39 protein-coding genes and 1 pseudogene (2 of these 40 running past the window's edge) are annotated in these 57671 nt (G+C 43.6%); 25 read left to right on the top strand and 15 right to left on the bottom strand.

What is annotated here, in order from left to right; all coding sequences use genetic code 11:
• Positions 1-154 carry the beginning of a hypothetical protein gene (locus ACFQ21_RS11230; protein WP_377578981.1) on the bottom strand. 296 nt of this gene lie to the left of the window's left edge, so 154 of the gene's 450 nt are visible here — the first part of the coding sequence; its start codon is at positions 152-154; its stop codon lies beyond the left edge, outside the window.
• A gap of 468 nt (positions 155-622) precedes the next feature.
• On the opposite strand from ACFQ21_RS11230, the gene ACFQ21_RS11225 reads away from it, so the two are divergent.
• The 7 genes from ACFQ21_RS11225 (at position 623) to ACFQ21_RS11195 (ending at position 12377) form a co-directional block, all read left to right on the top strand.
• A complete protein-coding gene (locus tag ACFQ21_RS11225; protein WP_377578979.1) occupies positions 623-1465 on the top strand; it encodes a prephenate dehydratase in 843 nt (280 codons plus the stop codon).
• A gap of 259 nt (positions 1466-1724) precedes the next feature.
• Positions 1725-2921, top strand: a complete 1197-nt coding sequence (locus ACFQ21_RS11220; RefSeq protein WP_377578977.1) for a pyridoxal phosphate-dependent aminotransferase — start codon at positions 1725-1727, stop codon at positions 2919-2921.
• 3 nt (positions 2922-2924) lie between these two features.
• Positions 2925-3845 (top strand): prephenate dehydrogenase, encoded by a 921-nt coding sequence (locus ACFQ21_RS11215; protein ID WP_377578975.1) that lies wholly within the window; start codon positions 2925-2927, stop codon positions 3843-3845.
• 37 nt (positions 3846-3882) lie between these two features.
• Entirely contained in the window at positions 3883-4986 is a 1104-nt protein-coding gene (locus tag ACFQ21_RS11210; protein WP_377578973.1) for a chorismate mutase, read from the top strand.
• A 160-nt stretch (positions 4987-5146) separates the two neighbouring features.
• A complete protein-coding gene (locus ACFQ21_RS11205) occupies positions 5147-8380 on the top strand; it encodes a tetratricopeptide repeat protein (protein WP_377578971.1) in 3234 nt (1077 codons plus the stop codon).
• Between the two features lie 77 nt (positions 8381-8457).
• Positions 8458-10386 (top strand): transglutaminase-like domain-containing protein, encoded by a 1929-nt coding sequence (locus ACFQ21_RS11200; RefSeq protein ID WP_377578969.1) that lies wholly within the window; start codon positions 8458-8460, stop codon positions 10384-10386.
• A gap of 17 nt (positions 10387-10403) precedes the next feature.
• Positions 10404-12377, top strand: a complete 1974-nt coding sequence (locus tag ACFQ21_RS11195) for a DUF3857 domain-containing protein (protein WP_377578967.1) — start codon at positions 10404-10406, stop codon at positions 12375-12377.
• A 65-nt stretch (positions 12378-12442) separates the two neighbouring features.
• Here ACFQ21_RS11195 and ACFQ21_RS11190 read toward each other — a convergent pair whose 3' ends face one another.
• Entirely contained in the window at positions 12443-13153 is a 711-nt protein-coding gene (locus ACFQ21_RS11190) for a L,D-transpeptidase family protein (RefSeq protein WP_377578965.1), read from the bottom strand.
• Positions 13154-13329: 176 nt separating this feature from the next.
• Here ACFQ21_RS11190 and ACFQ21_RS11185 point away from each other — a divergent pair, with 176 nt between their 5' ends.
• A complete protein-coding gene (locus ACFQ21_RS11185; RefSeq protein WP_377578963.1) occupies positions 13330-14145 on the top strand; it encodes a sensor histidine kinase in 816 nt (271 codons plus the stop codon).
• Here ACFQ21_RS11185 and ACFQ21_RS11180 read toward each other — a convergent pair.
• Positions 14137-14769 (bottom strand): response regulator, encoded by a 633-nt coding sequence (locus ACFQ21_RS11180; protein ID WP_377578961.1) that lies wholly within the window; start codon positions 14767-14769, stop codon positions 14137-14139. The two genes, ACFQ21_RS11185 and ACFQ21_RS11180, sit on opposite strands and share 9 nt — an antisense overlap.
• Before the next feature lie 213 nt (positions 14770-14982).
• Positions 14983-16104: a mechanosensitive ion channel family protein gene (locus ACFQ21_RS11175; protein ID WP_377578959.1), complete on the bottom strand. Its 1122-nt coding sequence runs from the start codon at positions 16102-16104 to the stop codon at positions 14983-14985.
• A 150-nt stretch (positions 16105-16254) separates the two neighbouring features.
• On the opposite strand from ACFQ21_RS11175, the gene ACFQ21_RS11170 reads away from it, so the two are divergent.
• From ACFQ21_RS11170 to ACFQ21_RS11145, 6 genes and pseudogenes are all read left to right on the top strand, one after another.
• Complete coding sequence (locus ACFQ21_RS11170; protein ID WP_377578957.1) at positions 16255-21846, top strand: alpha-2-macroglobulin family protein; 5592 nt, start codon at positions 16255-16257, stop codon at positions 21844-21846.
• A gap of 206 nt (positions 21847-22052) precedes the next feature.
• Positions 22053-22432: pseudogene (locus ACFQ21_RS11165) on the top strand (GxxExxY protein).
• A 78-nt stretch (positions 22433-22510) separates the two neighbouring features.
• On the top strand, positions 22511-24985 hold the full coding sequence (locus tag ACFQ21_RS11160) for a zinc-dependent metalloprotease (RefSeq protein ID WP_377578955.1): 2475 nt from the start codon (positions 22511-22513) through the stop codon (positions 24983-24985).
• Positions 24986-25096: 111 nt separating this feature from the next.
• The gene (gene pbpC / locus ACFQ21_RS11155) at positions 25097-27460 is read left to right on the top strand and encodes a penicillin-binding protein 1C (protein ID WP_377578953.1); all 2364 of its coding nucleotides are present in this window, start codon (positions 25097-25099) and stop codon (positions 27458-27460) included.
• 97 nt (positions 27461-27557) lie between these two features.
• The gene (locus tag ACFQ21_RS11150) at positions 27558-28775 is read left to right on the top strand and encodes an OmpA family protein (RefSeq protein ID WP_377578951.1); all 1218 of its coding nucleotides are present in this window, start codon (positions 27558-27560) and stop codon (positions 28773-28775) included.
• A gap of 893 nt (positions 28776-29668) precedes the next feature.
• A complete protein-coding gene (locus tag ACFQ21_RS11145; RefSeq protein WP_377578949.1) occupies positions 29669-31984 on the top strand; it encodes an RICIN domain-containing protein in 2316 nt (771 codons plus the stop codon).
• A gap of 175 nt (positions 31985-32159) precedes the next feature.
• Here the strand turns inward: ACFQ21_RS11145 and ACFQ21_RS11140 are convergent, their stop codons facing one another.
• A complete protein-coding gene (locus ACFQ21_RS11140; protein WP_377578947.1) occupies positions 32160-33530 on the bottom strand; it encodes a pyridoxal-phosphate dependent enzyme in 1371 nt (456 codons plus the stop codon).
• Between the two features lie 346 nt (positions 33531-33876).
• Here ACFQ21_RS11140 and ACFQ21_RS11135 point away from each other — a divergent pair, with 346 nt between their 5' ends.
• The 6 genes from ACFQ21_RS11135 to ACFQ21_RS11110 all read left to right on the top strand — a co-directional run bounded on the left by ACFQ21_RS11135 (position 33877) and on the right by ACFQ21_RS11110 (position 39878).
• Positions 33877-36090 (top strand): peptidase domain-containing ABC transporter, encoded by a 2214-nt coding sequence (locus ACFQ21_RS11135; RefSeq protein ID WP_377578945.1) that lies wholly within the window; start codon positions 33877-33879, stop codon positions 36088-36090.
• Positions 36091-36103: 13 nt separating this feature from the next.
• The gene (locus ACFQ21_RS11130; RefSeq protein ID WP_377578943.1) at positions 36104-36415 is read left to right on the top strand and encodes a hypothetical protein; all 312 of its coding nucleotides are present in this window, start codon (positions 36104-36106) and stop codon (positions 36413-36415) included.
• Positions 36416-36567: 152 nt separating this feature from the next.
• Positions 36568-36717: a hypothetical protein gene (locus ACFQ21_RS11125; RefSeq protein ID WP_377578941.1), complete on the top strand. Its 150-nt coding sequence runs from the start codon at positions 36568-36570 to the stop codon at positions 36715-36717.
• Positions 36718-36810: 93 nt separating this feature from the next.
• Positions 36811-37818, top strand: coding sequence for a grasp-with-spasm system ATP-grasp peptide maturase (gene gwsG / locus ACFQ21_RS11120; protein WP_377578939.1), 1008 nt, complete (start codon positions 36811-36813; stop codon positions 37816-37818).
• A 166-nt stretch (positions 37819-37984) separates the two neighbouring features.
• The gene (gene gwsS, locus ACFQ21_RS11115) at positions 37985-38968 is read left to right on the top strand and encodes a grasp-with-spasm system SPASM domain peptide maturase (protein ID WP_377578937.1); all 984 of its coding nucleotides are present in this window, start codon (positions 37985-37987) and stop codon (positions 38966-38968) included.
• Positions 38969-39224: 256 nt separating this feature from the next.
• The gene (locus ACFQ21_RS11110) at positions 39225-39878 is read left to right on the top strand and encodes a DUF6624 domain-containing protein (RefSeq protein ID WP_377578935.1); all 654 of its coding nucleotides are present in this window, start codon (positions 39225-39227) and stop codon (positions 39876-39878) included.
• A gap of 14 nt (positions 39879-39892) precedes the next feature.
• On the opposite strand, the gene ACFQ21_RS11105 is transcribed toward ACFQ21_RS11110, so the two are convergent.
• The 7 genes from ACFQ21_RS11105 to ACFQ21_RS11075 form a co-directional block, all read right to left on the bottom strand.
• Positions 39893-41164: an HlyD family secretion protein gene (locus tag ACFQ21_RS11105; RefSeq protein ID WP_377578933.1), complete on the bottom strand. Its 1272-nt coding sequence runs from the start codon at positions 41162-41164 to the stop codon at positions 39893-39895.
• A 76-nt stretch (positions 41165-41240) separates the two neighbouring features.
• Entirely contained in the window at positions 41241-42041 is an 801-nt protein-coding gene (locus ACFQ21_RS11100) for a GNAT family N-acetyltransferase (protein ID WP_377578931.1), read from the bottom strand.
• A gap of 10 nt (positions 42042-42051) precedes the next feature.
• Positions 42052-42975, bottom strand: a complete 924-nt coding sequence (locus ACFQ21_RS11095; protein ID WP_377578929.1) for an aspartate carbamoyltransferase catalytic subunit — start codon at positions 42973-42975, stop codon at positions 42052-42054.
• A 5-nt stretch (positions 42976-42980) separates the two neighbouring features.
• A complete protein-coding gene (pyrR, locus tag ACFQ21_RS11090; RefSeq protein ID WP_377578927.1) occupies positions 42981-43523 on the bottom strand; it encodes a bifunctional pyr operon transcriptional regulator/uracil phosphoribosyltransferase PyrR in 543 nt (180 codons plus the stop codon).
• 60 nt (positions 43524-43583) lie between these two features.
• Positions 43584-45125, bottom strand: a complete 1542-nt coding sequence (locus tag ACFQ21_RS11085; protein ID WP_377578925.1) for a hypothetical protein — start codon at positions 45123-45125, stop codon at positions 43584-43586.
• Positions 45064-46689, bottom strand: a complete 1626-nt coding sequence (locus tag ACFQ21_RS11080; protein WP_377578923.1) for a hypothetical protein — start codon at positions 46687-46689, stop codon at positions 45064-45066. The genes ACFQ21_RS11085 and ACFQ21_RS11080 overlap by 62 nt, the downstream gene beginning before the upstream one ends.
• An 8-nt stretch (positions 46690-46697) precedes the next feature.
• A complete protein-coding gene (locus tag ACFQ21_RS11075) occupies positions 46698-47102 on the bottom strand; it encodes an EVE domain-containing protein (protein ID WP_377578921.1) in 405 nt (134 codons plus the stop codon).
• 201 nt (positions 47103-47303) lie between these two features.
• Here ACFQ21_RS11075 and ACFQ21_RS11070 point away from each other — a divergent pair, with 201 nt between their 5' ends.
• Positions 47304-49511 carry a YCF48-related protein gene (locus tag ACFQ21_RS11070; RefSeq protein ID WP_377578919.1) on the top strand — a complete coding sequence of 736 codons (2208 nt, stop codon included), beginning with the start codon at positions 47304-47306 and terminating at the stop codon, positions 49509-49511.
• 17 nt (positions 49512-49528) lie between these two features.
• Here the strand turns inward: ACFQ21_RS11070 and ispE are convergent, their stop codons facing one another.
• Complete coding sequence (gene ispE, locus ACFQ21_RS11065; protein ID WP_377578917.1) at positions 49529-50362, bottom strand: 4-(cytidine 5'-diphospho)-2-C-methyl-D-erythritol kinase; 834 nt, start codon at positions 50360-50362, stop codon at positions 49529-49531.
• Positions 50363-50407: 45 nt separating this feature from the next.
• On the bottom strand, positions 50408-51220 hold the full coding sequence (locus ACFQ21_RS11060) for an enoyl-ACP reductase FabI (protein ID WP_377578915.1): 813 nt from the start codon (positions 51218-51220) through the stop codon (positions 50408-50410).
• Positions 51221-51427: 207 nt separating this feature from the next.
• Between ACFQ21_RS11060 and ACFQ21_RS11055 the strand changes: the two genes are divergently transcribed.
• Positions 51428-52162 (top strand): hypothetical protein, encoded by a 735-nt coding sequence (locus ACFQ21_RS11055; protein WP_377578913.1) that lies wholly within the window; start codon positions 51428-51430, stop codon positions 52160-52162.
• 41 nt (positions 52163-52203) lie between these two features.
• Here ACFQ21_RS11055 and ACFQ21_RS11050 read toward each other — a convergent pair whose 3' ends face one another.
• On the bottom strand, positions 52204-54360 hold the full coding sequence (locus ACFQ21_RS11050) for an ATP-binding protein (RefSeq protein ID WP_377578911.1): 2157 nt from the start codon (positions 54358-54360) through the stop codon (positions 52204-52206).
• Positions 54361-54414: 54 nt separating this feature from the next.
• On the opposite strand from ACFQ21_RS11050, the gene murI reads away from it, so the two are divergent.
• From murI to ACFQ21_RS11035, 3 genes are all read left to right on the top strand, one after another.
• Positions 54415-55224: a glutamate racemase gene (gene murI, locus ACFQ21_RS11045; protein ID WP_377578909.1), complete on the top strand. Its 810-nt coding sequence runs from the start codon at positions 54415-54417 to the stop codon at positions 55222-55224.
• A 76-nt stretch (positions 55225-55300) separates the two neighbouring features.
• Complete coding sequence (locus tag ACFQ21_RS11040) at positions 55301-56389, top strand: complex I subunit 1/NuoH family protein (protein WP_377578907.1); 1089 nt, start codon at positions 55301-55303, stop codon at positions 56387-56389.
• 5 nt (positions 56390-56394) lie between these two features.
• A protein-coding gene (locus ACFQ21_RS11035) for an ATP-binding protein (RefSeq protein WP_377578905.1) crosses the window boundary here: on the top strand, positions 56395-57671 show its 5' portion. Its footprint extends 742 nt past the window's final position; the window shows 1277 of its 2019 coding nt (coding positions 1-1277); its start codon is at positions 56395-56397; the stop codon falls past the right edge of the window.

Genomic DNA, 57671 nt, shown 5'->3' with positions numbered 1-57671 from the left:
CCTCGCTATAGAGTTTAGTATTGGGAGATGCATCCGCAGAATCATGAGCATGATGATCGTGGTCATGACCATGTTCATGATCATGCGATTTCTGTCCGCAAGCATATAACAATACCAGTAAAGCGAGTGACGATAGTTTTAATATAGTTTTCATATATGTATAGATGTTAAAGTAATGATGCAGTAAATTTAGTAGTTAATCGGTAGCCGTTATCAGTTAACGTTAATGGTTATCGGTTATTCGTTATCCGTAAAGTATACATGCCAACAGAGATTTCATTAAGTATTATATTATAAGGCCGCTACAATCTTGTAATCTTATAATTTTCCAATCTTGCAATTTTTGAATCCTCCCGTAACTTGCTGACTAACAATCATTAGTTCTAATAAATTTTCGAAAAAAGATTTAACGGTTGCTTGGAACTCCCCAAAAAATGATTTTATCTTTGGATCACAACAAGAGATACAAATGAACGCAAATACCTTCTTTTACTTTTACTACTATTTTTTTAGACCCAAGACGGGACTCTAAGAGTGGTGTGTTGTTAAGAAGGATAACAGATAAACTCAGAAAAGTCCCGGCAAAACCGGGACTTTTTTGCTTATAGAGACTTTTGGAAAAATGGCGAAGAAGAAAAAATTAAAGATTGCAATTCAGGGTATCGCTACCAGCTTTCACGAAGTGGCTGCTCTTACCTATTTCAACGAACCGATTGAAACAGTAGAGTGTCTTTCGTTTCATCAGCTCTGCGAAAGCTTAAAGAATGGCGCCAGCGATTACGCTGTTATGGCAATAGAAAATTCGATTGCCGGAAGTATCTTACCTAACTACTTTCTGCTACAGGATTATCACTTTAATATAATAGGTGAATTATACCTTCCGATTCACATGAATCTGCTGGTGTTACCCGGAACAAAAATTACCGATATAAAAACCATCGAGTCGCACCCGATGGCTATACGCCAGTGCTCGGAATTTTTACATTCTCTCAATGGTGTAGAGATTCGCGAAAGCGATGACACAGCGCTCTCTGCCAAACGGGTAAAAGAACTTAAACTCAAAAACACAGCGGCTATAGCAAATGAGTTTGCTGCGAAGAAATATGGTTTAACCATTCTCGAAAAACGAATTGAGACGCACAAGAAAAACTTTACACGCTTCCTCGTATTGGCGAAACGCAGCAACGGTAAAATTGAAAGTAATAAAGCTTCGTTGTGTTTTGAAGTAGCCAACGAAGTAGGAAGTCTGGCAGATGCACTGATGACTTTCAAGACCAACAGCATCAACTTAACAAAGATCCAATCTATACCGATCATCGGCAGACCAAGCGAATACTCCATACACATCGATGTAGAATGGAAAAGACGCAAGAACTACGACACTGCTATGCAGGAGATTATACGGCAAGTGAAGAATCTCAATGTGCTGGGAGAGTATAAGAAGGCGAAGATTGAGTATAGATAAAGTCGGGAAGAGCGAAAGACGGGAAGTCGGAAAGACGAATGCAGAACCGGAGTGAAATATATAGAATAATTAAAATATAGGTATAGGTAGTAAGGAAATTAGAAGATGAACGAACCGGGAAGGTCTAAATGGTAACAAACCTTGAAACAACTTTCCGACTTCCGGACTCTTTAACTTTCGGACCTCTTAGAAAAAGATAGAAGCATCAAGCCGTACGTACTACAAAAACAACTTTCTGTCTTCACAAAGAATAAGGAACATGATAAAAACAGCTAACAGAATCGCCAACGTTGAAGAATATTACTTCAGTAGAAAACTTGCTGAGGTGAGAGGATTGGATACACCAGAGTTGCGTGTTATCAACCTCGGTATAGGTAGTCCGGATCAGGCGCCATCGTCTAATACTATAGATGCATTGATCGCGTCTGCGAAAAATCCGGCTAACCACGGCTACCAGAACTATAAAGGTATACCGGCATTCAGAAAAGCGATCGCTGATTTTTACAAGACTACTTATAATACTTCAATCGATCCGGAGACCATGATTCTTCCGCTGATGGGATCGAAAGAAGGTATCATGCACATCGCCATGGCATTTGTAAATGAAGGTGAAGAAGTATTGATACCAAATCCCGGCTATCCTACGTATTCATCAGTAGCAAATTTAGTGGGCGCTAAACTTCGTCCGTACGATCTGCGCGAAGACCTCAACTGGGGCATTGATATAGCAGCTCTGAAGAAAAGCGATCTCTCGAAAGTAAAGATCATGTGGGTAAATTTCCCGCACATGCCAACGGGTAGAGTAGCAACACGTGCTGAATTAAAGGAGCTCGTAGATCTGGCGCGTGAACACCAGTTCCTCATTGTAAATGATAACCCTTATAGTTTAGTGCTCAATGAAAATCCCATGAGTATACTTTCGATAGAAGGTGCTGATGAAGTGGCGTTGGAACTGAACTCCCTGAGTAAATCGCACAACATGGCAGGCTGGCGCCTTGGTTGGGTAGCTGGTAAAAAAGAATTTATCGATGCTGTGCTCAAGGTAAAAAGCAACATGGATTCAGGGATGTTTCTCGGCTTGCAGCATGCCGCTACGGAAGCATTGAATAATGGCAAAGAATGGTTTACATCATTGAATAAAGTATATGCTGAACGTAAAGAAGTTGCCAGGCAAATACTCGATGTACTCGGATGCACGTACTCAAACGATCAGTCAGGATTGTTTGTGTGGGCAAAGGCTCCTGCGCATATAGCAGATGTTGAGAAGTGGATTGACGAAATCCTGTATGGAACAAAAGTATTCATCACACCGGGCTTCATCTTTGGTGAAGGCGGCAGAAGATATATACGTATATCACTTTGCTGCACGGTTGAATCTCTGAACCAGGCGCTGAACCGGATCAATGAATTTTTGAAAAAGTCGCCAGCAGAAAAACTGTCTGCGGCAAAAGCATAGTATATGAAAGTTACAGTTATAGGTTTGGGATTGATCGGAGGCTCCATCGCGATAGACTTGCGCAAGGCAGGTGTTGCTACGGAGTTAACCGGTGTTGACCTGAATGCTGAACACGGCCAGAAAGCAGTAGCCCTGGGGTTGGTTGACAAAGTGGAGACGGAGGATAAAGCACTGCAAAACGCTGATATCGTTATCCTCGCTATACCGGTTAACGCCATGTGCCAGTTGTTGCCTTCGTTACTGGATGCCGTTAAATCTACAGCCGTAGTGATCGATACCGGGTCAACCAAGAATCTCATTTGTCGCTCGGTAGCCAATCATCCGAAACGTGAGCAACTGGTAGCGGCACACCCGATCGCGGGTACTGAGAACTCCGGACCGGAAGCTGCCTTCAGCGGGTTGTTCCGTAACAAGACCAACATCATCTGCGAAAAAGAAAGATCATCCGATCATTCATTGGAAGTTGCCATGCGTGTATTCAATGCGTTGGGTCTGCGTACCATCTTTATGGAACCGGAAGAGCACGATAAACACGTGGCGTATGTATCGCACTTGTCGCACGTGAGTTCGTTCCTGCTCGGACAAACTGTATTGGACATTGAGAAGGATGAGAAAAATATATTCGCCCTGGCAGGCAGCGGTTTTGCATCGACTGTTCGTCTCGCGAAGAGCTCTCCTGAAATGTGGGCACCCATCTTTGAACAGAACCTTGAATATCTCAGTCAGGCATTGCTGGAGTATATCATGCACCTGCAGCGGTTCCACTACTACCTGATGAAGCGCGACATAAAAGAACTCAATCGCATTATGTCGAGCGCCAACGAAATACGCAGGGTACTCGATGGTATAGAGCTGAAAACAAAAAGTCAGCAAAGCGAAACACATATCATCGAGCCTAACAACAACGGATCAACTAAAAATTAATATATACTATAAATAGTCTAACACTGCTCAAAATATTATGAAACACTCTTTGAAACTCGAATCAATCTCTTCATGGTTACCAACCGCCAGCAAGCCTGTTATTATCAGCGGCCCTTGCAGTGCAGAAACCGAAGAGCAAACAGTAGCAACAGCAAAACAATTAGCAGCTACCGGTAAGGTGCATGCATTGCGCGCAGGTATCTGGAAACCACGTACAAGACCTGGTCAGTACGAAGGTTCCGGTGAAGAAGGATTGAAGTGGCTGGCACAAGCCAAGAAAGAAACAGGCTTACCAATCACTACCGAGGTAGCAAACGCAGCACACGTAGAAGCAGCATTGAAAGCAGGTGTAGATATACTTTGGATCGGTGCCCGCACAACGGTAAACCCGTTCTCGGTACAAGAGGTTGCAGACTCTTTGAAAGGTGTAGATATACCGGTAATGGTAAAGAACCCGATCAACCCGGATCTTGAACTTTGGATCGGTGCCCTTGAGCGTCTTAACAAAGCAGGTATTACCAAGATGGCAGCCATACACCGCGGATTCTCTTCATTCGAAAAAGGTCCGTTCCGTAACGCTCCGATGTGGGACATGGGCATTGAACTGAAAACCCGTATTCCTGAATTGGACATCATCTGTGATCCTAGTCACATCGCAGGTAACCGCGAACTCATTGCATTGATCTCTCAAAAAGCACTTGACCTTGATATGGCTGGTTTAATGATCGAAAGTCATATTAACCCGGATGCTGCATGGAGCGATGCGAAACAACAAGTGACACCTTCTGTGCTGGGTAAAATTGTGGAAGGCCTGGTGGTGCGTACCGTTTCTTCTGACAACAAAACATTCAAAGATACCCTGAGTGTATTGCGTGAACAGATCGACCATTTAGATGATGAGATCATGTCGAAGCTTGCGTCTCGCATGAAGATCTCCGAGAAAATAGGACAGTATAAAAAGGACAACAACGTTACGATCCTGCAGGTAAACCGCTGGGAAGAGATCATTCAAACCCGCATTACACTTGGTAAGGCAATGGGACTGAGTGAACAATTTACAAGCGAACTGTTGAAATTGATCCACAATGAATCGATCCAGATTCAGACAAAAGTGATGAACAAAGTAGAAGAGCGCGTTTAGTTACGCGATTAAACACCTATAGATTGAAGCGGGTTGCGTATGCGGCCCGCTTCTTTTTTTAACAGGATTCAATTGCTTTTGCAAGAAAATATTACACCCGGCCGGAGTCATCGTATCTCTTTTATTATTTTGAGTAATAAATCTACCGTAAGATACCTCTATGATCCGCTACCTGTTGCTGGCAATAAGCGTTGCGCTTACCCTTGCCGTTAATGCTCAGAAAATTCCGCTTATTAATTCCGGTGAAGTAATCGAACGAGCTACTGCCTTGTACGACTCCGGTAAATATGACGATGCGATTGCTAAATTCCTGACTGTCCCAAAGCGTGATACAAACTATGTATATATGCTTTCGGAACTTGCGCTGGCGTATACGGCAAACAAACAATACGAGAAAGCAATCGCAGTGTGTGAAGAAGCACTGGCGAAGCCTTCACTCTATAAAGCACACTTGCTGAAATCGCAGGCTATCGCTACCGATAAGAAAGGCGACTTTGATAAATCGGTAGTGCTGTTCAACAAAGCGATTGAACAATACCCGTTCGATGTCTCATTCGTCTATAACCTGGGTATAACCTATTACAATCATAAAGATTACGATAAAGCCATCGACTGCTTTTTTAAAGTGCTTAACGTAAATCCGTTTCATGCCGGAAGTCACCTGAACCTGGGCCGTATAGCGGTAGGACAAGGCCGTAAAACACATGCTATGTTTTCATTTGGTATGTACCTCGGTGTAAGCAACACCGATAACTCGGTGCTGGTATATGCCGATAAATTCTTGTCGAACCAGATACAGGATGAAAGTACGTTACCGGCTATAGGTACCAACGGCTGTGAAAAGCTGGACCAGATCATTCGCGCCAAAGTTGCTATGGAAGAAAAATTCAAAACCAAGACAGGTGTTTCTGCTCCTGTAGTAAAACAATATGAAATGTTCTTCGAGCAGCTTGGTATCATCAATACATCAACCGATGATCGTTGGGTAAATTACTATCTGCCGATCTATAAAGCCATTAAAGAAAGTAGTATGATGGAGCCATTCCTCTTTCATATACTCGCTTCGGCCGACAATGATGTGGTAAAGAAGTGGCGCAAGAAAAATGAAAAATCACTAAACAGTTTCTACACAGTTGCCAATGTGGAGATGAAGAAGAAGCGCGAAATGCTGAATGCTCCACAGGCTGGCTTTGATAAGCCTATACCTGCGTGGTATGACGACAGCAACCGATTAGATGCACTGGGCGTAGAGCAAGGTGAAAAACGCATGGGCCACTGGGTATATTTCCATAATAACTCAGAGCGCTCTGCCGAAGGACACTATAATAACAATGGCGACAAGATCGGTGTCTGGAAATATTACCTGAACACCGGTGCTCTGAAGAGTCTGGAAAATTATGATAACGGAGAAGTAACGCTCTATTACCCGGATGGTACCAAACGTCAGCACTTCTTTTTAAAGAGTGGAGAGATTGATGGAATCGTAGAGCTATACAATCGCTGTGGAGGTCTGCGTGAGAAACTGGTATATAAAGCCGGCAAACGCAACGGAAAAGGACAGTCGTTTTACCCGAATGGAAAAACGGATATGTCGTATGAGTATATAGATGACAAAGGTACCGGTGAGTTTCTGGGATATTATGAAAGTGGTCAGCTCTTCAATAAAACCATCTATAAAAACGATCTGCGCGAAGGCCCGTATGTAGAATACCACGCGAACGGCAAGGTGAAAATCAAAGGCAACTATATCAATAATAAATCAGAAGGCGAATGGAATTACTACTATAGCAACGGTAAGCCGGAAAAGACCGGGCACTTCAAGGCGGGTAATTCTGTTGATGAATGGACGTTCTATAATACACATGGTGTAGTTATTGAAAAGAGAAAGCTTAATGCCGCCAGCGAATTTCACGGTGATGATATATTCTACGCTGATGGAAAAGCATCGGCAGTGAAAACGTATAAGAACGATGTACTCGTGAAAGTGGTATACTATAATCCAGAGGGCAAAGAAATCGGTAAGTCGGAGAACAACAACGGCACATTTACCACAAAAAGTTATTATACCCATGGACAGTTAAGTGCTGAAGGTGCCTATAAAAAAGGACTCCCGGAGGGTACGTGGAAATATTATCAGCCGGAAGGACGCAAGTTCAGTGAGTATACGTATGTGAATGGGCTCGTGCAGGGAGAAGCTGTAGAGTACTTTCGCAACGGTCAGAAGAAATATATATTCAAGTACGTTGACGATCGTCTTCATGGTTATTTTCAGGAGTTTTATCCCAATGGTAAAATTAAAGAAGAAGGATGGATGCAGGATGGCGAGCGCCAACAGCAATGGCTGGCCTACTATCCGGATGGTGTCGTTGAATCCGATGCCTTCTACCTGAACGGAGAATTGACCGGTGAGTATACGGAGTATAATACCGATGGAAAGATTGGCGCTGTAACGGTATATGATAACGGCTACATCGAAAACCTCACAAACTACAATGCCAAAGGTGAAGCAATATCGCGCAAGCGCAAGGAAGATACGAAACAGGTATATGAAACGTTTTTTGCCTCCAAGAAGCCTGAGTCAAAGTTCGAGATACAATGCGGTAACTATACTGGTGCGGCTACGCGCTGGTTCCCGGATGGAAGCCTGTTCTATACCTACGGCATGCTTGGCGGAAAAAGACATGGTATGTATAAATATCATGAACTCAATGGACAGTTAAGTCATGAAGTGTTATACCTGAACGGACAGCGTGAAGGTATATGGAAATCGTATTACAGCAACGGCCAGCTGGATTACCAGGGCAAGTACGTGCAAGGCAATAGTGACAGCACCTGGACATTTTACTACATGCACGGCAAGGTTTCATCTACAATAGAATATGCAAAAGACGAACGCCATGGTATAGCACGCTATAATTCAGCTGAAGGTTCACCTGTACTGGAGAAACTGTACAGCGAAGGCGACCTTATCGCGTACCGTGCAGCTGATGCTGCCGGAGCATTTGGGGCGTGGATTCCGTTTACGGCAACCACAACCGAGATAAAGGCGACATTCCCGAACGGCACAACTGCGATTGAAGAACACTATAAGGATGGCGCACTGGATGGTGCCAAGCGTATATACTTTGCCAACGGTAAACTATACAGTGAGTATAACTATAAATATGGTGATTACGAAGGCGCTTATGCGATATACTACCCGAGCGGAAAGATCCGTGAGAAAGGCGAGTATAAAGATGATGAGTTCCATGGCGTTGTGGAAGAGTATAACGAGGACGGCTCACTGTTGAAATTGGAAACTTTTCAGAGAGGCATTCGCAACGGTAAGGCTGTTGTAAACAAGAAAGGAGCGAAGTCTCAAACCATTAATTTCTGGTGGGGTATACCGGAATAGTATACGGCTACGTTCATATTCACACGCACACATCGGTTGGCCGGGCAAGGTGCCCGCTATGTTAATCATTGAAGTATATGAAAAAAATAATCCTCGCGTGCATCCTGGTAACGGGGTGCATCCTGGTAAGCCGGGCACAATCAACGGATCTGTGGCAGCAGTTCAAGGAGCGCTTCCCGGATGAACCGGCAGTATTTATAGAGCGCTCGGAAGTATTAAATATCACGCAGGACGGAGATTCGCTGCGTGCATTTCTCGATGTAAGCGAAGATGTACTTCATCTGAAAGAACAAACCGATATGTTGTCGGGTAAACGTGTATATGGATCGCACTTCAACCAGGTGGCGAACATCAAAGCGAAAACACTGGTGTGGGACAAGAACCGCTATAAAGAAATGGTGGTGTCCAATTTCAAAAAGAACAGCGATCGCAGTGCTGGTATATTTTACGATGATTCATATTACTATTCATTTGATTTTCCTTCGATCGCTTCACGCAACCGTACGCAGCTGGAGTATCGTGAAAATATGAAAGACGTTCGGTTCATTCATGGCTATGTATTCAGTTCGTACCTCCCGCAGGGAAAAACCACCTATACGATTAAGACAACGAAAGATGTTGACCTGGCATATCAAGTGTTAAATGACGATAAGAAGCAGATACAATTCCGTAAAACAGAAAAAGGAAACTCCGTTACCTACGAGTGGACAGCGCAGTACCTGCCGGCACTCAAGTCGGAAGATAAAAGTCCTTCCCTGCGTTACTATGCTCCGCATGTTATCTGCTATGTAAAGTCTTACAAAACGAAAAAGGGCAACGTAAAGGTATTGTCTAACCTGGACGATCTCTATCGCTGGTATTACACCTTTATCGAGAAACTCAATAAAGAAAATTCACCGGAGCTTGTAGCCATAGCCGAGAAGATCAAAGCTGAAAGTAAATCAGAGCTTGAAACGGTTAAGAAAGTTTATTACTGGGTGCAGAACAATATACAGTATATAGCTTTTGAACAAGGCATGCGCGGTCTTATACCGCACAGTGGTTCGTATGTATGTGAGAAACGTTACGGTGATTGCAAAGATATGGCCAACCTGATCGTGAACATGCTGCAGCTAACCGGTATAAAAGCATATCATACCTGGATCGGTACACGCGATATACCCTATCGCTATACCGAGGTGCCTACTCCGTTGGTGGACAATCACATGATTGCAACCTATATTTCCAAAGATGGTCAATATTATTTCCTCGATGGTACCAGCGATCATACCGCGTTCGGGTATCCTTCATCGATGATACAAGGTAAAGAAGCACTTATTGGTATAGATGCCAATCGTTACGAAATAAAAGAAGTGCCTGTTATTGCGAAGGAAAAAAATGTGATGACCGACTCGATGACCATTCGTATAGATGGCACGCAATTGATAGGCAGTGGTACAAGCACCTTGTCTGGTTTCCCAAAAGTGTTTGGCGGTTACGAACTCGATCGTTCCGAGAAAGACGATGTGAAGCGTTACGTCACCAAACTCGTGGGCAAGGGCAGCAACAAGTTCTACCTGGATAAATATACGTTGGCTTCGCTGGATGATCATGACAAACCAACGCGCATTCAGTATGATTTCCGGTTGAGCGATTACTTCCAGAAGCTGGGCGATGAATTATACATCAACCTCAATCTGAATAAAGATTACTATAACGATGTGATCAACATAACATCACGTACGTCTCCGCGCGAATCGGAGTATAAGTATATAAAATATGAAGTGATCGAAATGGCAATTCCCGAAGGATACACCGTAGAGTATTTGCCGCCCGATGCCAGGATCAATGGTCCGCTGATAGGCTGCGATATAACCTACCAATCAAAAGCCGGAAAGATAACCGCTTCGAAGAAATTTTACCTTGACTATATATTGTTGCAACCCGATCAGTTTGCTGCGTGGAATGAAGCAGTGAAGCAGATCAGTGAAACATATAAAGAGTCCATCATCCTCAAGAAAAAATAACGGAAGAAAATAAATCTATGAATAAGAAGTTTTGGGCGATCGTTTGCCTCGTGGTTTTTGCAAGCGCTGCATTTGCAGCCGATATAAAACCGTATGAGTGGGAAAAGAACCGCAGCCGCTATACGCTTGCTGCCGGTGACAAAGACCTGACCGAACTGATTCTGAAACAGCACGCACAATACGAGTACGTGTTGGAAGACAATCAGTTCCTGATGTATTCTACTATCCACCGCATTGTTCTGGTAAACAACGATGAGGCTATACAAAAACATAACCGCATTGTTATCTCCATGAACAATACCATTGAACTGATCGAACTGAAAGCGCGTGCTATCAACAAAGATGGAAAAGCGATTTACTTCGATAAGTCCAATCTCAAGGAATTGAAAGAAGAAGAAAGCGGAAACGCTTACCGCATCTTTGCCATTGAAGGTATAGAGATGGGCAGCGAGATTGAATATTACTTTACGCGTAAAATGCGCGCCAGTGTATTCGACAGAGTATATATGCAGTATGATGTGCCGGTAAAGGCAAGCTCGTTCTTACTCACCTGCCCGGGACATTTGAAATTTGATTTCAAGGCATACCAGGGATTTCCCGAGGTAAAGCAGGAAGAGAACGGCAACAAAGAACTGAATCAATATACGGCTGCGATGAAAGATGTACCGGCCATGAAAGAGGAGGCTTTTTCCTACTTTGACGCAAATCGTAAGCGTATAGAATTTAAATTGGCTTACAACACAGCGCGTTCGCAGGCCCGTTTATATACCTGGGATGAAGCCGCTAAAACATTCTACTCGGTTCTATATACCACATCGAAAGATGATGACAAAGCACTGGAGAAATTTGCCAAGACATTAGGTGACGATCCATCAAAACCGGCTGTGACACGCATTCGTAACATTGAGCAGAAAATTAAATCGAGTGTAAAAGTAAATACCGAGCGCAGTGACGAATCATTGTCTCAGGTTACAGCAATCATTAAAAGTAAACTTGCTTCACGCGAGGGAATGACCAAGCTGCTCATCAAAACATTCGAGAAGGCCGGCATAAAATGTTACCCGGTAATAACCTGCAGTCGTGAGCAGTTAAAGTTTGATGGAACTTTCGATTCATGGTCGTACCTCGATGAATATTTACTTTACTTTCCGGACACAAAAGGCTTCATTGCTCCGTATGTTTTTGAAACGCGATACCCGCTGGTGCCCGCAGAATTTACCGCTACCAAAGGATTATTTATAGAGCCGTTTGCTGTAGGTGAAATGAAATCAGCACTGGCTTCCGTTGAAGAAATTCCGGCCCTGGATTATCAGCTCAGCAGTGATAACCTGGATATGCAGGTGAGCTTTGCAGACGATCTGTCAACAGTAAATATCAAGCAGAAGAGAATATTCGGTGGGTATAATGCTATATACTTCGGTCCGTATTATGATTTGATGACGGAAGAGCAGCGCACCCGCATGATTGAAGAACTTACCAAGCAGACTGCTCCAGATGCTGCTATAAAGAAATGGACTGCGAAAGCATTGGAAGAGAAGACTGATAATTTCGAGATCAATGTAGATTTCAATTCATCGCACTTCCTGGAGAAAGCCGGACCGCGCATTTTATTCAAGGCAGGTGAGTTGATCGGACCGCAGGTTGAAATGTACCGCGATGATAAGCGCGTAAATGAAGTGGAGAATGAATTTAACCGCGGCTACGATCGCATCATCAGAATTCAAATCCCTTCCGGATATACTATAAAAAATCCGCAAGACCTGAAGATCGACATTACCTATAAGGATAAAGACAAGACACCGTTCCTCTTCCAGTCAGACTATGCCATAAAAGATAACATACTCGAGATCTCCATTAAGGAATATTACAAAGAGATTTTTGCTCCGCTGGCCCGTTATGAAGATTTCAGAAAAGTGATCAACGCATCCGCAGATTTTAATAAAGTTACGCTCGTGTTGGAAAAAGGATCGCAAGTGCTGGACAAGAAGTAAAAAATAATTGTCGATAAGACACAAGCCTTGCATTGAAGATAGACATCGATGCAAGGCTTGTGCTTTTAATAGGAGTACCGTCCACGGGCGTTTACTTTTACCGTGTTTACCTGTTTTGTTTTTTCAAAGTCAAGGTAAACAGACTGAAGATTGCTCCAGAAATCAACCAGCGAAGGTGCGTGGCTATAGTCTGTCTTAAGCTGGTTAAAGTTAGCATCATCCAGTTTTGTCGGGAAAATATGAACCGGTATAGCGAGCTGTCCGTTGTTACGCGCTTCAATGGCCAGTATATATAGCTCTTTAATCTTGTCGTCTGTTATGGGTATACATCCAATCGTAAGGCAGTCGCCATGTATATAAATAGCACCGCCTGGCCGCTGGCGGTCACTTAAAATCTTGTCAGACGCATTGGGATAATTTATACCAAGCGACAAATGAAAATTACTGGCAGGGTTAAAATGGTTTACCTGGTAAACGCCTTCCGGAATTTGCTTGTCGCCTTCCTTGCGTTTCGGTCCAAGTACACCCGATGTCGAGCAGAAGTCGTACGTAGTGAGCAGCGCATACTCCTGTTTATTCTTTTCGCGGATCCATACTTCGAGTTTCTTTTCTTTTTTAAAAGCCTGAATAAAAAGATGAAAACCGTTCGCCTTGAAATGTTTTTGGGTAAAGTATTGTTTTATGGTGGCTTCCTTTTCGTTGTAAGCGTTTTTTACCCGTTCAAAATTTTGTTGTTGTTGCTTAAATGAAGCAGTTTGAAAAAAAATTGAGGCCATAATGAAAAGGGCGTTCATGACTTCTGAAAGTTTGAATAAACGTTTAAATTACAAAGGTTTTAGAAGTGAATTGGCCGTTTGGGAGAGATTAATAGCTGGCGCCATATAAACCGTAAAAGCATAGAGGTACTTCTTTACTAACTAACCGAAATCAAACGACAAATCAAGTTAGCAATATGATTGCAATTTACATTTTAGTGGCGTTAGCCAGTTCAGGTGTAACCGCTTTGGTTTTTTATTGGCTTGAGAAAAGAAAAGAAATGAGGCGGGCTGTGCAGGTTAATGACTCTACTGTGGAGCATATACCCTGGTCGCGGGTGAATGAATTTATTGAACACGATCGCCAGCGTATATCCAGTGACTTGCACGATGACTTGGGAACGGTATTGAGTCTGATACATCTTGACCTCGATCTTGTGATGCGTGAAGCTGATGCTCTACCCCCGCACATCGAAGCCAAGCTTATTGTTGTGAAGCGCAATCTTAACCGCACCATCGAAAGTATCCGCAATATCATCTGGAATCTTTCTCCGGATTTTATAGAAGGCATGAGTCTGAATTTTGCCATTCGTGAACTCTGCCACAAACTCGATGCGCTGAAAGGAACACACATGCACTTTGTGCAAAGCGGCAACCCGGTGCCGATCAATCAACGACAAAAACTAAACTTGTTCAGAATGGTGCAGGAGTTATTTTCCAATGCCATCAAGCATTCAAACGCCTGGAATATTTCGGTACATCTGCATTGGGAAGATGAGTTGCTCACTATTACCGTAGAAGACGATGGTTCTGACTATAGACGTAAAGAGAACGAAGAAAAATCTTCCGGCATGGGCACCATCAATCTTGCGAAACGTGCTAAAAGTATAGGGGCTACATTTCGCAGAGAGCCTATATCTCCGAGAGGCTTACGCGTTATTATAGAATTCAATCCGCGTCAAAAAGACAGTGCCGATAAATTTCCGGTTATGCCGCTTACGGCATCAGCCTAGTACACCATTTTTATAGGCGTACGAGATCAGCTCCGCTACATTACTGGTTTGTGTTTTCCGCAGCATGTCTTCACGATAGCTGTTGATCGTATTTTCTTTCAGCGATAATCGTTCGGCAATTTCTTTGCTGGATTTACCAAGCTTCAGGTACATCAGTATATCTGCTTCGCGTTTGCTGAAGCGTACAGATGGAGCGTTGGTGGCTTTCTCATCTTTCAGTAAAGATGGATGGATCATGGTGGTAATATACTGCTTGCCGCTCAGCACCGTATCAATTGCTTTCTTGATTTCCTGCGAGCCACTGTTCTTCAACAGAAAACCATGTACGCCTGCCTGCACCAGGTGCGTGATCATAGCTTCGCCATTGTATTGCGTGAGTATAATAATGTGAGTAGAAGGATGATCGAGCATAACCTGCTTGGCTACTTCCATGCCGTTCATGCCGGGCATACCAATGTCCAGCAGCAGAAGATCAAAAACATGATTGCTCATCAGATCAAAAGCTTCAGGACCACTGCTGGCCTGCTTTACTTTCGCGGTCGGGTACAGTTTATTCAACACCAACGTAAGTCCTTCACGAAATAGTGCCTGATCGTCAACAGTAAGGATGGATAACGGTTTCATGAAATTATTTTTCGAAAAAGTTTTCCTCCAATATTACCTCAAAAATAAGGTAAATCGCCACCGGATTTTTAAGGTTAAACTATAATTTTTTTCAAACTACAAATTGCAGCCTGTGTTCAAGGCAATACAGAGGGGTATATTTCAGATGATATCCGGCAGTTTAAAGCAATAGGTTCATCAATAACGAACGAACAAACTTATAGTGCGCTGGGTTCAGCTTTGCAATGTGGTTTCTTTTTCCCGATTCTGCATGTGATTGTTGACATGTGTATCAGTATCAGGCTCCGGAGGAGACGGGGCCGTGGAGACATGCAGTGTGTTTACAAAGTAAATTTCATCTTTCTGCAACGCTTCGTATAGCTGTATATTAATATTCTGTTGAATGTCCATGTACTTGTTATAGTCGGGATCAAGCACAAAGTAAACCACCTCAAACCGCAGGCTCCAGTCACCGAACGATGCAAAATGCGCACGGTCGAATCGTACCGGTTGCTGTTGCTCGATGATGGAGCGAACCATACCTGGAATGGTCTTGATCTTTTCAATCGTAGTTTTATAATCAATATTGAAAGTAAACACAACCCTGCGATTAACCTGCCGCTTGAAGTTGTGAATGCGTGAGTTTGTAAGATTCGCGTTACCGATCACGATCTGCTCTCCGGAAAGACTCCGCAGTCGCGTAGTCTTCAACCCGATATACTCGATCGAGCCGAGTTTATCATCCACCACAATAAAATCACCAACCTCAAAAGGTCTGTCGAAGAAGATAACGAAATAGTTGAACAAGTCGCCCAGTATATTTTGAGCCGCGAGTGCTACAGCAATACCGCCTATACCCAGACCGGTAATAATGGTAGTAACGTTATAGCCCAGGTTATCAATCAGAAAGACAATGCCCAACACCCATACAACAATGTTGACGAGTAACATAACACCCGCCAGTTGTTTTACCTTTTCTTCACCATTCTCCTGTTGCCTGATATAGCTTTGAAGAATCAGCAGAATGGTTGATGAAAGAAGTCTCAATACGAAGAAAGTAATTACCACGGCAGTAGCAATTCGAAGCACCTGCTCCGTTTTAACAGAAAGCTGCAGGTAGTTAAGCCCCGCATAAATAATGAAATAGTATAGAGCAGGCACCCCGAACCGATCGATACTGTCAATAATGAAATTATCGCCCCTGTTGGAGGTACGATCCGAAAACTTTTTAAGCTGTCGTAAAAGCGTTTGTTTAAAAAGCTTTACAGCTGCCAGACCAAAAAAGATAATGGCGGCGGCAATGAGGTAATCCTGCACGGTATTGTGAAAATATTCCTGCTTCAAAAACTCATTCATAACACAAAGGCATTGGTGCTGAAAAAGAATAAGTATGTATGTCGTAAAAATGAATGCCAACACGTTGTTTTAGTAAAAGTAAAAAGTGCACTTCCGCTTACCATTTCCAAAAAAATCTCAATCTTTAGGCTTCTAACCTGATCTTTACACATGAACAGTTTACCCTGGAAAAAAATCGCCATCGGCACGGTGGCCGTTATCATTGCTATTGCCGGTATATTCTATTTTAGAGCCAGTAAGGGAACCAAGCCAAGCCCCAGCTTCATCAACCCCGCCTTCGGTGAATATATATCATCCTATACGGCAGGGGTGTTGCCTTCCGGTACAACGGTGCGAATCATATTGGCGAAAGAGGCTGTAGACTCTGCCATGATCGGTCAGGAAAGCTCCGTAAAACTATTTTCGTTCAGCCCTTCTATCAGTGGAAAAACCGTATGGCTCGACAGACGTACTGTGGAGTTTACTCCGGAAGCGCGTCTTACATCGGGGCAGGTATATGAAGTTAGCTTTGCGCTGTCCAAATTGATGGAAGTACCTTCCGATCTCAGCACATTTGAATATACATTTCAGGTTATACCTCAAAATTTTGAAGTATCGGTTGATAACATCAAGCCGTATATAAAAACAGAATTGAAGAGACAGAAGATTGAAGGTACACTCTTCACGGCCGACTATGCCGAGAATGCTTCGGTAGAAAAAATGGTATCGCCCGAGCAGGAAGGTAAAAATCTGAATGTTACCTGGACACACAATCCGGATGGCAAGCAACATTCCTTTGTGGTAGAAGATGTAGCGCGTAAAGATCAGGCGAGTAAAGTAAAGCTTAGCGTGAATGGTAATCCCATCGGTATAGATAGAACGGAAGATGAAGAAGTTGAGATTCCTTCCCTGAGTGATTTTAAATTGATGACTGCTAAAGTGGTGCAGAATCCAAATCAATATGTAGTGCTTCAATTCTCCGATCCGTTAAAAGAAAAACAAACACTCGAAGGCCTCATCACCATTGCCGATCTCGCCAGTCTTGAATTTGAAATTCATGATAATGAAATATGGGTATATCCACCGGTACGTCAGTCAGGTTCGAAGACGGTTCGTATTGAAGCCGGTATTCGAAATATACTCGACTATAAAATGAAAGCAGCTACTACCGCTGAGGTTGTATTTGAGCAAGTGGCACCAGCGGTGCGCTTTACCGGCAAAGGTTCTATCCTGCCAAGCACCGATGGCCTCGTGTTACCGTTCGAAGCGGTTAGTCTGAATGCTGTAGATGTTACCATCGTAAAAATATTTGAGAACAACATTCTGCAATTCTTCCAGGTAAATAATCTGGATGGAAACCGTGAGTTGCGCAGAGTAGGAAAGAGGTTGTTGACCAAAACGATTCAACTGGACAATACCGGTGTAACCGATCTTGGTAAATGGAACCGTTTTACACTCGATCTTTCCAAACTCATAAGTGCAGAACCCGGTGCTATATACCAGGTAAAGATGAGTTTCAAAAAATCATACTCAACCTATAACTGCGATGGTGAAGAAGAGAGTGGCGAAGAAAGCTCCGGACAGTTTGATGAGTATGATGAAGAGTACGGCTATGAATACGAAGGTGGTTATTACGATTCGTACGATGAATACTATTACGCGGATGATTACGATTGGGAGCAACGCGATAATCCATGTCACTCATCATATTATACGAACAATCGCGCCATTCAACGCAACGTCCTCGCTTCTGACTTGGGGTTGACTGCGAAGGGCGGTGATGATGGCAACCTGTTAATATTCGTAAACGACCTGAAGACAACGCAACCCCTATCCGGTGTGCAACTGGAAGTATATGATTTCCAGCAGCAGCTTATCGGCTCTGTTACGACAGACTCAGAAGGTAAAGCTGGCATCACTTCCAAAGAACAGCCTTTTGCAATTGTAGCGAAGAGCGGCTTGCAACGCGGCTACCTGAAAGTAACGAATGGCGATGCACTTTCAGTAAGTAACTTTGATGTATCTGGTGAGGTGGTGCAACGTGGTATAAAAGGATTTTTATATGGCGACCGCGGTGTGTGGCGCCCGGGCGATTCGTTATACTTAACCTTTATCCTGGAAGATAAAAATAAACTGTTGCCTCCATCACATCCCGTTGTATTTGAAATGTCTAATCCGCAAGGTCAGGTCGTAAATCGGTTGGTGCGCTCATCTTCTGAAAATGGTTTCTACAAGTTTGCTACTGCTACCAGTGCAGATGCTCCTACCGGTAATTGGACAGGGCGCGTAAAAGTCGGTGGTACGGAGTTCTCACAGACACTGAAGATTGAAACCGTAAAACCGAACCGGTTAAAAATAAATCTTGATTTTGGTACAGAGCGTTTCACATCAACCAATGTAACAGGTAAGCTGGATGTAAAGTGGCTGCACGGTGCACCGGGAAGAAACCTGAAAGCAGAATTTGATATGCTGCTGCAGAAAGTTCCGACCGAGTTTGCAAAATACCCGGAGTATATATTTGAAGATCCGGCCAGAACATTCTATAGCGAAGCAACTCCTGTATTTGAAGGACTGACGGATGACGAAGGTAAAGCAACGGTAAACATAAGCCTGGAGTCCAGCTACGCAGCCCCCGGATTCCTGAATGCAGTATTCCGTGGAAAAGTGTTTGAAGAGAGTGGTAACTTCAGTATCGATCGTTTCAGTATACCATATTCTCCGTACGAAAGCTATGTTGGTATGAAAACTCCGGAAGGAGAGAAATATAGCGGTATACTATATTTTGATACACCGCATAAGATTGATTTCGTAACGCTTGATCCCTTGGGTAACCCGGTGTCGCGCAACAATGTTGAGATCAACGTGTATAAACTTGACTGGCGCTGGTGGTGGGACAACTCCGAAGAAAGCCTCGCTAATTATGTAGAGGGTTCATATTCTAAACTCATCAAGAGCGGTAAAGTAAATACCGTTAACGGTAAAGGCTCGTGGACCTTTGAAATGAAAATGGGTCAGCAGGAATATGGCCGTTACTTTGTTCGTGCATGCGATCCGGTATCAGGGCATTGCACCGGACAAATTATATATATAGATGAACCGGGCTGGTATAGCCGCAGTCGCGGAGATGATTCGCGCGGAGGTGCTACCATGCTGTCGTTCGCTACAGATAAATCTTCTTATAACATTGGTGAGAAAGTAAATCTGACCATTCCCGGTGGAGCGCAGGGTGGTCGTGCCCTGGTAAGTATTGAGAATGGAAGTAAAGTATTGCAGACATACTGGGTTGAGACACAACAGGGCGAAACTAAATTCAGCTTTGATGTAACAAGCCAGATGGCGCCCAATGTATATGTGCATGTTGCGTTGCTGCAGCCGCATTCACAAACTATAAATGATTTGCCGATACGCTTGTATGGTGTGGCTTCCATTCGCGTAGAAGATCCAAACACACATCTGGAACCGGTTATTACCATGCCGGAGGTACTGGAGCCTGGTCAGGAAGTAACGATCAAAGTCTCTGAGAAGAACAAGCGTAAGATGACATATACCATTGCCGTTGTGGACGAAGGCTTACTGGACATTACACGCTTTAAGACACCGGATGCATGGAGCCGTTTCTATGCACGCGAAGCATTGGGCGTACATACGTGGGATGTATTCGATGATGTGATGGGAGCTTTCGGTGCACGCATTGAACGACTGCTTGCTGTAGGTGGTGATGCCGAAGGTGCGGCCAAAGAAGATGATGCGCGTGCAAATCGGTTCAAACCTGTTGTGAAATTCTTTGGTCCGTTTACACTCGATGGAAGTTCAGACGAACACAAGTTTACCATGCCACAATATATAGGCTCCGTAAGAACGATGGTGGTAGCTGGTTACGAAGGTGCTTATGGTAAAGCCGAAAAGGCAACACCAGTACGTAAACCGCTGATGGTACTCGCTACATTACCACGCGTGTTAGGACCTGAAGAGACATTGAAATTGCCAATAACATTGTTTACGCAGGAGAAAGGTATACGCAACGTAAAGATTGATGTAAAAGCGACAGGACCTATAACAGTAGCGGGTGGTACAAGCAAATCGGTAGCGATGCCAGCGAGTGGTGACCTTACCGTTGATTTTGATATAGCAGTAAAATCAGAAGCAGGTATAGCGAAGGTTGAAGTGACTGCCAGCTCGGGTAAATTCAGCGCTACCGATGTAATCGAGATCGAAGTGCGCAATCCGAATTTACCGGTAACAAAAATAACGGAGTCGCTACTGGACGCAGGGAAGTCGTGGACAGCCGAAGCTGTACCGTATGGTATAGCCGGAACGAATACAGCTGTGCTGGAGATATCGAATATGCCTCCGATCAACCTCGGTTCGCGCTTGCGTTACCTGATTCAATATCCGCACGGATGTATCGAGCAGACTACATCATCTGTATTGCCGCAGCTATACCTGAGCCAGGTAAAAGTGCTTACCGAGATTGAGCAGAAAAATGTTCAGCGTAATGTTACTGCCGGTATAGAACGACTCAAGTCGTTTATACAACGTGATGGTGGCTTTGGTTATTGGCCGGGGGCTGAAGTCTCCGATCCATGGGGAACAACGTATGCCGGTCACTTCCTCATTGAAGCAGAGGCAAAAGGTTACTATGTACCTGCCGATATGCTCAAACGCTGGAAGAAGTATCAAAAGAATAAAGCATTGGAATGGAGACGCAACGATACATACTATAACAGCGACCTGATGCAGGCGTATCGTTTATATACATTGGCACTTGCCGGTGCACCGGAAATGGGAGCGATGAACCGCCTGCGCGAGCAATCCAATCTTACCTCGACAGCCGTTTGGATGTTGGCTGCATCGTACGCAAAAGCCGGTCAGCCGGAAGCTGCGAAGAAGTTGATTACAAATCTCTCTACAAAAATTAAACCGTATAGAGAGTTGAGCTATAGCTATGGATCAGACGTCCGTGACAAAGCGTTGATACTGGAGACACTCGTATTGCTGAATGATAAAACAAAAGCATTTGAGTTGCTGAAAGATATATCCAAATACCTGAGCGATTATGGTTACTGGATGAGCACGCAGGAAACTGCATTCTGTTTGAAAGCCGTAGGTTCATTTGCAGGTTTGGATAAACGTGGTGAATTGAAGTTCTCCTATACTTTGAATGGCAAGACTGTAAATGCCAGTACAGAGTTGCCGATAGCACAGGTACAGATACCGATCAAAGGACTGAAGAAAGAAAGTATACAGATCGTGAATGAAAGCGGTGGTATGCTGTTCACACGTCTGATACAGGAAGGCACACCGGCCCGTGGACAGGAAGAAGACGCACAAAGCAATCTCTCTATAAATGTTCACTATACCGATGCCGATGGAAATGAAATTGATCCTACGCGACTTGAACAAGGAGCCGAGTTCCTGGCAGAAGTTTCTGTAACACACACCGGTACACGTGCGTCATACGAGAACCTTGCGTTGAGTCAGGTGTTTCCGTCAGGATGGGAAATAAATAACCTTCGCTTGCAGGGGGATGAAGAGTTTGTGAAATCATCGCCATTCGATTACCAGGATATCCGTGATGACCGGGTATATACATACTTCACCCTATATACCAACGAGCGCAGAACATTCCGCGTCATGCTCACAGCAAGCTATGCCGGTACATACTACCTGCCAGCCATAAGCTGCGAAGCCATGTACGACAAGAGCATCTATGCCCGCAAAAAAGGCCAGGTAGTAGAAGTCATAAAAGCCACAGCGCAGTAAAAAAATCAAGCCCGCAGAGGACGCGGATTTACGAAGACATATTTATAGGATTGTCGGTATTCTATAGTTTGTTCCCGTGAATCTCCGTTCTTGGCGGGCCTTATATTTTATACTCTGTTGTATTTCAAATCGATCTATAGGCTGTAATTGTGTATAGATAAAATCTCCATTTTGCTATTGCTTTGTCATAAAGTAAAAACCGTTGTATGACAGAGAATGATATATCTTGCCAGATCCGTGGAACAATCTTTAAAGTACACCGGGCACTCGGTTCCGGCTTATTCGAGTCGGTATATGAAGCCGCCCTCGCTTATGAATTAACGCAAGGCGGATTAAACGTGAAAACACAAGTAGCCATGCCGGTACATTATAAAGATGTAAAGCTGGATACAGCTTTCATCTTGATATACTCGTGAATAACCTGGTGATAGTTGAAATTAAATCGATTGAAGAATTTAACAGCGTGCATCACAAACAAATATTAACCTATATGAAGCTGGCCGATATCAAACTCGGCCTCCTGGTTAATTTCAATACCGATCCTGTTTCCAAAGGTATAATTTGGAAAGTTAATGGCCTTCTGTGACTGGATTATGACCACTCACTAAAAATAAACATGAATATATAGTTCATCCTTTGTACTTTCAACATCAAACCTGAACCGATGAAAAAAGTACTATTGGCCCTTCTGTTGACCCTCCCTATTATATTGCCAGCCCAAAAGAAAAAGAAGTCCGATGAGCCTGCTCCGCAGAAGCTCGCTTCATCTATCGATGAAAAAACAGGCGACTTAAAAAAGTATCCCGGCTATATTGAATTCTATTACGATGAAAGGCAGGATAGAGTATGGCTGCTCATTGATAAGTTTAACACCGAGCTGCTATATATAGAATCGCTCACAGCCGGTGTCGGCTCCAACGATATAGGACTTGATCGAAATCAGTTGGGGCGCGAACGCATAGTATATTTTGAAAAGCGCGGATCAAAAGTATTACTGGTTGAACCTAATAATTTTTATCGCGCTATCAGCAACAGCCAAGCCGAACGCAGAGCTGTAAAGGAATCATTTGCTGAATCGGTACTCTGGGGATTTACCGTAGCTGCCGAAGACAATGGAAAAGTACTCGTTGATGCTACTGACTTTTTTATACAGGATGTACACGATGTAGCCGGTACACTCCGTGCCACGCAGCAAGGTGGTTATGGTCTCGATAAATCGCGCAGTGCTTTTTACCCGGAGCGCATTCGTAACTTTCCACTTAACTCCGAATTTGAAGTGACGCTTACCTTTACCGGTCAACCTTCAGGGAGCTATATACGCAGTGTTACACCTACACCTACCAGTGTTACGATACGCGAGCATTTCTCATTTGTTCAGTTACCGGATAGTAATTATAAGCCACGCAAGTTCGATCCGCGTGCAGGCTACTTTAATACTTCATATTACGATTACGCTACACCGATCAGCGAACCCATCGAGAAGCGATTCATCAACCGGCACAGACTGGAGAAGAAAGATCCTTCTGTTGCCGTAAGCGAGCCCGTTAAACCTATTATATACTATATGGATCCCGGTGCACCGGAGCCTATACGTTCTGCATTAATGGATGGTGCCAAATGGTGGAACCAGGCATTTGAAGCGGCCGGGTATAAAAATGCATTTGTAGTGGAATTGCTCCCCGAAGATGCCGACCCGATGGACGTGCGTTATAATGTTATCAACTGGGTACATCGCGCAACACGCGGCTGGTCGTATGGGGCATCGGTTACAGACCCACGCACCGGTGAAATTATAAAAGGACACGTTACCCTTGGGTCACTTCGCGTGCGTCAGGATTTTTTAATTGCAGAAGGATTACTCGCTCCGTATGAAGAAGGAAAGCCTGTGAGTAAAGCAATGGAAGAAATGGCGCTCGCCCGCCTTCGTCAACTGGCAGCACATGAAATAGGACATACGCTCGGACTCGCGCATGCCTATACATCAAGCACGGAGAACCTCGCATCGGTAATGGACTATCCTCACCCTATAGCAAAAGTTGTGAATGGAAAAGTTGATCTGTCCAATGCATACGATGATAAGATCGGGGCGTTCGATAAAGTATCCATTACGTATGGTTACCAGGATTTCCCGGAAGGTGTTGATGAAGATAAAGCGCTTGATGCCATTATACAGAATTCGCTTAAAGCAGGTCTTACATTTTTGTCGGATCAGGATGCACGACCAACCGGTGGTGCACATCCCTACGCACACTTGTGGGACAATGGTGCTGATGCTACCAATGAATTGAATCGTGTTATGGAAGTGCGATCTATAGCACTGAAAAATTTTGGCGAACGAAATATCAAGCCGCACACACCCATGGCAACACTCGAAGAAGTGCTCGTGCCTATATATTTCTTTCATCGCTACCAGGTAGAGTCGGCTGTAAAAGTATTGGGCGGTATAAATTACCGTTACGCACTGCGTGGCGATGGACAACCCGTTGCGGAGTTGCTTACGCCCGAGCAACAGGCAAAAGCACTCGCAGCGTTGCTGAAAACTGTTGAACCCGGTGCCTTGATACTTCCGGAAAGTTTACTGGTAAATATACCCCCACGTCCTATAGGCTATCAGCGTCATCGTGAATTGATCAAACTGAAAACCGGGTTAACCTTCGATCCACTTTCATTAGCAGAAACATCTGCCGATATGACGTATAGCCTGATCTTGCACCCAGCGCGTGCCAACCGTTTGGTAGAGCATCATGCAAGAAATATCAATCAACCGAGTCTTGAAAGTGTACTGGATAAACTGATCGCACATTCATTCAAGGCTGCTCCTAAATCAGGACAGGAAGGCGCAATACAAATGAGCATTGATGGCGCTCTATTTTCCAACTTGGCAAAACTTGCAGCGTCCAACAACGCATCGCTGCAAACACGCGCGATTACGTTGTTAAAGCTGGAGCAACTCAAGGGCTGGCTCAAACAGAGAAGTCCCGTAACGACTAACGAAGAGTGGAAAGCATTCTATGTATATATAGCATCGCTTATTGAAAAACTCCAGGAGAAACCGGAAGAGTTCAAAGCCGACTATCCGCTTGAATCTCCTCCCGGCATGCCTATCGGAGATACGGACATGGATTTTTGCGGGCATTAAAATTCTGTGGCCCTGTCTCGATAACTATCGGGACAGATTTACGAAGAGTAAAATATATCTGCATCAACCTGCGTATTCTGCGGGAATGAATTCACTACTTTTGCGACTAGCATGTCGCGGAAGAACAAGATAAAAGCTGGATTGGCATTACTCGTTGTCGGGTTGATAGTATATTACTTTTCGCTGCCTTCTAAACTTTTTACCGATCCATATTCAACTGTACTGGAAGCTTCCAACGGTGAATTACTAAGTGCCGCTATTGCACGCGATGGACAATGGCGTTTTCCGGAAACTGATTCAGTTCCCGATAAATTTACTGAAGCTATTATTACCTATGAAGACAAACGCTTTCGCAGCCACCCGGGAGTAGATGTATTGTCATTAGGGAGAGCCTTTCGCCAGAATATAGCGGCACGAAGTATTGTAAGTGGAGGCAGTACCCTAAGCATGCAGGTAATTCGTCTTTCGCGAAAAGGGAAGTCGCGCACAGTTGTTGAGAAAGTCCTTGAGATTATACTGGCCACACGATTGGAATTACGCTATAGCAAAGAAGATATACTCGCGCTATATGCATCGCACGCTCCGTTTGGAGGGAATGTTGTTGGTATAGAAGCGGCATGCTGGCGTTACTTTGGTCGCGATGCACGCGAACTCTCGTGGGGCGAAGCAAGTTTACTCGCTGTATTACCAAATGCACCTTCACTCATGCACCCCGGTAAGAATCGGGAGCAACTCCGGATCAAGCGAGATAAATTACTGGACAAGCTGCGAGACATCGGCAAGATCGATACATTTACCTGCGCGCTTGCCAAAGAAGAACCTATACCGGAGGAACCTCAACCCTTGCCACGCGCAGCACGACATTTACTCGTGCGCATGCAGGCAGATGGTTTTGCTGAGCAGAAAATACAATCAACATTACAATACAGCTTGCAACAACGTGTCGAGCAGATCATGCACGACCATCACCAGCGACTGGTTGGAAATAAAATTCATCATGCCGCTGCTATCGTTGCTGATGTAAAGACCGGAAACGTAGTGGCCTATGTCGGGAATGTTGACAATGGAAAAAATTACAGGGGAGATGATGTGGATGTAAATGTCTCGCCACGCAGTACCGGAAGTATACTGAAACCTTTTCTGTATGCTGCTATGCTGGAAGAAGGAAAAATTCTCCCGAAAACATTACTGCCGGATGTGCCGGTATATATTAATGGTTTTGCTCCGAAGAATTTTTCGAAGGATTATGATGGCGCGGTTCCTGCGGATAAAGCATTGATACGGTCCTTGAATGTACCGGCAGTATATATGCTGCGTGAGTATCGCTACGAGAAATTTCATTCGCTGCTGAAATCATTGGGCATGACGACCCTGAATCATCCTCCTGATCATTATGGTTTGTCGCTGATATTGGGAGGTGGCGAAGGAACGCTGTGGGATATAGCAGGCATGTATGCTTCGATGGCGCGCACGTTGAATAATTACTTTGAACATCCGGGCAAGAACCGTTATGACCGCGCAGACTTCCATGCACTGAAATATACCGCAGACAACAATCAGAACGTTACCGTCCCTGAACTGGAAGAAACTTCATTCGTCAATGCATCTTCGATCTACCAGACCTTTGATGCTTTGAAAGAAGTATACCGCCCGGGAGAAGAATCTGGCTGGCGCTACTTCAACAGCTCCAAACCAATAGCCTGGAAGACGGGTACCAGCTTTGGCTTTCGCGATGGCTGGGCAGTAGGCGTAACCCCCGATTATGTAGTGGGTATATGGGTGGGTAATGCCGATGGCGAAGGTCGCCCGGGACTAACCGGTACCGATGCAGCTGCACCTATATTGTTTGATATATACTCCCAGTTGCCCGGGGAGCGTTGGTTCCAGTTGCCGAAGATGGAGATGGAAAAGATTACTGTATGTGCCCGCAGTGGCTATCGTAACAGTTCGTTGTGTGATGAAGTGGATACCATCATGGTAGGCCGACACGGCTTGCAGAGTGTAGCCTGTCCGTTGCATAAGAAAGTTCACCTGACAGCGGATCAGAAATTCAGATTACACAGCGCTTGCGCTTCCGTTAATGAAATGAAAACGGTTAACTGGTTCGTATTGCCACCCGTGCAGGAATATTATTATAAGCCACGCAATGTATCGTATCGCACGTTGCCGCCCTTTCGAAAGGATTGTCAGTCATCGTTCAACCTCACGGCGATGGATCTTATATATCCGAAGCCTAACGCGCGCATCTTTATACCGCGCGATCTGAATGGTAAAATGGGGAGTGCTGTTTTTGAATTAGCACATCGCAACGCTATGGCTACTGTTTTTTGGCACCTCGATGGAAACTATATCGGCAGCACGCGCAAGACACATCACCTTGCGGTAAATCCTGAACAAGGTAAACATATACTTACCGTTATTGATGAGAACGGAGAAATGCTCGAACAATCTTTTGAAGTTTTATCGAAGATGTAAGCTTCTGATAAATAATGGCTTACTTGCTTTTTCTTAAATCTTTGCTAAATTCGTATTTATATTGATAAACCTATAATATTTAAGACCCAGTGTGTCTATGAAGACATTAAAACTTTTTGCACTGGTAGGCATTTTTTCTGTATTCTTTGCGATACAGCCTACCGTAGCCTCGCGTCCGGAGCAAATAAATCTAGACGAACCCCAGAACTATGTAGTTATCGGAGCTTTTAAGATTCATCGCAATGCCGTGCGGTTCAGCGATCACGCCCAGAGCCTGAGTCTCAATGCGAAGTATGAGAAAAACGTTAACCGTAACCTGTACTATGTATATGTATTGCAGACGGCCGATCGCGCTGCAGCCATTGCGGAAGCAAACCGCCTGCGTTCCGAATCTGAATTTACCGATAGCTGGGTATATAGCGGCTCCTTCACCAAAGAAACAGCACCTGCTGCTGTGGCAACACGAAGTGTCGATGTAAATCCGGCCACGGAAGAAAAAATAGAAACGGTGCAACCAAAAGATCCTGAGCCAGTTGCAACGACTGTAACCACACCCCCTGAAACTACTCCAACCGAACAGCCGGCCTCACAATCCATCGATGATGGTGGAACCGGTAAAAGTTTCTTCTTTAAAATATACCGTGCTACAGATAGCGATGTTGTGCAGGGGGATGTGAGTGCTATTGACGTAGACCGTACCCGCAAGATGGGAACCTATAAAGGAAATGCCCCTGTAAAAGTTGCCGACCCGCTGAGCAAAACCGACAGCGTGTTACTGGTGTGCGAAGTATTCGGATACCGGAAATCACAACGCAACATTTATTATAATGAACCTTCCGGTGAAGGAATTGAAACCGATGCTAACGGTGCGGTAGTAGTGCCATTTGAATTGATACGTTTGAAGAAAGGCGACATCGCGGTAATGTACCATGTATACTTCTATAAAGATGCATCGATCATGCGCCCCGAGTCTCGCTATGAAGTGGAGAGCCTGCTGAAGATGTTAAATGAAAATAAAAATTACCGCATCAGAATACACGGTCATACCAACGGAGGTGCCAGCGGTAAAATTATTTCGAAGCCAAAAGATGGTGATAATTTCTTTTCATTGACAGGCTCCGTAGAGGGCTTTGGTACTGCGAAAAAACTTTCCGAAGAACGGGCAGAAATTATTCGTGATTTCCTGTTGAAGGAAGGTATAGATCCATCACGTATGGAAACAAAAGCCTGGGCAGGAAAACGTCCTATATACGATAAACTTAGCAGTCGTGCGCAGGAAAACGTGCGCGTGGAGATTGAGATATTGCAGGAGTAAGCGGAGATACGTTAATGGTTATCCGTTACCGGTGAATCATTAGCCGTTATTCGTATAGTTTGGTAATGATAGCGATTCTAGAATATACTATAGATTCTGTATAAATCAAAAGGTCGAAAGCCTTAACATCCTTCGGAAATTTTGTGAATTGATTCAAGCAAGCGCATGTTTTATACATGCGCTTGTTCTTTATATATCCTGTTACTTTCAAGCAGGGCAGGCCGATTTATATTCCTGGCAATACTGAATGTTGTTTGTTAAGAGTGGTCAATCCATCCTGCTAACGCTCCGGCTATAGTATATATAGATCGGGGTTCAAACATTTTATTCTCATCGCAACAGGTTCTTTATCAGTCAGATCACGTTAAGGTTGCTGCTATATTCTATCCCCCAATTTTTATAGCATGAATCACTTTTGTCGCGAAGAGGTGCTCCTCTTTTGTCAGTCATATCTATACTTTAAGAATCCTTTTGTAAGAATGCCAGTGAAAGCGATTTCAGATCGTATTCAAACGATTTAGTAAGTTTTTACCGAAAACGTTAGCGGTTTATACATTCGATAGCCTACTCAGAGATTTTTCGGTACCGCAAAGGATTTCGGCAATCTCTACTTTTGGAATACACTAAACCAAAAAACGTATGCAGCAAAAACTCTTTTTATCGGTTATTGCCGCGATCGGGTTTTTACCCCGTGGCGCCCCTGATGATGAAGTTCCGGATTTTGAAAAACCATTCCGGAAAAACTGAATTACACATCTCTCTGGTTAGCCAAGCCTTCCTCGAAAGTTACCGACTAAATGTAAAGGCACCGTTGTGATCTGCTTTGTGAATCGTTATCGGCTGATGAACGCAGATTAGTAAATCAATGATAATCACAACTTAAACCTTTGAGAATGAAAAAATCAATACTTCACGAAGCAAGAATGTGCCTGATATGGGCTTTACTATTCTTTGCAACCAATGCCGCGCTTGCTCAAGCTGTTACAGTAACAGTTAATGCTACCCAGAACAAGCGCTTGATTTCACCATCTATATATGGAAAAAATGATTTCTTCGACAAGACCACGCAGTTCTATAAAGATGCGGGGCTGCGTTTTGCACGGATGAATGGAGGCAATAATGCAACCGGGTATAACTGGCGAAAGAAAATTACGGTTCACCCGGACTGGTATAACAATGTTTATACTTCGGATTGGGATGCATCGGCACAAAAAGTTAACAACAACTTTTCGAACATGCAGGGCATGTTTGCCTTTCAATTACTAGGGAGAGTTGCATCCAATAAAAATAACAACTTTGATGACTGGGCCTACAACCAGGCTGCGTATTGGGAAGGCGTGGGACAGAATTTAGCGGGCGGAGGAACACCCAACCCGGATGGCGGAACCAAAGCCAAAATAGAAGGGAACATTAATTTGTTTACGCAACCATGGCCGGCAGATTCTTCCGTGGCAATTCTTAATCACTGGTTTGGATCAAACGGTTTACGACTTGACAGAAACAAGTTTGTATACTGGAATATGGATAACGAGGTAGATATATGGAATGGTACACATGACTATGCTATGCCTACATTAATATCCGCTTCCGCGTTTATGGACCGATATATAGAACTGGCCAAGAAAGCAAAGGCACTATATCCGGGTATCAAGCTTTGCGGACCTGTTGCGACTTCTGAATGGCAATGGTATAATTGGTCTAATGAAAGTATATATGTCAACGGAAGGTATTATTCCTGGATCGAGTATTTTATCAAACGACTTGGTGATGAGTATAAGGCAACCGGTGTCAAACTGGTAGATGTAGTAGATATTCACAACTATCCGTTCTATAATAACAATGATGCAGCAGCGCTGCAGGGACATAGAATATATTACGATGAAACGTATGACTATCCGGGGTCTAACGGTATTAAAAAAATTACTGGCGGATGGGATGACACAATAACAAAACAATATATATTCAAGCGTATAGAGGGTTGGTTGGCTGAACATTTCGGAGCAAACCATGGCGTTACAATGGGGGTAAGTGAATGGGGTACCATGTCAAGCACCAACTCAAATCTTGAATCTGTTATTTATGCTTCGCACCTTGGTACGTTTGCAAATAATGGAGTCGAATTGTTTTCACCCTGGAACTGGTCTGTAGGTATGTGGGAAACACTGCACCTCTTTAGCAGGAATGCAAAGAAATATAGTGTATCCAGTACATCTTCCCTTGAAAATACAGTATCGGCTTATTCATCAATAAATGAAAACTCCGATTCGCTGACTGTGATTGTAGTTAACCGCGATATGAATGCTTCGCGCAGTGTAACGGTTAACCTCAGCAACTTTAATGTTGCCAATGGTAATTACACAACCCTGCAACTCGCATCGCTGCCAGCTACAGAGACCTTTGTATCGCACACGCAAAATGCATTGAAGGTAGGCACCGTATCAGTTAATTCAAATTCACTTGCCATCACGGTACCAGCACTTTCTACAACAGCAATTCTATTGGTGAAGGCTCCCGCGGTTACATACGTTTCATTAGTCAACCGAGCTACTAACTTACGCATCGATGGTATGTATAGATCTGACAACGGTTCTAATGCAGGACAGTGGAGTAACAGTGGAAGCACAGCACAGCAATGGTCAATAGAAACTGTTGGAAGTTATGTGATGCTGAAAAACCGTGCAACCGGATTATACCTTGATGGTATATCCAGAACGACTAATGGTTCTGTGGTGGGGCAGTGGGCTTACAGCGGAAGTAACGCACAAGAATGGACAAGAGAAACCGCAGGAAGTTATTTTAAATTTAAGAACAGGGCTACCGGACTATATCTTGACGGAATGGGACGTACTAATAACGGTGCTGATCTGGGGCAATGGAGTCAAAGTACTCATGTAAATCAGCAGTGGTCAATTGTCTCGATTGGAAACGGAAGAGAAGGTGCTCCGGAGGAAAGTGTAAATACCACCGAGGAATTTGCTGTTAATGTATATCCTAATCCGTTCGCCAGAACCATAACACTTGATATAGTGGGGACAGATGAACAATTGAAAATTACAATACTGGATGCAACAGGTAAGGCGGTAGAAGCGACTGCGCATGCCGGAGGTCCGGGTAAATTGTCATTAGGTGCTGCGCTGAGACCAGGTTTGTATATCATTCGGGTGAACGGTGTGAAAACATCACGATCCTTTAAAGTTTTGAAGGAGTAATTCTTCCTTGAGAATAAAAACGAAAGTCATCTTACGATGGAGCGAATCCATCGGAGATGACTTTTGATTTTTATAGCAGAAACAGGAATTCGTTTCCCGTTACACCGTCCACTGACCTGAAGCTATATATAGCTTCAGGATTTGCAACGAACGGATAAGGATTAAAAGATAACGACTAACTCGTCACCGCCTGCAAAACATCGTGCTGCGTAATGATATGCACCCGCTCCTGGTCATCGCGTACCAGCAGGGCTTTATTATCTTTATTGAGTAATGATGATAGTACATCCAGCGTACTGTCTGGAGCAACGAATAACATTGGCTTGTCCATTACATCACCTACTTGTTTGGATTGAAGCTGAGGATCCTGAATTATTTTTTCAAGAAGACTCGCTGAACTTACACTGCCTACAAAATGATTATTTTCTGTTACTGGTATCTGGTCAATGCCCTGCTTGTTCATTACCATGATTGCCTCGCTGATCTTCGATGATTTATTTACCGTGATCAGGCTGTCTTTCCCATTGCGTGCTGAAATGATATCGCGTGCTGAACCAAAGCTGCGCGCTTCTGTAAAACCATGATCTTTCATCCACTGATCGTTATATACTTTAGCGAGGTAACGCGTACCATGGTCCGGTAACAAAATTACCATCACGTCATCTTTCTTTAAATGCTCACGCGCATACTCAAGCGCACCGTGTAGCGCAGAGCCGCTTGACCATCCTACAAACAATCCTTCTTCGCGAGAAAGTCTTCGGGCAGCGATTGCGCCATCTTTATCCGTTACTTTAATAAAAGTATCGATCACATCGAAGTTTACGTTTTTCGGAAGTATATCTTCACCAAAGCCTTCGGTGAGGTACGGGTATATTTCGTTCTCATCAAATATACCGGTCTCCTTATACTTCTTGAAAACAGAGCCGTATGTATCTATACCTACAGTCACCAACTTCGGGTTCTGTTCTTTCAGATATTTAGCAGTACCGCACATGGAACCTCCGGTACCCACCGTTGCAACGTAGTGCGTAATTTTACCTTCGGTCTGTTTCCAGATTTCAGGCCCGGTTGTTTCATAGTGGGCAGCCGCGTTGGATGGATTATCGTACTGATTCGGATAGATCGAGTTCGGAATCTCTTTATTCAATTTGCGCGCTACGGAATAGTATGAGCGTGGATCATCAGGCGCAACGTTTGTCGGGCACACCACTACCTCTGCACCCACTGCTTTCAGAATATTTATTTTCTCCTGCGATTGTTTGTCGGCCATCGTAAAAATGCAGCGGTATCCTTTGGCAACGGCTGCCAGTGCAAGGCCCATACCCGTATTACCGGATGTACCTTCAATGATGGTGCCGCCTGGTTTCAGTATACCAGCTTTCTCGGCATCTTCCACCATTTTGATGGCCATGCGATCTTTGGTCGAGTTGCCAGGGTTGAAGTATTCAACCTTTGCCAGAACAGTACCGGCAATGCCCTTTGTAACTTTATTAAGTCTCACCATTGGGGTGTTTCCAATGGTTTCTATAATGGAATTGTAAATCATCAGCAGTAATCTTTTTAAGACTTCAAAAGTACAAAAAAATCGGGAGCTCCGCGCTTCTTCAGTGCCTTCAAAACAGGCCATATTTAAATTTACGGCCTTTGTGGCTTTGTTTTTCCTTTCATACAAATGAACTTTAAAATGCATAGTATATTTAATACAACTATACCCCTACTGGCCGCGCTATATATTGGCGACTATTTATATTTTTCCCGGGATAAAATATATTCTCTTCATCTGCTTGATCACACTAAATTCCAACTATATTCGTTTTACTTAAGCTTGCTCTCCCTCGAAGAGAGTCATTTATAGTTTGTTTGTTGGCAATTTTAAAACGATATGTTAAGGGGTGTTAGGTACATTTAGATTTTTTAGACAGTATGATCAGATGGATTGTGGCCCCACCTGCCTCCGTATGATCGCCAAACATTATGGTAGAAACTACTCGTTGCAATTCTTGCGAGCCAGAGCTTTTTTAGGCCGCGAGGGTGTTTCCCTATTGGGGATTAGTAGTGCTGCCGAAGAGATTGGATTCCGAACGTTGGGTATAAAGCTACCGTTTGAGAAATTTATAAATGAAGCTCCTGTACCCAATATCGTCCACTGGAATCAAAATCACTTTGTCGTTGTGTATAAGATCAAAGGTAAAAACGTATTTGTTGCAGATCCTGCCAACGGCCTACTGAAATATACCCAGGAAGAATTTAGAAAGTCGTGGGCGTTAAGTGTTGAAAATGGAAATCACATTGGAGTAGCTCTGTTACTCGAGCCTTCTCCCGCATTTTACGAGCTAGATGCCGAAGAGGACACTCCTCAAAAAAAAGGCCTTTCGAAGTTATTGACTTACCTTCGGAACTACCGGAAATTTATAGTTCAGTTATTGTTAGGGTTGATTCTGGGGAGCATTATTCAGCTTATCCTTCCTTTTCTTACGCAATCGATAGTGGATGTCGGTATCAATACACAGAATATAAATTTTATTTACCTGATCCTGGCGGGGCAGTTGATGCTATTCTTTAGTCGCACCGCAGTGGATTTTCTAAGGCGATGGATACTGATGCATCTCAGTACCCGTATTAATATTTCGCTTATTTCAGATTTTCTGATGAAAATGATGAAGCTGCCTATATCTTTCTTTGATAGCAAGATGGTAGGCGATCTACTTCAACGCATTGATGATCACTCCCGTGTTGAGCAGTTTCTGAGTTCTTCGTCCCTCAATATTCTGTTTTCAGCTTTCAATCTCTTGATTTTCGGAACAGTACTGGCTTTTTACAATGTTCCTGTATTCTTTACTTTTTTTGGCTTCAGCACTATATATATAGTATATGTATTACTTTTTTTAAAGAAACGGGCGGCAATTGATTATAAACGCTTTGCTCAATTATCGAACAATCAAAATAGTTTGATCCAGTTGATACACGGTATGCAGGAGATCAAACTCAATAACTGTGAAACGCAGAAGCGATGGGAATGGGAACGAATACAGGCTAAAATATTCCGGCTAAATGTTGATAGTGTAAAATTACTGCAGTACCAGGATGCGGGGAGTCTTTTTATAAATGAGCTTAAAAATATTCTCATTACGTTCATGACAGCGCTTGCTGTGATTGAGGGAAATATGACGCTTGGAATGATGCTGGCTGTGCAGTATATCATCGGGCAACTTAATTCTCCTATTAACGAATTCGTCAATTTCATGCGGCATTTACAAGACGCTCGTATTAGTCTTGATCGCATCGGCGAGATCCATACCATGGAAAATGAAGAGGATGCTGTTGGTTCTGAGGACGCCATGCTGCAAACCAATTTATTGCCTCAATCGAAAACAATCATTCTAAATCAGGTTTCTTTTCAGTACGATGGTCCTCATTCTCCACGAATACTGGAGAGTATCGATCTTATTATACCCGAAGGAAAAGTAACCGCGATTGTAGGCACAAGCGGGAGTGGTAAAACAACATTGATGAAACTGCTATTGAAGTTTTACAATCCTGTGTCGGGAAGTATATCTTCCGGAGGTTCCAATTTGCAATATATATCTGCTGCGGCCTGGCGAAGGCAGTGCGGAGTGGTGATGCAGGATGGATACATTTTTTCCGATACGATAGCCCGAAATATAGGATTGTCGGATGAGACTATAGATCACGCGAAGTTATTACATGCGGTGAAGGTCGCAAATATCCAGGATTTTATAGAGTCGCTTCCTCTGGGATACAACACGAAGATCGGCAGTAACGGTATTGGGCTAAGTCAAGGACAAAAGCAACGATTGTTGATTGCGCGTGCCGTATATAAGAATCCTGATTTTATTGTACTGGATGAAGCTACATCTGCGCTGGATGCCAATAATGAAAAAATCATTATGGAGAATTTGAACGAATTCTTTAAAGGCAGAACAGTGGTTGTAATCGCACATCGCTTAAGTACTGTAAAAAATGCTGATCAGATCGTTGTCCTGGAAAAAGGACGAATTGTCGAGGGAGGAACGCACGAGGACTTAACGAAGACAAGAGGAATATATTTCAACCTCGTGAAAAATCAATTGGAGTTAGGCAATTAATATATCGTTCATTATGAGTTTGCTAAAATATATACAGCGGCTAAAACGCATTGATGACCTCGTTAGCAGAAAGGCTACGGGTAATGCTGTGGAATTTGCCGCCAGGCTCGGTATTTCCAGGAGTCAATTACTGCAGGACATCAGAGAGTTGAGAGAGCTAGGTGCTGAAATTGAGTATTGCTCTATACAGCGATCATACTATTATAAACAGGGCTACGGTATGGTGATCAGCTTTCCCAACGAAGGAAGTCGGATAAAAGGCGGAAAAAAAATAGCAAGTTTTTTGTCAGTCCAGCATGACTGGATCAACAATTTTTATTTTTAACTGCCGGGTAAAAAACAACCTTGGGTTAGTATAGCAACCGTTGAGATACAAAAGAGTATATATATAACGCTCTGCGTGAAAAAAATACTGCAGTATAGGCGGATTCTGAAAAGCCTTAATAGAGTAGGAACCCAAACAATAATTTTTGATTTATGAAATTCGAAAGTATTAAGAACGAGAAATTTGAGATGCTAACATCAGAAGAACTTAACCAGATTAAAGGCGGTACAGCTCCTTCGGTTGTTCTGACGTACGATGACGTTAAAAATGACGAAGAAGAAAAAGATCGTTACGCTGATTAAGCGATGATCTGAATCATGAAGGCTGACTTAAAAGCTTCTCTCTACGGGAAGCTTTTTTGTCAGCTTTTTTATAATAATTCTTTGTTGAGTGAAATGATTTTAATCTTTAGTAAGAGTAAAGCGGAGATCACGACAGAACAAGTTATCGACTGGATTCAATTTTATGATCAGCCATGGAAAAGAATCAATGGGAGTGATCTTGAGAATTTTGATCTATATATTTCGCTGGATGAAAGTTCAGATAAGATTCGTATTGGCGATTACCTGTTGAATGCCGATGATGTTAACGTTGTTTGGTTCCGGCGGTGGCAGGATAATATTCCTTATAAAGAGTTGGTGGCTTTTGACGACACTATATCTTACGAGGTAAAGTCTCATTATAAGTTGGAACGCAAAAAATTAAGTCAGTTGTTGTTTGACACATTTAGCGATATACACTGGCTTTCGTTTCCGGATGATGATTTTAATAAATTCAAAGCACTGAGAGTAGCAAAAAAGGTAGGGCTTTCCATACCGGCTACCTATATTGTCAACAATATAAAAGACCTCAAGTCTGTCGTTAACAGCGAGGATAAAATTATCACAAAGTGCATTAGCGAATCGCCGGCCTATTTTTCAAAGAAGCACTCGTATATGATGTACACACGGGAGTTTATTTATGAAGAGATGGAAATTGAAGGTGATAGGTTTTTTCCTACGCTATTTCAAACGAAGATAGAGAAGGAATATGAGCTTCGTATCTTTTATCTTGATGGAGTTTGCTATAGTATGGCTATTTTCTCGCAGCGAGACGACAGGACCCGGGACGATTTTCGGAATTACAATTTTTCAAAACCGAATAGAAATGTTCCGTATAAATTACCGGCTTCTGTAGAAGAGAAAATTGTTCTACTGATGCAGCGGCTGGAAATGGATACGGGGTCAATAGACATGGTTAAAAGTATAGATGGCGAGTATATATTTTTGGAAGTGAATCCTGTAGGGCAATTCGGAATGACATCAGAGCCCTGTAATTATTATCTTGAGAAAAAAGTAGCGGAGTATCTGGTTGATAAAAATGTAGATCATGGAAGAAAATCTGAGAGATCTGTTTCCCGATGAAACACTGAAGAGACTGCCATTGAATTATAGGCTGATAACGAAGAAGGAGTTCAGAGAAGATAATTCAATGAAGGTTAGAAATGCATCCTGCTCGCGTTACAATGCAGAGAAGTTTAGTTGTATTTCTTATTACAAACCTATTTCGCGGATTGTTAAAAAATAACGTGTGAAGTTTAAGTTATACGCGAATTGTATACCCACCAAGGGTGCTCAGAGAAGCACTATCTGTGATGTTCAGCGGGGAGATATTTATTTAATTCCCAATGCATTGTTCGATATACTGTCGCAACATCCAAATAAATCTGTGGACGAAGTAAAGGGATATTATGATGAATCTAATGCGCAGGTAATTGATGAATACTTTTCATTTTTAATAGATAATGAGCTGGGATTTTTTTGTAACAACCCGGAAAATTTCCCGGATATAGAGCTTGCATGGGAAAGTCCGGAAGTTATAACAAATGCTATTGTTGACATAGATTCCACATCTACGTATACTATAGATAAGGTTCTGCAAGAGCTGCAGGATCTTGGCTGTAAGAATATAGAGTTTAGAATTTATAATGGTTATGATCTTGAAAGGCTTACAGGCCTTTTGAATAAACTTGAAGATAGTATTTTCAGGTATGTTAGTTTATTGGTCCGGAGTCATTATTCGTTTTCTGTTGAGAATATAAAGAATCTTTGCACGCAGTTCAGGAGGTTGCAAAGCGTAGTTGTGTTTGGCGCTGAAAAAGATCAAACGGAAGATGATATTTTTTATACTACTCAAAATATAGAGTCTTCAAATTGTTGCGGCGTAGTGAGCTATAAGTACTTTACACCGAACCTCAAAATGTTTTCGGAGTCGAGAAATTTTAATTCATGCCTGAACCGGAAAGTCTCTATCGATGTAAAAGGAGTTATCCGGAATTGTCCATCCATGAAGGAAGGGTATGGCGATATTAATTACACAGAACTACGTGAAGTTATACGCAAACCGGAATTTCAGAAATATTGGCATATTACGAAAGATGAAATTGATATTTGTAAAGTATGTGAATTTAGAAATGTATGCACAGACTGTCGGGCTTTTACAAAAGAACCTCCATCATTATATTCCAAACCTTCGAAATGTTCTTATGATCCGTATACAACAACGTGGAATTAGCACATCAGGCAATATGAATTTTTTGTATACTTTTTCGCTGATGTTTTTGTCACTTTTTTTTTCTTCGTCAGTTCACAGTCAGAATTATTCTGCATACGTAAAAAAAGCGGACTCTTGCTATGAATCGAAGTCATTCCTAACGTCAGCGCGATACTATCAATCGGCAATTGAGTCCATTAGCGAGAATTATGTTAACCCCAATATATATTGCTCGTGTTCTATTTCATTTTCGAAAGCAGGTAAGAAAAATGATGCTATGCGCTACCTGAAGAAATGTATTCAACGGGCAGGCACATCAGCCTCCGAACTTGAAGAAAGTGAAGATTGGGATGCTATTAAAAAGAGTAAAGATTGGAAAACAATTATGAACTTAGCAGGTGACCAGGAAAAAATGAGAGATACAGCGTTGATAAAAAAACTAAAAGATATCGGGAAGAAGGATCAATTCTTCAGAAGTAAGATTGATAGTATTTCCAGAAATAGAGTTGGTGACGCTGCTCTTCGCAAGAGTTATTTTCGACAGCAGGCTGCGCTTGACTCCATTAATTTGTTATCGGTGATTGCTATATTGAATGCAGAGGGATATCCTGATCGTACAAAGGCGTTTAAGTATGCGATCAACTTGTTCTTTGTGGTTCAACATTCCGATATATCGACTATGGAGACTTATTATCCTTTGTTTGAAAAGGCTGCGGAGAACGGTGATCTGGATTGGAAGGCGTTAGCACTTATGACCGACAGAATCCGCAAGAAAAAAGGACTTAAGCAGATATACGGAACTCAAACAGTAAAAGGGAGTGACGGTAAGTGGGTTTTGTATGATGTTGAGAACGTTGAGTCGTTGAATGAACGAAGATTGAAGATAGGACTGGAACCTATAAATGAATATTTAAAGCTGATCAATTTATAGGAGGCGATTCAATTCTATTGTCGGTCTCTCAGCAGATATCGGAATTGATAAAATATCCGGTCAATGATTCTCAGATCTTCTGTGATTATCTCCGTCTCGCCATGTAGTTGATTCTTAAATGGTAAATCTTTGTTGTAGGTTGTTAAGAGTCCCGTTGGTAATTCGATTTTGGCCAGGTATTTTTTGTCAGATGGTATTTCAGATATTTCGGTAACGATTCCTCTCAACATGCCAAACTGTTCCGTAGGGAAATTAGCGAGTCGTATGTTTACGGCTTGGCCTTTTTGTACTTTTCCTGATCCGGCAATTGGTATTTCAGCCTGCGCATACATCTTTCTGGTATCCGGTATTATCGTGAACAATTCTTTTCCGGGCTCTGTATATATATTGTTGTCCAGAAATTTCAAATACGCTATAGTGCCTTCTATAGGTGTTATAAATAAGTAAGTTTCTTCCCACTTGGCAATTCTTGCCATTAGCTCGTTGCGTGTATTTTCCGCGTTAAGAATTAGTTTATTATTCTGATCAGTTTTTTGAGCTTCTAGTTCTACGATCTGTTTCTGCAGTACACTGATCTGAATTTCGTTTGCCGTTATACTTGACTCCGAGTTCTTATAGGTATGTTTTTGTTGAAGGTAAAGCGCCTGAGCGGCATTATAGTCTTGCGCAGAGTTTACCTGTTGCCTGAACAACAGTGAATCACGTTTGAATTTTTCGTGTGCCAATGCAAGTTCTTCTTGGGTAATCGAGAACTGAGCGGAAAGTGTACTGCTTAATTTTTTATACGCGTTTTCCTGTTGTAAAAGTTGTTTTATCTGTTTGGAGTGAATGTCAATTTGCTGGAATCGATGAAGCTCGTTGGTTGCATTGAGGAAATCTGTAAAATAAGGTTGAATCTCACCAAGATTCCAGGAAGGGCTTTTATATAGTTCGGGACTTTTTTCCTGTACAGCCTTTTTCAGCGCGAGTACATCGAACGGATTTGCATTGGATTTGATGTAGGCGATCAGGTCTCCTGTTTGAACTTTGCTGTTCTCTTTCTTTAGCAGCGTGATGTTTCCGGAAGTTCGTGACGGAAGCGTTAATGGTGGGGGAGATGTAGTAACAACAACGGTAGCATTAATGATATCAGGGTATTTAATAAACCTGCAGAGCAACAACAATACGGTAAACAAAGCAAAGATGAGTGTAATGCCCCACCGGTTTATCCATCCCGGAACTTCACTGATTATTTCTTGTATCTCATCACTGTGAATTTCAATTTTTCGTATAGAGCCTTCTTTCATTTAGTATACATCTGGAGGTGTTAAGATCGCACTATAACATAGAACTTAAAAACCGCTCCTATAGTATATTGAGACTTTATCCGAAATTTCCTCCAATCCGGTTGTAAACTTTAGCAGGTTGCCAGGGGAGCGGCTTGCCGAGGTACATGCGGCTTCCTTTCAGATATTCTTTTAACCCGAGAGAGGTAAGTGCTTCAATACCATGTTGGTTTGCTTCCGGAAGCGCTGCCTTTTTTATTCCCTGTGTATGCTTGAAGTATAACAATGCGGAACCTGCTTCTTTATTGCGGGCTAGTACCGGCCCATCGCCCAATGTTGGCAGATAATACCCTTGCACAGCATTTTGTTCAACGATAAGTTTTGCATCTTTTAAGAGCGGTGCTATGAGTTTGGATCTATCTTCACCCGAAACATCTCTGTCAAGTTGAAGAAGGTTGTGGGTAAATCTCTCTTCGAAGGAAGAGATTGTATAGCCGTTGTTGAATGAAGTATCCTGCTCGGTTTTGAAGAACAGGTAGTCCATCTCTTTTATGAAGCCATGCCTTCTATATACCGGTTCGCCCAATGAAGTTGCCAGTAACAATACAGTTTGTATACCGGGTTTATTAGCCTGGTCGATGAGTGCTTTTGTAATGATGCCGCCAATGCCTTTGTTACGATGGTCGTTATGCACGATGATGTGTGCAAGCCATGCGGTATGCTGGTGAATGATGGTGGCACCAATGCCTGCTATAGCACCGTGCTCGGTATATTTTATAGGGAAACAAAAATCGACACGCAGGTAAAAATCAAATACCGGTGCAAGCGGATTCCAATCCGGAGGCCGAAGCTCGTGAAGCAGTTCAAGATCTTTGGATGTGAGTGCTTCTATCGGCATATACTATATATCAGGCTGCTCCGGCCAGTAAGTATAGCACTGCCATGCGTACAGCCACTCCGTTTTCTACCTGGTCGAGTATGATGGAATGTTGTGAGTCAGCAGCATCACTGCTCAGTTCAACACCGCGGTTGATAGGGCCTGGGTGCATGATAACGATCTGCTTCTTGAGACTATCCAGCAATTTTTTGTTGATGCCATAGTAAAGCGAGTATTCGCGCAACGATGGAAAATATTTTATCTGCTGACGTTCTAATTGTATACGCAGCACGTTGGCTACATCGCACCATTGCAGTGCCTTGCGTACATCGAGCTCCACTTCAACACCGAGTTGTGCTATAAATTTAGGAAGCAACGTGGGCGGTCCGCACACCATAACCTTGGCGCCTAACTTTTGCAGTGCAAATATATTTGAGAGTGCTACGCGTGAATGAAGTATATCTCCGATGATGGCGATCTTCTTACCGGCAACCGATCCTAACTTTTCGCGAATGGAGAAAGCGTCCAGTAGGGCTTGCGTTGGGTGCTCATGCGTACCATCGCCAGCGTTAACAATGTTGGCTTTAATGTGCTTGGCCAGGTAATGCGGAGCTCCGGGGCTCGCATGGCGCATCACGATCATATCCACCTTCATCGCCAGGATGTTATTCACGGTGTCCAGCAGTGTTTCACCTTTTTTTACCGAGCTGTTGGACGCAGAAAAATTGATCGTATCAGCAGAAAGTCTCTTTTGTGCAAGTTCAAAAGAAAGCCGCGTGCGCGTTGAGTTTTCGAAAAAAACATTGGCGATCGTAACATCGCGCAGGGAAGGCACCTTTTTTACCGGCCGGTTGATAACCTCTTTAAAATTCTCAGCGGTTTCGAAAATAAGTTCTATGTCTTCGCGGGTAATGTTCTTGATGCCAAGCAGGTGTTTTTGACTGAGTTTCGACATAGTCCTTAATCCTTATTGATCAACCAGATCTTATTTTGTTTATGGCCTTGAGCTTCGAGTTCTACCAGCACACGCTGGTATGATAACGTATTGACAGATTTACCCACGTAGTCGGCAGCAATGGGCAGCTCGCGGGTATATTTCCGATCGATCAGTACGAGCAGCTCCACTTTCTTGGGCCTGCCAAACGCGATCATCGTATCGAGTGCAGCACGAATGGTGCGTCCTGTAAAGAGCACATCATCTACGAGCACCACGTGTTTGCCTTCAATGGCAAATTCAATTTTTGTTTCGCTTGCCTTTGCCGGAATCTCGCGCCTGCGGAAATCGTCACGATGGAATGTAGCATCCAGATATCCCAGGGGAATATCTTTTTTGGTAAGCTTTTCGAGTTTTTGGTGGATGATCTCGGCAACGAAAATGCCGCGGGGCTGCATGCCGATAATTACGCTTTCAGAAAAATCTCCGTGATTCTCAATTAATTCCTGACAAAGACGACTAATCGTTATATCGAGGAGGTCGGTGTCAAGTATTAATTTCTTCTGCATAATGCCGGGCAAATATACGTGTTTAGGTGTTTACGTGGCTACGGCATTGCGCTGAAAAAATCATTCGTAGCTCACCTTGTTGATAAAAAATACCCTGCGCTTGCCAGCCGTGGGGTTAACAACTTCCTGCACGCCAAAGGCATAGAAATAATCTTTATACCAGTAATCAAGCTTGGCTATATCGGTGTCTTCTCTTTTGATCACCTCATTTTTAATCGGAGTTTTGATCGGCTCGGAAGATTTTCCTTCCAGCACCTCGTTGTCTTTAATGATCTTGGAACGAAGTTCATTTTCAAAAAGATACAGCAGCGCGATCTTGTCATCCTGCGTTTCCAGCTTTACAAACTGCTCCAGTGTAAATGTTTTTACATCGTTAATCTCAAAGCTGTTGTCCCATTGAATGTTGCCGTTGTGATCGAACCCCATGACCACAGCATGCGTGTAGTAATAGCCATCGAAGATACGGCCATCGCGTATGTAGGAGCCCTGTGTAAAGCCACTGCTGAAGAAGCCGCTATAGCCACGATTATCGATCGAAGTATATTTCGGGTAGAATGCTTCGCCCAGCAAAATATACTGGTTGTTGTAAGGCACGAGTTCATGCACCATGAAGCGATAATTGAAACGGATCTTTTTCCCCTTTATTCGCTTGCGTTCAATGCGAGCCTTTACCCGTTGCTCACGTTTGGCCTTCATATACTTGAAGAAGTTTTCGAGATCCGAGAAGTAATAATAACGAAGTCGTTGCAGGCCGGCCGGGTCGATGGTGGCGATAAAAAGTCCGCGGGCATATTCGGAGTTTCGCGTTCCGAACACACCGGCAACCACCTGCATGTTGTTATTGGTTTTGAGTGATCGTGCAAAGATGAGGTGTTTGTTATCTTCGGTATCCAGTGCATAATTACTGAGGAGATCCGCATCGGCATCGTAACTTTTTATCCAGATGGTTTTCATGCCTTTGATGCCGCGGGCACTGATGAGTACATCAAAACTTCCGTTGGGATATGTTTTGATTTGCGTAAGTTCACCTGCTTCGTTGAGCAGGCCCGGAAGTATACGAGCCTTTTGTGTGGTGAATGAAAAGTATATTACCACCGGCACGCGGTTGTAGTAGCCGCCAATCAACGCACCGTTTTGTGTGAGTTGAAATTCAGAAGGAGTAAATGGAATAAAGTTCCTGATCGGGTACCGTATAAAATTACCGGTTGCCTGTTCGATGGTGACGAGTTCAAAATCATTCTTTGAAAAATCGATATAGCGGAACAACAGGTAGAGCCGTTCACCTTCCGAACGCTTGCCCACCATAATATAGCGCTTGTTAACCGCCAGGTATCCATGCCACGCTTGCTGAAAGGCGGTATCAAGTTTGGCAATCTCTAACTGATCGTCAGGAAAACCACCGAGACGTCTTAATAAAAACAACCCGTATTGATGCGCGGGTATAACTTCGAAGCGTACATCATTCTTCGAGAACGGAATTTCAAAACGGGCGGATTGCACAACCTGACCGGAGGCCGCCAGGCTTATGATGATGAGCAGACTAGTATACCACCACTTTGTTAATGTAGAAGACATCGCGCACGCGATCGTCTTTGGTAACATTGCGAATGGTTTGGTAGCCCCAGACATAAAAGGTGTTGTTATACCACTGTCGTACTCCGCCTTCATAATCTTTCTCCGAGCGGATGTCATCGGCCGGATCACTCGTCTTTATTTTTTCAGTAACAACCGAGGCGGTGTCTTCCGAGAGAACAACAGACTTGATATTAAGTTCGGATTCTTTCTTATATAGGATGGAAAGTTTTGATCCGGTTACACAGAAGTCTGAAGCCTGCTCTACCGATGCCATTTTTACTTCATCTAATTTAATACTTTGATCCCACATTACTTTGCCATTTGCATCAAAGGCAATAACAACGCTTTCATTGGTTTTTATCTCATCTGCACTTTTTGAATTGGAACCATACGGGTAGGGGCGGTACATGCGACTCATACCCGGATAATAATAGCCCGGAAAGTACGGATTGAATCCATACGGCCCATATGAATATGGATTGTAATAGTACGGACTGCTATAGTATGGATTCAGATTGCTGGACGGTGAGTATACTTCCGCCAGCAGTAAATATCCGTCTTTATACTCCGTTACTTTAAATGGCATAACGTAGTTGATGAAGTTTGGAATTTCACCACGCTCGTGCGCTTCCCGCGAAAGCGTTTTTACCCGTTCAGCGCGTTTGGGATTCAGGTAGTCAACGTAGTGTTCAAGCTGACCGAAATCAACGCGCAATATTTTTTGATCGCGGAACGGATCGATCGGTAATGCAAAGAGTCCGGTAGATTGCTTCGAATTTTTTTCTCCCCATGTACCGAGCACCATCAGTTCTTCGCGCTCCAGTGTGCTGGTTATACCAGCCTGCACCGTGATGTTCTCTTCGATGGGTACTTTATCTTCCAGCAGCAATTCGCCACTGGTGGTATAGGTTCTGAAGATGAGACTGCGTTCACCTTTGGTGCCACGATCTACGAGCACGGTATTGAACGTTTGGTTCTGATTGGTGCGCAGATCAACAAGCTCGGTATCTTTTTGAAAGAAACCTGGTACAACTTTAATGAGTCCGCTGGCGAGTTCATATAAAAAGATAGCAGGCTCGTTGTTAACATAGCCACCAAATGCAAAGCTGTCGCCTGTCTTGGTAAAATGCGTGAGTTTAAAATCAAGATCAGGTTTTATAGTATACCGGCTGGTTTCATCGGCCGATAGTTTTACCTGTATCAGTTCAAAATCATTTTTGTTGGTTTCACCGGTGCGGTATAAAAGAAAGATAGAACCCGGAGCAATTTCATAGCCTATCATTTTATAGCGCTCCTTGATTTCAAGCTCGATCACTTTCTTTTCCTGTAGTGCAGTGTCCAACAGTACCAGCTCCCATATACGGTTGCTGCCTTTATACTTGTCGCGCTCGCGGAACAAGGCAAGACCTTCTTCCCTCAGCGATATAACATGATAGTAGTCGTCAGAATTTTTTTGCTGTCGCTCGAAGCGTTGCGGCTGAAGGGTCTGGCTATACAGATCCAAGGATATAAGCCATGCTATACCGGTTATTAAACATACAGACCAGATGTTGCTGGCAGAAATTGTTATTGCTGGAAGCTTGCCCTTCATACCGTATATCATTTTCCTTCGCTTAAGGCTAGTACCATATCAAACTCTTCTTTCTTTACAGGCTGTACTGAAAGTCTGGAGACACGCACCAGCGCCATATCTTGTAAACGCTTGTCACCTTTTATTTGTGCAAGTGTCACCGGAGTTTTAAATTTTTTCTCAGGAGCAATATCCACGACAGACCACTCGTTGTCGGTTGGGTCCGGGTAAAATTCCTTTACAATCTTTGCTATACCTACAATAGCTTTACCTTCATTGCTGTGGTAGAAGAACGCCAGGTCTCCTTTCTTCATCGCTTTCAGATTGTTACGTGCCTGGTAATTTCGTACGCCTTCCCATACCGTTTTCTTATCGCGTACAAGATCATCCCATGAGTAAACATCCGGTTCGGATTTCATCAGCCAATAGTTCATACAGTTGCTTTCGTGTTGGTTTCTAAATTTACAAGAAACACATCAACATCAATTCATACAAGGTTTAATTTTTATTTCACCTCCCAACTTTACCAGAGGCACGCGTGTCAATGAGGTGTAACGATTTGGTTGGTGCTGTACCCCCACCGTTGTTTCAGAGCAAACCACATCGTTATCTAAAACCCCAAACCCTCTCTTATTATGAAACGACTTTTGTTGTCAGGCTATTTGCTTGTCATTTTTTATCCGTTATGTGCACAGTGGCAGACTATACATCCGAAGACAACCTTCAACCAGTTTTTTGCCCGGGCGGTTATGCCGCGCAACACATCGTTGTACTATGCACTTGGTAATACCATGGGCATCTCTGCTGATGGCGGATATACCTGGAGTGCGCAGGCAATAAATGGTTTACCGGTACACATTACGGCCGCAACCCGTTATTATGATATAGTTTTTCCCAGCGAACAGGTGGGATATTTTCTGCACCAGAACCAGGTATATAAAACTACCGATCGGGGTGCGAGCTGGCAGAAGGTGCTCGATATAAAACAATCGCACACGCACTATATGGCTAGTGCTTTTTTCAGTGCCCTATATTTCATAAACGATGATCATGGCTATGCGGTAGGAGAGTTTCAAAAAATATTCCGCACCAGCGATGGCGGTCTCACATGGCAAACACTAAGCTGGTCAAACGACACGGCTCCCTATATAAGCTATTCGGATGTTGAATTTCTGGATGCGAACACCGGTTTTATTTCCGGGTATGAAGTAGACAACATCAGCACGAACTTCGGCTTTACTGAATTTGTAATGAAGACTACCGATGGGGGTGAACACTGGACGCGCGTTGAAGTGCCTACGGACCTGGAGAATCGCGAGGTAAAGCTTCAATTTGTAAACAGCGATGTTGGTTTTGCTCGTGTTACACGTTCACAGTACGGTGATGATCTTTTTGTAACAACAAACGGAGGTAAATCATGGGAGAAAAATTCGCTCGACAGTTTACGCGATATACATGCCGCTTACTTTGTTGATGAGAAGATTGGCTTTATGTATGGCAGAGATTTTAAATACACCATGAAACTTTTCCGTACAGACGACCAGGGGAAAAGCTGGGAAAATATAGCCATACCTGTATTTAGCGGACAGGATGAAAATATTATCACGGATATAAAATTCTCTGATCACACGCATGGTTACGCCGTAGGCTCTGCCGGAAATATACTCACCACACAGGATGGCGGTAAAACATGGAACGTCCGTAATCGCGGATACCCGTTCTTTTATGCCAGCGATTTTACAGATGATAAAAACGGATACGCTTCTTCGGGCAAAGGATTTTTCAAAACAACCGATGGTGGTAATTCATGGCAATATGCAGAGGGCTCAGATTCGCTGGCCATTCTCGACATGGACTTCAAAAATTCTGATGATGGTATATTTTACGGTTTTCGTGATAGTTACTTTCATGTGAAGGACGGTGCTACGAAGATCGAACCGATTGAGCTCCCGGTAAATTTCATGTCGTTATCAGAAGCGATTGTGGAGGGCGATTCATTGTTTGTCAGTGGAACTACATTAGCACCTTCGGGAAATGTATTGTTGAAATCTGGTGATCGTGGTAAGAACTGGCAGGTGTTACCGATACACGAAGAGGATGATTTTATCGTAGAGCTAAATCGCATCGGCTCTAAATTTTACCTGGGCACAACGCAGTCTATACTACACTCGGGTAATGGGGAAAGTTGGCAGCAGGTGAAATCTTTTTCATTCGAATACCTGGAGTGCATGACGTTTGCAACGGAACAAGTTGGCTTTGCAAGTATAGGCGGCAAAGTTATGCGCACACACGATGGTGGCATAAACTGGTATGAGGTTGGTACATTCCCCAAGAATATACTCATCCATAAATTTCTGGTGGCCGATTCCAAAGTTGTTTTTGCATACGGAGCGAAGTATATAGAGGGTGCGTACTATGGTGCAATCTGGAAGTCAATCAACTTTGGTATGACGTGGACAGAGGAGTCGCTACCGGTGTTAGTAGACGAGGCTATAGCGGATATGAGTATTGTTGGAAAACACGTTTTTGCCGTGGGGGGCTTCGGTCAGGTGTTTCGCACGGAGTTAACCGAAGTCATTACCGATGTGGAGGGACATTCATTCTCATCCCTGGCTATATTTCCGGTACCCGCTTCGCGCTATCTCAATTTTGAAATTCCCGAAGATGAAGTTGCTGAACAGATATACCTTTACGATCTGCAAGGCAATGCATTGAATGTTTTGTATGAGAAGGATGAATCACGCTATCAACTTGATCTGGCCGGACATACACAAGGGCTGTATATACTTTATGTTGCTACCAATAAAAATCAATATCGGCAGAAAGTTGTCAAAACCAATTAAGCAAAGTTTAAATATAGCTATGAGAGTAATCCTTTCCAGGAAGTATATCCTTCCGGAATTGCCATCGTAACATCGCGTTCGAAGATGCCGAATACGGAAGCACCCGAGCCGCTCATGCTGGCATATATAGCACCGTGCTGATAGAAAGTATCTTTCAGATCGGCAATGGCAGGGTATTTTTTGAAAACTGATTCTTCGAAATCATTTTTAACAACGTGCCTCCAGTCTGCCAGTGCGTATGTTTCCAATATTTGTTGGAGCGGCATAGCAGGTTGTGCAGGAGATATACCGGCATACGCTTCGGCAGTAGATACATGAACCGGAGGTTTGATCAAAACCAGGTATTTACCCTTTAGTGAAAGCGAGGCGGGCTGAAGTATTTCTCCGCGGCCTGTGCCCATCATGGGGGTGTCCTGAATAAAGAAGGCACAATCACTTCCCAAGTGTGCGGCATACGCCATCATCTTTTCAACAGAAAGATTCAATTGGAAAACGGTGCTGAGTAAGCGTATAGTATGGGCTGCATCGGCAGAGCCGCCTCCGAGACCTGCACCTGTAGGTATAATTTTATGCAGATGAATTTTTACAGGTGCGAGATTGAAATCCTTTTGTAAGAGATGGTATGCTTTGAGACACAGATTGTCTGCATCGTTGCCCGGTATAGCAGCCCCCGAAGTTGTAAACGAAAGTATATCCGAAGGAATAATTTCCAGGATGTCTGTCCACGGTACCGGGTAAAAACAAGTTTCTAAATCATGAAAACCATCGCCTCGTTTTCGGATGATGTGAAGGCCGAGGTTGATTTTGCAGGGTGGGAAAGACACCATAGATAACTGCGAGCTGTGAGTCATGAGCTGCGAGTACAGGATGACTCGCAGCTCTGCTCATGAGTATATTTACTTTGTTAAGCGTTGGATAAGATCTTCGGTGATACCCGTTGAAGAGAAACCTCCATCGTGCATCAGGTTCTGCATGGTAACCATGCGTGTAAAATCAGAGAACAAGCTAACAATATAGTTTGCGCAGTCATCAGATGATGCATTGCCCAGAGGCGACATCATTTGTGCATAGTCAAAGAACACGTCAAACCCGGAGATACCCGAGCCTGCTGTTGTTTTGGTAGGCGACTGAGAGATGGTGTTGACACGTACTTTCTTCAGTTTACCGAAGCGGTAGCCATAGCTGCGCGCAATAGATTCCAGAACAGCCTTCGCCTGCGCCATGTCTGAATAATCAGGATAGGTGCGTTGTGCTGCTATATACGTAAGCGCAACAATAGAACCCCACTCGTTCATAGAGTCCAGTTTCTCTGCCGTCTGCATTACTTTGTGAAAAGAAACACCTGAGATGTCGAGAGTCTTCAGGAAGAAATCGTAGTTCATGTCGCCATACGGTCTGCCTTTGCGCACGTTGGGACTCATACCGATCGAGTGCAGTACAAAATCGAGTTTGCCACCCAATACTTCTACAGACTTTGAAAAAAGATTGGTAAGATCTTGTTCCGATGTAGCATCAGCCGGAATTACTTCAGCATTGCAGGCTGCGGCCAGCTCGTTAATCTTACCCATACGCATGGCAATGGGCGCATTGGTCAAGGTGAATGATCCTCCCTCTTCTTTAACTTTTAAAGCAGTTTTCCAGGCGATCGAGTTTTCATCCAATGCTCCGAAGATGATACCGCGTTTTCCTTTCAATAAGTTGTTAGCCATAGCAGTTTATGATTCTAAAATGGTTTTGTTAAAGCACAATATTACAAAATTCTGGTTGTAGCCTACGGAGTATCTGCAGAAGCGATGTGTTATAACGGGTATTTTATGCTCTTAAATGCCTAATGATTAGGGTAAAACGCATCTGCTGATTGCTGGCTAATTGACCTAAAAAATAGTAACTTTAGTTACAATCAAAAACAGAAGCCTATGGAAACTACGTCTACATTTTTCACTATGTGGGACCGGTACATGTACGCAGGCGCATCAACATGTGTGGCCCTCGGGATTATTGTTCTCGTGTATCATGAGTTTAAAGTTTATCAGATTAAAGACTATAAAGAGAAGTATGATTATGTAAACCTGAACGAGATCCGCTACTTCTGGTATGCCGTGATGGCGTTTACCCTGGCTGGTACTTTCTTCGCCAACACCATTGCAAGCCGTGCCATTGAAGCCAACAGCATGCGGTGGTTTTATGTTCGCATCTTTATTTCATTGGGACTTACTGTTATTGCCTACTTTGTTTTCTTCAGCCTCGTGAAAGTTTACTACGCAGGGTATATAGAAAGAAAACTTATTCAACTGCGTGATATGCCACGCACGTCTCCGGCCGGTAATATGATGCGCAAGCTTACGGATTCAGAAGTGCAGGAACATCACCTGGAAGGAACCAAGAAAGATGAAGTACACCTGGTGGATTATGACGTGTGGATTGACGATAAGACTGGCTTTAAGAAAATAGAAAAGTATAATGCCTATCAGCATGCAGAGGAATGTTCGGAATGCGGATACTATACCATGAAGATCGACTCCGAAGAACTTGAGGAGGCTCCGACACCATCGCGCACCGGCTTGCTTTTGAAACACTATAAATGCTCCTACTGCGGACATCGCGAACAGCACGAAGTAGTAATTGCACGACTATCCGAAAATGTTGCCTGAAATAAATTCAGTATCCTGGCAGAAGAAGAAAAAAGAAATTTTTATTGAATGATCGGAAGCTTCATGGTGATGGTTGTACCGATACCGTAATCGCTGATCAGTTCGATGCTTCCGTTCAACTTGGTGACTGCCTTCTTTACAAGGTAGAGTCCTAGTCCATTACCCTTTGATGCCTGCGAGGCGCGGAAGTACAGATCAAACAATTGAGACTGATATCGCTCTTCAACGCCTATGCCGTTGTCAGCTACGGTAATCTCGATGGTGTCGTTCAGATTTAAAATGTTAACATCGATAAATGGCTGGGCACCGGGCTGCGTTTTGCGGAAGAGTATAGAGTTTTCAATAACGTTTCGGAAAATGATCTGCAGCAACGCCACATTCGAAAGTATAACAATATCGTGCGGAATGGTAACGTGATGTGTAATGCTATATTTCTCAAAGTCTGATTCAAAATAACGCACACTGTCGTGGATCAGTTGGTTGATGTTTACCGGTTCAAGAGGCAGATCGGTTTTGTTCAGTTCATACATCATCTGCATCTTAAACAACATGCTGTCCATGCTGCGCGCGGTTTCCACAACTTTATCGAATAGTACAACTACCGAGTTTGAGTCATTGATAACATAACGAGCCACCTGGTTCAGGCCCAGCAACGTTGTAATAGGCCTGCGCATGTCGTGTGACGACCGGTATAGAAAAGTGTCCAATTCTTTATTGGCAAGTTCAAGCTCATGCGTGCGCTCCATTACTTTTTGTTCGAGCTGCGCGTTGAGCGATTGTATATACTGGTTGTTCTCCTGCAGTTTGGCGCTCTGTGCTTCCAGCTCCGTATTCTTCATTTCAATTTCATCGTGCTGCACGCGTATAACCTTCGCTATATTTCGCTGGCGCCTGTAGTTATAGATCAGGTTAATCACCAGAATTACCAGCAGTATCAATCCCACCAGGGTAGCAATAAAAATGGTGCGCTGACTGCGTATACGTTCCTGCTGAATTTCATTGTTCTTCGTAAGCAGTTCAATCTCCGTTTGTTTCTGGTCGAGGTCGTAGCTTGCCTTTACTTTGGCCAGGTTAAGCGATTCCTGCTCCTGGTATAGCGAGTCGCGCAGATCAACGTGACGATCTAAAGCTTTATAGGCAGCCGTAAAATTCCCGACAGCAGATTGATACCGTGAGTATGTTCGGTAATAATTTGCCATGGCTTTGCGCCTGTCAACTTTTTTGGGCTCGAGTGTAAACAGAACTTTGGCAGAGTCCAGGTAACGTGCCGCCATCCGGGTATCATTCATGGAAAGGTATATTTCACACAACTCGGTAGCCGCCATGCCGGCACTTCCCCATACTTTAAATTTTTTGCTGGTGTTATAGTCAGCCAGTATACTCTTGATCGCTTCCTGCGTATGGCCCAAATCTTTTAACACAACCGCTTTGTTCCCGTTGATGAGGCCGATCCAGAATTCATTGTTGATCTCCCGCGCTATAGCCTCTGCCTTTTCATAGTTAATGATCGCGATGTCGAATTGTTTAATAGCATAGTTTGCCAGTGCAATGGTGTTGTAGACACTCATCTTTTGAAACTTGCTTGCCGGAGTAATTTCACCGAGTGAAAGTTTCTCGTGGTAGTTCAATACGTTATACCCTTCTTCAATACACTGGCGGTAGTTACGGGCGCGATAGTTAATCATACAGCCTTCATAATGGCACAGCACCACGTAGCTAAACATCTTCTGCTCTTCAAAGGTCTTGGCGGCATTGAGTATATGCTGCAGACCTTCGGAGAGAAGTTCCTGCTGACTCAGAAATTCGCCAATGTTATACTGCGCAAGCGCCAATGCAAACTTATCGTTACGGTTGGAGGCTGCGAGCAGCGCTTCATCATAATAACGCAAAGCTTCTTCCTTGTTGCCGATGCGATCGTAGATGCGTGCAATGTTACGACACGCCAATACTTCGGCTAATATCTTTTTACTGTTGCGTGCTGCCGATAAAGCCTGGAATGCTGAACTAAGCGCTTGCCCGGTGGAAGCCTTGGCCAGATTTTTTTCCATGGTGTCAAAAACAAAAACCAGTCTTTCGCGCGGAGCGGTAGCAATGATGTCGACCATGCTGTCGGCACGGAGTGTATCCTGGGCAAAGATGGAGTTTATAGCCAGGCTCATGAAGAGAAATAGAATGATGATGCCCGGATTTTTATGCATGGCTCAGATACAGGTAAAGCTAAATTTAATAAAATTCGCAGCGATTTACAGAAAATGAAACTAGAGAAACAACAACCTGTTGGGGTATTTGACAGCGGTATTGGCGGACTTACCGTGGCGCACGCCATCAAAAAGCTTCTGCCTCAGGAGAGTATGATATATTTTGGCGATACCGTGCACTTGCCGTATGGCGATAAATCCGAAGCTGCGATACAGGCGTATTCAGTAAAAATTGCCGACATACTGGTAAAGAAAGGTTGCAAAGTGATTGTTATTGCTTGCAACTCAGCCTCGTCAGCCGCCTATGAATTGCTGAAGGAGTATGTTCGCAAAGATATCCACATCATCAACGTAATTGATCCAATGGTGGATTTGGTGTTGGGACAGTTTCCTGGTAAACAAGTTGGTCTTATCGGTACCAAGCGCACGGTGCAATCGGGCGTATATGCGCGCAAACTCGCTGAAGGAAATAAAGATGTAACGGTGCATTCACTGGCTACTCCATTGCTGGCACCCATGATTGAAGAGGGCTTCTTTAACAATCAGATCAGTCACGATGTAATTGCTACCTACTTATCGGATCCAATACTTCAGAATATTGAAGCCCTCATCCTGGCGTGTACACACTATCCATTGATAAAAAAAGAAATCAGTAGTTTCTTCCAAGATAAACTTGCTATACTCGATTCATCCGAAGTTGTAGCGCTGGCATTGAAACGTCATCTTGAACAAGAAGGGCTACTCAACGACCAGGCTACTGGCCAGTATCATTTCCTGGTTTCAGATTATACCGAGTCGTTCGAAGCATCGGCCGGATTGTTCTTCCATGAGACTGTGCATCTGGATAAACATCCGATGTTGTAAGAAGCTTGTTCGTTTTCATGACAGGATGAACCCGGTGGTAAATTTTTTTTCCGCATCTTAGCGCCCGGTAAATGCTATGCCCCTGACAACGTTGATTTTTATATTGCCCTTTCTGTTGGTGTATACAATATTTGCCATTTATGCCGAGCGTAAAATCTCTGCTTTTATACAAGACAGGCTCGGCCCGATGGAAACAGGGCCTTACGGATTGATACAAAGTGTAGCCGATCTGCTTAAACTAATTCAGAAAGAAGATATAATTCCTGCAGCGGCCGATCGCTGGTTGTTCAAGGTAGCACCCATTATAATTTTTGCCTCTGTGTTCGCAGGCTTCGCGGTGTTGCCACTGGCACCATCGTGGACGGGAGCCGGAATTTCTTCTGCTGTATTTTTTCTGCTGGCTATTGTCTCATTGGATGTGATCGGTATCATGATTGCCGGCTGGAGCTCCAACAATAAATATAGTGTGTTGGGTACCATGCGTTCTGCAGCCCAGATCATTTCATACGAAGTGCCGCTTGGTCTTTCGGTGCTCTGCGTGTGTATGATTTGTCAAACACTTGATCTTCAACAGATATCCTATCAACAAGGCATCTATAGTGAACAGCCGCAGTATTTGTTTGGTATAAAATCATGGGGCATAGAAACAACGGCAACCGGAGGATTTCTGGCGTGGAATATTTTCAGAATGCCCTTATTATTTATTGTCTGGGTTATTTTTTTTATTGCATCATTGGCCGAGAGCAACCGCGCACCTTTTGATTTACCGGAAGCTGAATCTGAGATTGTTGCCGGTTTTCAGACTGAATACTCCGGATTCCGCTGGGCTGTTATCATGCTGGCGGAATATGGAATGATGCTTTTAGTAAGTATATTAGGGGCGGTGTTATTTTTTGGAAGCTGGAACACGCCACTGCCAAACATCGCTGCCCTTCGGTTAGCAGAATGGACGAGCGGAACACCAGGTATGTTGAGTTCAACTCTCTGGGGCATTTTTTGGCTTTTAGGCAAGGCGTTGTTTTTTGTAGCGATACAGATATGGGTACGCTGGACATACCCTCGCCTGCGGGTTGATCAATTGATGAATTTGTCGTGGAAATATTTAACACCTTTGGCGTTAGTCCTGGTAATACTATGCGGACTTTGGAAAGTAATTTTTATTTAAAACGTGTGAAAATAGTTTTTTCAACATTTCTGTTTTTTATAGTTCTTGGTCATTCTTGTCTATATGCACAAAGTGAAGCTGACAAGCTCGAGGCTGCACTGAAGGGTGAGCTTGCTGATACAGCCCGTATACGCGTACTCACCGCACTGGTAAAAGAATACCAGTTCGTTGACTTTACGAAGAGCCAGGCCTATACCGAGGAGGCTCTGAAGCTTGCCGAAAAAACAGAGTCTGTAAAACATAAAGTTGATGCATACCTGACCGCATCTGTTTTATATGCGAGCACCGGTGACTTTAGTTCTGCGCTTCGCTTCGATAACCGCGCGCTTGAACTGGACATCACCACCAAAGACAGCACAAACATCTCACGCGACTATAACAATATTGGCCATGATTATTATGACCTGGGCGAATACGATGATGCCTATTTTTACTTTACTCAATCATATCGTATCGCCAGTGTTATAAAAGATACCCTGCGCATGCTCATCTCGCTGCACAATGTAGGGCGTGTGTTTAAAGAATTAGGTCAATATGATCAGGCGCTTGATCATTTGCAGCTGTCGTTAAAGATGAGCCAGGAGCACCATGATACCGAAGGTATAGCCTATGCCCTGCACGAGATTGGCGATGTGATGTTGCGTAAAAATCAATACGACTCTGCGCTTAACTTTTTAACCGATGCACTCGCCAAAGTAAGGTCCATGCACATTGATGAGATCCATCCGCAGGTGCTGGCAAATATAGGATCGGTATACCTGAGCAAGAGTGATTTTTCGAAAGCACTTGCCTATTACGATTCAGCCTATACACTTCATGCTAAAACCAACAATCGCTACGGCATGGCCGAGATTGAATTGGGCCGCGGCATCGTGTTTATAAAACAAAAGAAGTATGACGAAGCCCTCGATAAAATAGAAAAATCGCTGGTGATTGCGCGTGAGTTGAACGCACGTGTACTCGAGATCAGAAGTTTCTATCAGCTATCTGTATTATGGGAGACAAAAGGCGATCATAAAAAATCGCTGGAGTATTTCAAGCAGTATAAATTGCTGGAAGATACCCTGTTCAGCCAGGAAATGCAGGGAAAATTACTGCGCGACCAGATACGTTTCGAAACCGAATCGCGCGATACACAGATAGCAGCCCTGAGCCGATTGCAAACTTCGCAGCGCAGTGAGTTAAGAAAACAGGAATTCGTTCGAAATATACTTGTCGTGGTGATGGCGCTGAGTGCTATTCTACTCATTACGGTTTATCGCAGCGGCCAGCGCAGACGCAA

This window comes from Ohtaekwangia kribbensis (assembly GCF_042676245.1).
GTDB classification, from domain to species: domain Bacteria; phylum Bacteroidota; class Bacteroidia; order Cytophagales; family Cyclobacteriaceae; genus Ohtaekwangia; species Ohtaekwangia kribbensis.
This window is presented reverse-complemented; position numbering and strand designations above follow the sequence as displayed.

Coding starts and splice junctions, on each gene's coding strand:
- ispE (WP_377578917.1), bottom strand. CDS start 50,362: ATGACTCACAGCTCGCAGTTATCTATGGTGTCTTTCCCACCCTGCAAA.
- ACFQ21_RS11220 (WP_377578977.1), top strand. CDS start 1,725: ATGATAAAAACAGCTAACAGAATCGCCAACGTTGAAGAATATTACTTC.
- ACFQ21_RS11205 (WP_377578971.1), top strand. CDS start 5,147: ATGATCCGCTACCTGTTGCTGGCAATAAGCGTTGCGCTTACCCTTGCC.
- ACFQ21_RS11170 (WP_377578957.1), top strand. CDS start 16,255: ATGAACAGTTTACCCTGGAAAAAAATCGCCATCGGCACGGTGGCCGTT.
- ACFQ21_RS11070 (WP_377578919.1), top strand. CDS start 47,304: ATGAAACGACTTTTGTTGTCAGGCTATTTGCTTGTCATTTTTTATCCG.
- ACFQ21_RS11160 (WP_377578955.1), top strand. CDS start 22,511: ATGAAAAAAGTACTATTGGCCCTTCTGTTGACCCTCCCTATTATATTG.
- ACFQ21_RS11085 (WP_377578925.1), bottom strand. CDS start 45,125: ATGTTACCAAAGACGATCGCGTGCGCGATGTCTTCTACATTAACAAAG.
- ACFQ21_RS11140 (WP_377578947.1), bottom strand. CDS start 33,530: ATGATTTACAATTCCATTATAGAAACCATTGGAAACACCCCAATGGTG.
- ACFQ21_RS11055 (WP_377578913.1), top strand. CDS start 51,428: ATGGAAACTACGTCTACATTTTTCACTATGTGGGACCGGTACATGTAC.
- gwsG (WP_377578939.1), top strand. CDS start 36,811: ATGATTTTAATCTTTAGTAAGAGTAAAGCGGAGATCACGACAGAACAA.
- ACFQ21_RS11110 (WP_377578935.1), top strand. CDS start 39,225: ATGCGCTACCTGAAGAAATGTATTCAACGGGCAGGCACATCAGCCTCC.
- ACFQ21_RS11185 (WP_377578963.1), top strand. CDS start 13,330: ATGATTGCAATTTACATTTTAGTGGCGTTAGCCAGTTCAGGTGTAACC.
- ACFQ21_RS11130 (WP_377578943.1), top strand. CDS start 36,104: ATGAGTTTGCTAAAATATATACAGCGGCTAAAACGCATTGATGACCTC.
- ACFQ21_RS11125 (WP_377578941.1), top strand. CDS start 36,568: ATGAAATTCGAAAGTATTAAGAACGAGAAATTTGAGATGCTAACATCA.
- ACFQ21_RS11100 (WP_377578931.1), bottom strand. CDS start 42,041: ATGCCGATAGAAGCACTCACATCCAAAGATCTTGAACTGCTTCACGAG.
- ACFQ21_RS11215 (WP_377578975.1), top strand. CDS start 2,925: ATGAAAGTTACAGTTATAGGTTTGGGATTGATCGGAGGCTCCATCGCG.
- ACFQ21_RS11200 (WP_377578969.1), top strand. CDS start 8,458: ATGAAAAAAATAATCCTCGCGTGCATCCTGGTAACGGGGTGCATCCTG.
- ACFQ21_RS11060 (WP_377578915.1), bottom strand. CDS start 51,220: ATGGCTAACAACTTATTGAAAGGAAAACGCGGTATCATCTTCGGAGCA.
- ACFQ21_RS11190 (WP_377578965.1), bottom strand. CDS start 13,153: ATGGCCTCAATTTTTTTTCAAACTGCTTCATTTAAGCAACAACAACAA.
- pyrR (WP_377578927.1), bottom strand. CDS start 43,523: ATGCAGAAGAAATTAATACTTGACACCGACCTCCTCGATATAACGATT.
- ACFQ21_RS11225 (WP_377578979.1), top strand. CDS start 623: ATGGCGAAGAAGAAAAAATTAAAGATTGCAATTCAGGGTATCGCTACC.
- pbpC (WP_377578953.1), top strand. CDS start 25,097: ATGTCGCGGAAGAACAAGATAAAAGCTGGATTGGCATTACTCGTTGTC.
- ACFQ21_RS11040 (WP_377578907.1), top strand. CDS start 55,301: ATGCCCCTGACAACGTTGATTTTTATATTGCCCTTTCTGTTGGTGTAT.
- ACFQ21_RS11210 (WP_377578973.1), top strand. CDS start 3,883: ATGAAACACTCTTTGAAACTCGAATCAATCTCTTCATGGTTACCAACC.
- ACFQ21_RS11075 (WP_377578921.1), bottom strand. CDS start 47,102: ATGAACTATTGGCTGATGAAATCCGAACCGGATGTTTACTCATGGGAT.
- ACFQ21_RS11180 (WP_377578961.1), bottom strand. CDS start 14,769: ATGAAACCGTTATCCATCCTTACTGTTGACGATCAGGCACTATTTCGT.
- ACFQ21_RS11150 (WP_377578951.1), top strand. CDS start 27,558: ATGAAGACATTAAAACTTTTTGCACTGGTAGGCATTTTTTCTGTATTC.
- ACFQ21_RS11105 (WP_377578933.1), bottom strand. CDS start 41,164: ATGAAAGAAGGCTCTATACGAAAAATTGAAATTCACAGTGATGAGATA.
- ACFQ21_RS11175 (WP_377578959.1), bottom strand. CDS start 16,104: ATGAATGAGTTTTTGAAGCAGGAATATTTTCACAATACCGTGCAGGAT.
- ACFQ21_RS11095 (WP_377578929.1), bottom strand. CDS start 42,975: ATGTCGAAACTCAGTCAAAAACACCTGCTTGGCATCAAGAACATTACC.
- ACFQ21_RS11195 (WP_377578967.1), top strand. CDS start 10,404: ATGAATAAGAAGTTTTGGGCGATCGTTTGCCTCGTGGTTTTTGCAAGC.
- ACFQ21_RS11050 (WP_377578911.1), bottom strand. CDS start 54,360: ATGCATAAAAATCCGGGCATCATCATTCTATTTCTCTTCATGAGCCTG.
- murI (WP_377578909.1), top strand. CDS start 54,415: ATGAAACTAGAGAAACAACAACCTGTTGGGGTATTTGACAGCGGTATT.
- ACFQ21_RS11080 (WP_377578923.1), bottom strand. CDS start 46,689: ATGAAGGGCAAGCTTCCAGCAATAACAATTTCTGCCAGCAACATCTGG.
- ACFQ21_RS11145 (WP_377578949.1), top strand. CDS start 29,669: ATGAAAAAATCAATACTTCACGAAGCAAGAATGTGCCTGATATGGGCT.